The 57,671-nt window shown below is 68.3% G+C and carries 47 protein-coding genes and 4 pseudogenes (1 of these 51 running past the window's edge); 33 read left to right on the top strand and 18 right to left on the bottom strand.

Annotation, left to right across the window (positions count from 1 at the left end):
* A protein-coding gene (locus ACFYP5_RS10270; protein ID WP_389034412.1) for a GH92 family glycosyl hydrolase crosses the window boundary here: on the bottom strand, nt 1–1,712 show its 5' portion. Its footprint begins 1,570 nt before the window's first position; 1,712 of the gene's 3,282 nt are visible here — the first part of the coding sequence; its start codon is at nt 1,710–1,712; its stop codon lies beyond the left edge, outside the window.
* Nucleotides 1,713–2,340: 628 nt separating this feature from the next.
* Here ACFYP5_RS10270 and ACFYP5_RS10265 point away from each other — a divergent pair.
* The 8 genes from ACFYP5_RS10265 (at nt 2,341) to ACFYP5_RS10230 (ending at nt 10,703) form a co-directional block, all read left to right on the top strand.
* Nucleotides 2,341–3,561: a carbohydrate-binding protein gene (locus tag ACFYP5_RS10265; RefSeq protein ID WP_389033123.1), complete on the top strand. Its 1,221-nt coding sequence runs from the start codon at nt 2,341–2,343 to the stop codon at nt 3,559–3,561.
* Between the two features lie 218 nt (nt 3,562–3,779).
* Nucleotides 3,780–4,004, top strand: coding sequence for a hypothetical protein (locus ACFYP5_RS10260; RefSeq protein WP_389033121.1), 225 nt, complete (start codon nt 3,780–3,782; stop codon nt 4,002–4,004).
* Nucleotides 4,005–4,500: 496 nt separating this feature from the next.
* The gene (locus tag ACFYP5_RS10255) at nt 4,501–5,070 is read left to right on the top strand and encodes a dihydrofolate reductase family protein (RefSeq protein WP_389033118.1); all 570 of its coding nucleotides are present in this window, start codon (nt 4,501–4,503) and stop codon (nt 5,068–5,070) included.
* 8 nt (nt 5,071–5,078) lie between these two features.
* Nucleotides 5,079–6,020, top strand: coding sequence for a GNAT family N-acetyltransferase (locus ACFYP5_RS10250; RefSeq protein ID WP_389033115.1), 942 nt, complete (start codon nt 5,079–5,081; stop codon nt 6,018–6,020).
* 114 nt (nt 6,021–6,134) lie between these two features.
* A complete protein-coding gene (locus ACFYP5_RS10245) occupies nt 6,135–6,788 on the top strand; it encodes a CatB-related O-acetyltransferase (RefSeq protein ID WP_389034409.1) in 654 nt (217 codons plus the stop codon).
* 453 nt (nt 6,789–7,241) lie between these two features.
* Complete coding sequence (locus ACFYP5_RS10240; protein ID WP_389033112.1) at nt 7,242–7,364, top strand: hypothetical protein; 123 nt, start codon at nt 7,242–7,244, stop codon at nt 7,362–7,364.
* Nucleotides 7,365–7,452: 88 nt separating this feature from the next.
* Nucleotides 7,453–7,800, top strand: coding sequence for a YciI family protein (locus tag ACFYP5_RS10235; RefSeq protein WP_389033109.1), 348 nt, complete (start codon nt 7,453–7,455; stop codon nt 7,798–7,800).
* A 218-nt stretch (nt 7,801–8,018) separates the two neighbouring features.
* The gene (locus ACFYP5_RS10230) at nt 8,019–10,703 is read left to right on the top strand and encodes an ATP-binding protein (protein ID WP_389033106.1); all 2,685 of its coding nucleotides are present in this window, start codon (nt 8,019–8,021) and stop codon (nt 10,701–10,703) included.
* Nucleotides 10,704–11,234: 531 nt separating this feature from the next.
* On the opposite strand, the gene ACFYP5_RS10225 is transcribed toward ACFYP5_RS10230, so the two are convergent.
* Nucleotides 11,235–12,068 carry a PIG-L family deacetylase gene (locus ACFYP5_RS10225; protein WP_389033103.1) on the bottom strand — a complete coding sequence of 278 codons (834 nt, stop codon included), beginning with the start codon at nt 12,066–12,068 and terminating at the stop codon, nt 11,235–11,237.
* A 378-nt stretch (nt 12,069–12,446) separates the two neighbouring features.
* On the opposite strand from ACFYP5_RS10225, the pseudogene ACFYP5_RS10220 reads away from it, so the two are divergent.
* The 4 genes and pseudogenes from ACFYP5_RS10220 to ACFYP5_RS10205 all read left to right on the top strand — a co-directional run.
* A pseudogene (locus tag ACFYP5_RS10220) lies at nt 12,447–12,605 on the top strand (transaldolase family protein); the annotation flags it as partial.
* Between the two features lie 34 nt (nt 12,606–12,639).
* Nucleotides 12,640–12,993 (top strand): annotated as a pseudogene (locus tag ACFYP5_RS10215) (glucose-6-phosphate dehydrogenase); the annotation flags it as partial.
* The gene (gene opcA / locus ACFYP5_RS10210; RefSeq protein ID WP_389034407.1) at nt 12,990–13,925 is read left to right on the top strand and encodes a glucose-6-phosphate dehydrogenase assembly protein OpcA; all 936 of its coding nucleotides are present in this window, start codon (nt 12,990–12,992) and stop codon (nt 13,923–13,925) included. The pseudogene ACFYP5_RS10215 and the gene opcA, both read left to right, overlap by 4 nt.
* Nucleotides 13,926–13,936: 11 nt before the next feature.
* Nucleotides 13,937–14,143: pseudogene (locus tag ACFYP5_RS10205) on the top strand (glucose-6-phosphate isomerase); the annotation flags it as partial.
* 306 nt (nt 14,144–14,449) lie between these two features.
* On the opposite strand, the gene wrbA reads toward ACFYP5_RS10205, so the two are convergent.
* Together wrbA and ACFYP5_RS10195 are read right to left on the bottom strand one after the other, a co-directional pair.
* A complete protein-coding gene (gene wrbA, locus ACFYP5_RS10200; protein ID WP_267008905.1) occupies nt 14,450–15,067 on the bottom strand; it encodes an NAD(P)H:quinone oxidoreductase in 618 nt (205 codons plus the stop codon).
* A gap of 190 nt (nt 15,068–15,257) precedes the next feature.
* Nucleotides 15,258–15,746: a carboxymuconolactone decarboxylase family protein gene (locus ACFYP5_RS10195; RefSeq protein WP_389033101.1), complete on the bottom strand. Its 489-nt coding sequence runs from the start codon at nt 15,744–15,746 to the stop codon at nt 15,258–15,260.
* 124 nt (nt 15,747–15,870) lie between these two features.
* On the opposite strand from ACFYP5_RS10195, the gene ACFYP5_RS10190 reads away from it, so the two are divergent.
* Nucleotides 15,871–16,851, top strand: coding sequence for a pirin family protein (locus tag ACFYP5_RS10190; RefSeq protein WP_389033099.1), 981 nt, complete (start codon nt 15,871–15,873; stop codon nt 16,849–16,851).
* Between the two features lie 10 nt (nt 16,852–16,861).
* Nucleotides 16,862–17,203, top strand: a complete 342-nt coding sequence (locus tag ACFYP5_RS10185; protein WP_389033097.1) for a GNAT family N-acetyltransferase — start codon at nt 16,862–16,864, stop codon at nt 17,201–17,203.
* A gap of 351 nt (nt 17,204–17,554) precedes the next feature.
* Here ACFYP5_RS10185 and ACFYP5_RS10180 read toward each other — a convergent pair whose 3' ends face one another.
* Complete coding sequence (locus ACFYP5_RS10180; RefSeq protein WP_389033094.1) at nt 17,555–18,538, bottom strand: LuxR family transcriptional regulator; 984 nt, start codon at nt 18,536–18,538, stop codon at nt 17,555–17,557.
* 214 nt (nt 18,539–18,752) lie between these two features.
* Here ACFYP5_RS10180 and ACFYP5_RS10175 point away from each other — a divergent pair, with 214 nt between their 5' ends.
* Both ACFYP5_RS10175 and ACFYP5_RS10170 read left to right on the top strand, forming a co-directional pair.
* Nucleotides 18,753–20,165: an aminopeptidase P family protein gene (locus ACFYP5_RS10175; RefSeq protein ID WP_389033092.1), complete on the top strand. Its 1,413-nt coding sequence runs from the start codon at nt 18,753–18,755 to the stop codon at nt 20,163–20,165.
* 512 nt (nt 20,166–20,677) lie between these two features.
* Nucleotides 20,678–22,738, top strand: a complete 2,061-nt coding sequence (locus ACFYP5_RS10170; RefSeq protein WP_389033089.1) for a phosphocholine-specific phospholipase C — start codon at nt 20,678–20,680, stop codon at nt 22,736–22,738.
* 297 nt (nt 22,739–23,035) lie between these two features.
* On the opposite strand, the gene ACFYP5_RS10165 is transcribed toward ACFYP5_RS10170, so the two are convergent.
* The 4 genes from ACFYP5_RS10165 to ACFYP5_RS10150 form a co-directional block, all read right to left on the bottom strand.
* Nucleotides 23,036–24,997, bottom strand: a complete 1,962-nt coding sequence (locus ACFYP5_RS10165) for a glycogen debranching N-terminal domain-containing protein (protein ID WP_389033086.1) — start codon at nt 24,995–24,997, stop codon at nt 23,036–23,038.
* Nucleotides 24,994–26,385: a trehalase family glycosidase gene (locus ACFYP5_RS10160; RefSeq protein ID WP_389033084.1), complete on the bottom strand. Its 1,392-nt coding sequence runs from the start codon at nt 26,383–26,385 to the stop codon at nt 24,994–24,996. Before ACFYP5_RS10160 ends, ACFYP5_RS10165 begins: the two co-directional genes overlap by 4 nt.
* Nucleotides 26,382–27,182, bottom strand: a complete 801-nt coding sequence (locus tag ACFYP5_RS10155) for a TIM barrel protein (RefSeq protein WP_389033081.1) — start codon at nt 27,180–27,182, stop codon at nt 26,382–26,384. The genes ACFYP5_RS10160 and ACFYP5_RS10155 overlap by 4 nt, the downstream gene beginning before the upstream one ends.
* Nucleotides 27,183–27,255: 73 nt before the next feature.
* Complete coding sequence (locus ACFYP5_RS10150; RefSeq protein ID WP_389033078.1) at nt 27,256–28,302, bottom strand: zinc-binding alcohol dehydrogenase; 1,047 nt, start codon at nt 28,300–28,302, stop codon at nt 27,256–27,258.
* Between the two features lie 136 nt (nt 28,303–28,438).
* Here ACFYP5_RS10150 and ACFYP5_RS10145 point away from each other — a divergent pair, with 136 nt between their 5' ends.
* The 10 genes from ACFYP5_RS10145 (at nt 28,439) to ACFYP5_RS10100 (ending at nt 39,534) form a co-directional block, all read left to right on the top strand.
* Nucleotides 28,439–29,845, top strand: a complete 1,407-nt coding sequence (locus ACFYP5_RS10145; protein WP_389033075.1) for an ABC transporter substrate-binding protein — start codon at nt 28,439–28,441, stop codon at nt 29,843–29,845.
* Between the two features lie 35 nt (nt 29,846–29,880).
* A complete protein-coding gene (locus ACFYP5_RS10140) occupies nt 29,881–30,861 on the top strand; it encodes a carbohydrate ABC transporter permease (RefSeq protein WP_389033071.1) in 981 nt (326 codons plus the stop codon).
* An 86-nt stretch (nt 30,862–30,947) separates the two neighbouring features.
* Nucleotides 30,948–31,814 carry a carbohydrate ABC transporter permease gene (locus ACFYP5_RS10135; RefSeq protein WP_389034404.1) on the top strand — a complete coding sequence of 289 codons (867 nt, stop codon included), beginning with the start codon at nt 30,948–30,950 and terminating at the stop codon, nt 31,812–31,814.
* A 79-nt stretch (nt 31,815–31,893) separates the two neighbouring features.
* Entirely contained in the window at nt 31,894–33,108 is a 1,215-nt protein-coding gene (locus tag ACFYP5_RS10130; protein WP_389033068.1) for an ROK family transcriptional regulator, read from the top strand.
* 28 nt (nt 33,109–33,136) lie between these two features.
* The gene (locus tag ACFYP5_RS10125; RefSeq protein ID WP_389033065.1) at nt 33,137–34,045 is read left to right on the top strand and encodes a Gfo/Idh/MocA family protein; all 909 of its coding nucleotides are present in this window, start codon (nt 33,137–33,139) and stop codon (nt 34,043–34,045) included.
* Nucleotides 34,046–34,671: 626 nt separating this feature from the next.
* Nucleotides 34,672–35,409, top strand: a complete 738-nt coding sequence (locus ACFYP5_RS10120) for a response regulator transcription factor (RefSeq protein ID WP_389033062.1) — start codon at nt 34,672–34,674, stop codon at nt 35,407–35,409.
* Nucleotides 35,396–37,411: a sensor histidine kinase gene (locus tag ACFYP5_RS10115; RefSeq protein WP_389033060.1), complete on the top strand. Its 2,016-nt coding sequence runs from the start codon at nt 35,396–35,398 to the stop codon at nt 37,409–37,411. The genes ACFYP5_RS10120 and ACFYP5_RS10115 overlap by 14 nt, the downstream gene beginning before the upstream one ends.
* Before the next feature lie 133 nt (nt 37,412–37,544).
* Nucleotides 37,545–37,964 (top strand): hypothetical protein, encoded by a 420-nt coding sequence (locus ACFYP5_RS10110; protein ID WP_389033057.1) that lies wholly within the window; start codon nt 37,545–37,547, stop codon nt 37,962–37,964.
* Between the two features lie 78 nt (nt 37,965–38,042).
* Nucleotides 38,043–38,672: a class F sortase gene (locus ACFYP5_RS10105; RefSeq protein ID WP_389033055.1), complete on the top strand. Its 630-nt coding sequence runs from the start codon at nt 38,043–38,045 to the stop codon at nt 38,670–38,672.
* 322 nt (nt 38,673–38,994) lie between these two features.
* Nucleotides 38,995–39,534 carry a hypothetical protein gene (locus tag ACFYP5_RS10100; protein WP_389033053.1) on the top strand — a complete coding sequence of 180 codons (540 nt, stop codon included), beginning with the start codon at nt 38,995–38,997 and terminating at the stop codon, nt 39,532–39,534.
* A gap of 125 nt (nt 39,535–39,659) precedes the next feature.
* Here the strand turns inward: ACFYP5_RS10100 and ACFYP5_RS10095 are convergent, their stop codons facing one another.
* Complete coding sequence (locus ACFYP5_RS10095; RefSeq protein WP_389034401.1) at nt 39,660–41,819, bottom strand: SpoIIE family protein phosphatase; 2,160 nt, start codon at nt 41,817–41,819, stop codon at nt 39,660–39,662.
* Between the two features lie 946 nt (nt 41,820–42,765).
* Between ACFYP5_RS10095 and ctaD the strand changes: the two genes are divergently transcribed.
* Nucleotides 42,766–44,493 carry a cytochrome c oxidase subunit I gene (gene ctaD, locus ACFYP5_RS10090; RefSeq protein ID WP_389034399.1) on the top strand — a complete coding sequence of 576 codons (1,728 nt, stop codon included), beginning with the start codon at nt 42,766–42,768 and terminating at the stop codon, nt 44,491–44,493.
* A gap of 40 nt (nt 44,494–44,533) precedes the next feature.
* A complete protein-coding gene (locus tag ACFYP5_RS10085) occupies nt 44,534–44,863 on the top strand; it encodes a hypothetical protein (protein WP_389033051.1) in 330 nt (109 codons plus the stop codon).
* Nucleotides 44,864–45,236: 373 nt separating this feature from the next.
* On the opposite strand, the gene ACFYP5_RS10080 is transcribed toward ACFYP5_RS10085, so the two are convergent.
* Entirely contained in the window at nt 45,237–46,463 is a 1,227-nt protein-coding gene (locus ACFYP5_RS10080; RefSeq protein WP_389033050.1) for a metallophosphoesterase, read from the bottom strand.
* A gap of 230 nt (nt 46,464–46,693) precedes the next feature.
* Between ACFYP5_RS10080 and ACFYP5_RS10075 the strand changes: the two genes are divergently transcribed.
* Nucleotides 46,694–47,200, top strand: a complete 507-nt coding sequence (locus ACFYP5_RS10075) for a DinB family protein (protein ID WP_389033049.1) — start codon at nt 46,694–46,696, stop codon at nt 47,198–47,200.
* A gap of 12 nt (nt 47,201–47,212) precedes the next feature.
* Here the strand turns inward: ACFYP5_RS10075 and ACFYP5_RS10070 are convergent.
* A pseudogene (locus ACFYP5_RS10070) lies at nt 47,213–47,347 on the bottom strand (IS5/IS1182 family transposase); the annotation flags it as partial.
* 31 nt (nt 47,348–47,378) lie between these two features.
* On the opposite strand from ACFYP5_RS10070, the gene ACFYP5_RS10065 reads away from it, so the two are divergent.
* Nucleotides 47,379–49,664, top strand: coding sequence for a pentapeptide repeat-containing protein (locus ACFYP5_RS10065; RefSeq protein ID WP_389033047.1), 2,286 nt, complete (start codon nt 47,379–47,381; stop codon nt 49,662–49,664).
* A 1,304-nt stretch (nt 49,665–50,968) separates the two neighbouring features.
* On the opposite strand, the gene ACFYP5_RS10060 is transcribed toward ACFYP5_RS10065, so the two are convergent.
* The 3 genes from ACFYP5_RS10060 to ACFYP5_RS10050 all read right to left on the bottom strand — a co-directional run bounded on the left by ACFYP5_RS10060 (nt 50,969) and on the right by ACFYP5_RS10050 (nt 52,413).
* Nucleotides 50,969–51,757, bottom strand: coding sequence for an SAM-dependent methyltransferase (locus tag ACFYP5_RS10060; protein WP_389033045.1), 789 nt, complete (start codon nt 51,755–51,757; stop codon nt 50,969–50,971).
* A gap of 180 nt (nt 51,758–51,937) precedes the next feature.
* Nucleotides 51,938–52,288 carry a hypothetical protein gene (locus tag ACFYP5_RS10055; RefSeq protein WP_389034498.1) on the bottom strand — a complete coding sequence of 117 codons (351 nt, stop codon included), beginning with the start codon at nt 52,286–52,288 and terminating at the stop codon, nt 51,938–51,940.
* Nucleotides 52,204–52,413 (bottom strand): hypothetical protein, encoded by a 210-nt coding sequence (locus ACFYP5_RS10050; protein WP_389033042.1) that lies wholly within the window; start codon nt 52,411–52,413, stop codon nt 52,204–52,206. The genes ACFYP5_RS10055 and ACFYP5_RS10050 overlap by 85 nt, the downstream gene beginning before the upstream one ends.
* A gap of 553 nt (nt 52,414–52,966) precedes the next feature.
* Here ACFYP5_RS10050 and ACFYP5_RS10045 point away from each other — a divergent pair.
* Nucleotides 52,967–53,167, top strand: coding sequence for a hypothetical protein (locus ACFYP5_RS10045; protein WP_389033039.1), 201 nt, complete (start codon nt 52,967–52,969; stop codon nt 53,165–53,167).
* Between the two features lie 541 nt (nt 53,168–53,708).
* Here the strand turns inward: ACFYP5_RS10045 and ACFYP5_RS10040 are convergent.
* Complete coding sequence (locus ACFYP5_RS10040; protein WP_389033036.1) at nt 53,709–54,998, bottom strand: DUF4241 domain-containing protein; 1,290 nt, start codon at nt 54,996–54,998, stop codon at nt 53,709–53,711.
* A gap of 420 nt (nt 54,999–55,418) precedes the next feature.
* On the opposite strand from ACFYP5_RS10040, the gene ACFYP5_RS10035 reads away from it, so the two are divergent.
* On the top strand, nt 55,419–56,249 hold the full coding sequence (locus ACFYP5_RS10035) for a hypothetical protein (protein ID WP_389034396.1): 831 nt from the start codon (nt 55,419–55,421) through the stop codon (nt 56,247–56,249).
* Between the two features lie 93 nt (nt 56,250–56,342).
* Here ACFYP5_RS10035 and ACFYP5_RS10030 read toward each other — a convergent pair whose 3' ends face one another.
* Together ACFYP5_RS10030 and tnpA are read right to left on the bottom strand one after the other, a co-directional pair.
* On the bottom strand, nt 56,343–56,537 hold the full coding sequence (locus ACFYP5_RS10030; RefSeq protein WP_389033034.1) for a hypothetical protein: 195 nt from the start codon (nt 56,535–56,537) through the stop codon (nt 56,343–56,345).
* Nucleotides 56,538–56,824: 287 nt separating this feature from the next.
* Nucleotides 56,825–57,253 (bottom strand): IS200/IS605 family transposase, encoded by a 429-nt coding sequence (tnpA, locus tag ACFYP5_RS10025; protein ID WP_389033031.1) that lies wholly within the window; start codon nt 57,251–57,253, stop codon nt 56,825–56,827.
* Nucleotides 57,254–57,315: 62 nt separating this feature from the next.
* On the opposite strand from tnpA, the gene ACFYP5_RS10020 reads away from it, so the two are divergent.
* Nucleotides 57,316–57,671 (top strand): helix-turn-helix domain-containing protein (locus ACFYP5_RS10020; protein ID WP_389033028.1); only part of this gene is annotated, 356 nt, incomplete at its 3' end.

The following is a 57,671-nucleotide window of genomic DNA, read 5'->3' as shown; positions in this document are numbered from 1 at the left end:
GTGCCCACCCAGGTGCCGTCGGCCTTGCGGTCGCGGATGTAACCACCCTGCGGAGTGGCGTTGGCGTCGAAGACGTTCGTCCAGTTGCCCGAGCGGTCCAGGAACTTCTTCGCGTCGGCGGTCTTCCCGGTCTGCCGGGACAGCTCGGACAGGCCGTAGTCGGCCGCCGCGTCCTCCAGCGTCTCGGCCGCGCCTCCCCAGCAGTGGCAGTTGTCCGCCGGTACGTACCCGAGCTCCAGATACTTGTCGAGTGCGGGCCGCTGACCCACGCACTCGACGTTGCAGCCCGAGCTGTCCGAGTCGTTCGCCGTCGGCACGGTTGCTGCCTTGACCAGCGACTTCAGCGCGCCCTGGACGTCGAAGTCATGGCCGCCGAAGGCGTAGATGCCGGCGAGGGCAGCGTCCGATGGGTCTCCCGACATCACGCTCGTCTTGCCGTTCTCCAGCAGCCAGCGGTCCCACTCGCCGCCACGCTGACTCGCGTAGTTGTAGAGGGACTGCGCGTAGTCGCTGCCCGCCCTCGGGTTGAGCAGGGTCATCAGCTGCACCTGCGCGCGGTACTGGTCCCATCCGGAGAAGGTGCCGTACTGCGCCTTCTGCCCCTTGGCGAGCCGGTGCGGCTTGCGGTCGGCGCCCAGATAGCGGCCGTCCACGTCGCTGGTCAGGGTGGGCTCCAGCATGGAGTGGTAGAGCGCGGTGTAGAAGGTCGAGCGCTGGGCGTCGGTGCCGCCACCCACCTCGACCGACTTCAGCGTGCTGTTCCAGACCTTGGCGGCCTGAGCCCTGACGGAGTCGAAGTTCTCGTGGGGCCCGTTCTCCGCGCGGAGGTTGGCCTCGGCGTTCTGCGGGCTGACATAGGAGATGGCAACCTTGGCCTGGACCTTGGTGGTTCCGTCGGCGAAGGTGATGTAGCCGCCGGAGCCCTTGCCCTCCACGGCGTTGCCGGACGAGCTGTACCCCGTGCCACCGGAGGCCGAGGTGGAGCCGGGCTCGACGGTGCTGTCCGTCCAGGTGCCGACCTTCGCGAACGCCTTGTCGAAGTGGGCCGTGAAGTACAGCGTGTAGAGGTCCTTGCGGTTGTTCGCGCTCTGCGGACCGCAGAAGTTGCCCGCGCTGACGGAGCCCGTCACGGTCCGGTCGGCCGTGTTGATCTTCACGCTGGCGCCGGTGCTGCCACTCTCCGAGTTGGAGGTGCGGAAGAGCATGCTGGCGGGCTTGTCCGCCGGGAAGCCGAACTGCCCCGAGCCGGTCCGGGCGGTCGTGGTGAGCGCCGCGGACGCTCCACTGGCCAGGCCGACTTTGTAGTAGCCGGCCGAGGCGGCCTCGTCGGCGTGCGAGAAGGTGCTGGCGTACTTCGCATCGGTGACGTCCGTGCTCGGCGAGGAGTCGACGTCACCCACGTACGGCATGATCGGGATGTCACCGTTCGCGCCGGAGCATCCGACGCCGTTGAGGTGGGTGAGGCTGAAGCCGCGTATCTTCGTTGCGTCGTACTGGTAGCCACCGGGAGCGGGCGTCGAGACCTGCTTGCCCCTCGAGTTCTGTGGGCTCCAGGCCAGCATGCCGAACGGCTGGACGGCGCCCGGATATGTGTTGCCCGCATTGGACGTGCCGATCAGCGGGTTGACGTACGACACCGGATCCTTGACGGTGCCGTGCGGGGAAGCCGCCGAAGCGGGGCCGACTGTGGCAACCATGCCCAGCGTGGCCATGGCGGTCACCGCGACGGAGCTGATGGCTCTGAGCCCGGTGTGCGTCCGACGGTTGTGCGTGTCTGACACCGTTCCTGCCCTTCATGTGTGACGGACGGTCAACGCGGTGGGAGCGGGGCGCCGTGACCACTCCGGAACGGCGCCGCTCCGACAACGTTGTCAGCGACGTGAGGATGTTCCTCCTGCCGATCCGGGGTGTCAAGGATTCCCGGACTCCGGTGTCCGGACCGGGTCGGGCATGAGTTGTGGTCGCCGGAGCGAGTCCGTCCCCACACGTCATCGGTCAGGACTGCGGGCGACGGGGCGACGGGGCTTCCGATGTCTCGGACCAGGCGGCTTGATCCTTGCGGTATTTGACGAGGTGTCTGCGTTCGAGGGGGCTGCGCCGCGCTCGGGGTGGCGGGACGGGGTGCACTCACCGCTCACCGCTCACCGGTCATCGGCAAGCCTGCGCGGATTCGACGGGCTTGAACACCATGGCCAGGCCGGCCGCTCCGCCTTCCGCACCCTCGGCGTTCGCCTCCCCGGTGCGTCAATCTTCAAGAATCCGCAATGGTCTAGTCCAACGCATTGACGTGCCTGCGTCAACGCTTGATTCTGGCGGCACCTTCTCCCGACAGGAGTCCCCATGAAGCGTCTTCGCGCTCTGCTCGGTGGTGCCGCCACCGCCGCGCTGGCCACCGCAGGACTCGGTGCCTTCGCAGCGCAGCAGGCTTCGGGTGCGTCCGCCGACGCCACCGCGCTCAGCAACCGGTGGTACGCCGCCGCGCCCTACCTGATGCCGCACGACAACAACCCGCCGGACGCGGGCGCCATCATGGATGCCTCCGGCCTCAAGGCGTTCCAGCTCGCGTTCGTCCTCGCCCCCAACGGGGGTGGCTGCAGCCCGACGTGGGACGGTACGTCGCCGGTCTCGTCGGACACCGCCGTGGCATCCGTCATCAGCGCGATCCGCGCCAAGGGCGGTGACGTGTCCGTCTCCATCGGCGGGTACGGGGGTACCAAGCTCGGCCAGACCTGCTCCGACGCGGCGTCCACCGCGGCCGCCTACCAACAGGTCATCACCAAGTACCAGTTGAAGGCCATCGACTTCGACCTGGAGGAGCCGGAGTACGAGAACGCGGCCGCCATCGCCCACGAGATCGGCGCGGCCAAGATCCTTCAGCAGAACAACCCGGGCCTCTACGTCTCGGTCACCACCGCGGGAACCGCCGACGGCACCGGCTGGTTCGGCAAGCAAATGCTCAACGAGGCCAAGTCCCAGGGCTTCACGCCGAACAACTTCTCCATCATGCCCTTCGACGGCGGATTCAACGGGGCGGCCGCACAGACGAGTGCCTTGACGAACTTCAACTCCATCCTGCAGTCCACCTTCGGCTGGGACGCGGCTACTGCGTACGCACACGAGGGCTTCTCCGGCATGAACGGCCGCAGCGACACGGGGGAGTACTTCAGTCAGGCCGACTTCCAGACCGTGCTGGACTACGCCACCAGCCACGACATGGACCGCTTCACCTTCTGGTCCCTCAACCGCGACCGTCAGTGCACCCCGCCCGACAACAACGGTCAGACCTCCGGCACGTGCAGCAGCGTGCCCCAGTCGGACTGGGACTTCGCGAAGTACTCGGTGAAGTTCGCCGGTGTCACCCCGCCTACGACCACTCCTCCCACCACGCCGCCTCCGAGCGGCAGCTGCACCGCGGCCGCGTGGAGCAGCAGCGCCGTCTACACGGCCGGTGACACCGTCTCGTACGGGGGTCGCACGTGGAAGGCCAAGTGGTGGACGCAGAACGAGACGCCCGGCACCACGGGTGAATGGGGAGTCTGGCAGGACCTCGGCGCCTGCTGACCTGACATCCGTCCGGCCCGGACCGGCGCACGTGCGCGGGCCCGGGCCGACTCCTGGGCCGTGAGTACGACGGCGCCGGCCCGGGACCGTCGCCGACGACATGGTGCCCATCGTCCTGCACTGCAAGGCTCGGCGAGTGTCCTCGACGCCTACGACCTGAGTTCCCTCGCCTACGGGCTGCCCGACATCACGGAGCATAGTTCGGCCTCAGCTCCACTATGGCCGGCACGGTCACCGCCTCGATCTGCGTCGGTTCGCTCCTCGGCGCGCTCGTCGGCGGCTGGCTGGGGGACCGGATCGGACAGCGGCGGGGCGGCAAATGGACGGCCGTCCTCGACCACACCGGCGCCGCCGGCAAGCAGGTCACGACGAAGGCCACCTTCACCGACGCCAACGGCAACGCGGTCACCCAGACCGTCATCCGCGCCTACGACGTTCGATAAACACAGTCCCACCGGGCGGTCTCCGGCAACGGACGGCCCGCCCGGCCGCCAGTGTTCCCACCCGTGATCACCGCAGCACGGTCGGTTCAGGTTCAGACCGCCGCAGACCCGGCAAGCAGACCGCTTGCCGGGTCTGCGGCGATCTGCATGGGACTCGAAGCAGGTAAGGCGTACGACACCGGACGGGGCCGGGCACCAGGGTGGCGGGCGTCGGTGCTGGGCCCCTCGGCGTAGCGTTCCATCCCGTGGTGAGGGGCGCATCCGTTCTCGCCGGCCATCCGGAAGCCGCTCTTCGCGGCCGGGCACCCGCACCCGGCAGTGCCTGGTGCTGCTCACTTCCCGCCTGACAGCCGCCGTCGATACGCCTACTGATGCCGGCCCGGGCAAGTCCCGGTCGTGACGGGTCACATTACGTCGGGTCGACCGATGCCGTCCTGAAGCCGGCTCCCTAGTGTCGTGTTGTCCCTGGCAGCAACGGATCGAAAGCGGGCCCCGCATGCGTCGGCTCACGTACTTCATCGGCTGCAGTGTCGACGGCTTCATCGCCGGTCCGGACGGGCAACACGACTCCTCCGGATTCGACGGCGACCTCAAGGCCGCGATTCTCGCCGAGTGTCCCGAGACCGTCCCGGACCGCGTCCGCAGGTCCCTGGGCATCGGCGGCACGGCCAACAAGAAGTTCGACACTGTCGTCATGGGGCGCGGCGCCTACGAATCGGCTCGGGCAGCCGGTCCGACCAGTCCGTACCCACATTTGCGGCAGTACGTGTTCTCGTCGACCCTGATCCGGCCCGGCCCTGAGGTCAATGTCGTCACCGGCGACCCGGTGGAGTTCGTGCGCGGGCTGAAACGGGAGCCGGGCATGGGCCTCTGGCTGTGCGGCGGCGCTGTGCTGGCCGGTCAGTTGCTCGGGGAGATCGACGAGTTGATCGTCCATCGCCACCCCGTGGTGTTCGGCGACGGTATCCCCCTGTTCCACACCTCGTTCGCCCCTTCCCATTTCACCCTGACCGGGTCCCGGGTCTTCACCACCGGGACGACCGTCACCACGTACGCCAAGCAGTAGGAGAACACGTGTTGTTTCGACCCACGACCGAGGCCGATCTGGAGCGCGTCGTGAAAGTGATCGTGGATGAGCCGGTGGGCTGGATAGACGCCGACCGCTACCGCGCCGAGTTGCGGCAGGGGATGTACCGGCCCGAGTGGACCTGGATCGCCGAGGACGACGGGCGGGTGGCGGCGCGAGCCCTGTGGTGGGGGCAGGCAGACAGCGATCACCCCGTCGCCCTGGACTGCCTGCACGTCGACCCCGGACTCGCCGACCGGGCGGACCTCGCGACAGGGCTACTGACCGCTGGGCTGCGGGCGTTCGCCTCTCAGGGGGCGCCCAGACCTCCGCTGTACAACCTGACGCTGCCCGTGGGCTGGCGTGACGACCCTGCTGCGGCGGCAGCCGTCGAATGGCGGGGCCGAGCCGCGGCACGGGCTGGGCTCACGCGGGACGTGGAACGGCTGCGTCTGGAGTGGACACCGGATTCCGGTCTCCCCCCGGCCAGGGGAAAGCTGACCTTTGCCCCGGCGTCGGACGAGGAGTTCCTCCGGCTGTTCCGGCGGATAGCTGTCGGCAGCTTGGACGACGAGACCCTAAGAAACCTGGAGGCCAAAGGCGCCGAAGCCACCGCTCGGGGCGAAATGGACTTCTACCTCGGCTGCCCCGGCCGACGTGATTGGTGGAGGCTGGCATACGCCCCCGACGGGCAGGTCGTCGGGCTTGCTCTCCCGTCCGCGACGCCGTACGCCCGGAACGTCGGCTACCTGGGTGTCGTACCCGAATTCCGTGGCCACGGGTACGTGGACGATCTGCTCGCCGAGATCACCCGCATACACGCGGACACGGGCGCCGAGCTGATCACCGCCACGACAGACACCGGCAACGCGCCGATGGCCGCAGCCTTCGACCGCGCCGGCTACCGGATCACAGAGATCCGCATGATCTATTCCGCGCCGGCGGCATGAGGACCGAGGCGACACCCCCTGCATCCGACAGACCGGACGGCCCTCGCCGCTGTACGAAGCCCCTTGGTGCACGCCTCTTTCAGACCACCGGCCCGATTGACGAAGGACGTTACGTTGTCTCCCGATCCGAACACCGTTCACCTGCTGCCTGCCCATGACCGCGTGGTGTTCCTCCGACCGGTGATCTCCTCACCGAAGATCGTCGTGGGCGAGTACACGTATTATGACGACCCCGACAAGGCCACGGACTTTGAACACCGCAACGTGCTCTACGCATACGGACCGGAGCGTCTGGTCATCGGCAAGTACTGCGCCATCGCCGCGGGCACCAAGTTCCTGATGGCCGGCGCCGAGCATCCGACGATGGGGGTGTCCGCGTTCCCCTTCACCATGTTCGGTGGTCGGTGGGCCGAGCAGACTCTGGACATCATCACCGCGATGCCGAGTCGTGGTGACACGGTCGTCGGCAACGACGTCTGGTTCGGCCACCAGGTGACGGTGATGCCGGGCGTGCAGATCGGAGATGGTGCCATCATCGCGGCCGGCGCCGTGGTCACCAGCGACGTGGCGCCTTACACGATCGTGGGCGGCAATCCGGCCCGGCTCATACGTCAGCGCTTCGCCGACGACGACGTCAAACGTCTCCTGCACGCCGCGTGGTGGGACTGGCCCGTCGAGCTGGTCACCGAACACACCCGCACCATCATGGCCGGGACCCCGGCAGAGATCGAGAGCATCGGCAACCGGCTTGACACAGAAGGCAGTTGAGCAACAGCCGGGCGGAAGAGAGCTGCCGGACGCAAACCGCGCATGAAGGCGTCAAGTCGGCCACCATGCGTGGTGCTGCAAGACCCATTTGTTGTCCGCGTGAGTAGGGAACGGCGTGAGCAGGAACGGCCGGTGGGTGGGCGAAGCGTGCGCGCCATGAGAAGGGGAGGGATGCCTGAATGGCTGTGCTCATGGAGGAGTTCGCCGTCGCCGAGGCCGGCAGCGGACCGTACTCGCTCACCAGCGGCGCGGACGGGGCGCTGTGGTTCACCATGGTTCACGGCGGAAGCATCGGACGGTTCGTGCCCGGAGGCGAGCCTTCGACCCACCAACTCGATCCGGAGTGCGGGCCGACGAGCGCATGCCATCACCCCCAACAGCACCGGGGCGCTGTGGTTCACCGAGTGGGCCGCCAACCGCGTCGGTTCCATCACGCTCGACGGGGAGATCACCGTGCACGAGCTGCCGACCGCCGGCTCGGAACCTCACGGCATATCCCTGGACCGGGACGGCTCTGTATGGGCAGCGCTGGAGACCGGCGCGCTCGTCCGCGTCAGCACGCGGCCGGGCACCTGACCCAAATCCGTGCGACCGGGCGCCACGCTGCTCGGGAAGCCTGAGCAACAGCACTTCCAGACGACACACGAAACGAAAAGAGAACCTCATGAAATACGCACTCGTGATCTTCGAGACGGACGAGTCGCGCAACGGGATCCGCACTGACCGGGACACCCACCGAGGAGCCTACGAAAGCTGGATCGGGCAGATCGCGGCGGCGGGCAAACTGATCAGTGGCGATGCCCTTGACACCGAGCACATCGCGGCGATGACCGTGCGCAAGTCCTCCGACGGGGCATCCACCGTGACCGATGGGCCGGCGCACCCTGGTGAGGAGACTCTCGGTGGTTGGTTCGTGATCGACGTTGCCGATCGTGAGGAAGCCGTAGAACTGGCCAAGGGCCTCCATACCCCTGAGACGGTCGAAATCTGGCCGCTGCTCGAGTCGGCCTGAGTCGCACCACCGGCCACGGGGACAGAGAGGTGCCGGAAGACACGTAGCCAAGACCGATTCCCGCGATCGCAGCCGAAGTCCCGGCTGGCACTGTCGAAGGTGATTGTGGGCGGCGCCGCAGCCGGAACCTGGACCACCAGGGCCACAAACCCCCAGACGTATAGTGGTGATCACGACGCCCGGTTGCGGCCGGGGACGCGGACCGGGGGGAGCGCGTGGTGCAGGGACGTGCAAAAGAGCAGTGCCACATCCGTCGGATACTCGCCGACGCCCATCGCGGGGAGAGCAACTGCCTGCTCCTGCACGGAGAGGCCGGCATCGGCAAGACCACGCTCCTCGAGTGCGCGGTCGCCCATGCCGAAGGCATGAGTGTGCTGCGGGTCGAGGGCATCGAGTCGGAGATGGAGCTGGGCTTCGGCGGGCTCCATCAGCTATTCCTGCCGGTGTTGGATCGGCTCGACCTGCTGCCGCCACCGCAGGCCGGAGCCCTGCGGGCGGTCTTCGGCTTGAGCGAGGAGACCGTGCGGGACCGTCTCACCATCGGGCTGGCTGCGCTGTCGCTGCTCTCCGAGGCGGCCGCCGAAAAGCCCTTGTTGTGTGTGGTCGATGACGTGCAGTGGCTCGACCGACCGTCCGTGGATGCGCTGGTCTTCGCCGCCCGGCGACTGCGGGCCGAGGGCGTCGTCATGCTCTTCGCCACTCGCGAAACCTCTTCGGTGAGCGGAGCGAAGGCTCTGCCCCACGTGCCCCTCACCGGCGTCGACCGGCAGTCAGCCGCGTCGCTGCTGCCCCGCCTTGCGCCTCCGGTCACCGAGTGGATCATCGATCAGGCCCAAGGCAACCCACTGGCGCTGCAGGAACTGGCAGCGGCCCTGACTCCGGCTCAGCGGGCCGGGCAGCTGGGGCCGTTGCCGCTGCCTGATGCGCAGTCGGCGCCGCCGAGTCGACTGCAGGACGCCTTCGCCGAGCAGATCCGCCACCTCCCCGACGCCACTCAGCGCATGCTCACGGTGGCCGCCGCGGACGACACGGGGGACCTGCCCACGGTGCTGGCCGCCGGAGCCAGGCTTGGCGGGGAGGTCAAGGATCTGGAGCCGGCCGAGCGTGCGGAGCTGGTCTACGTCTCCGCGCAGAGGCTTCGTTTTCGGCATCCCCTCATTCGGTTCGCTGCCTATCAACGCGCCCCGATGGCCTGGCGGCTGGCGGTGCACCAGGCGCTGGTCGCGGTCCTGGACGGTCACATGCACGCGCACCGACGCGCCTGGCACCTGGCTGCGGCGGCGACCGGCCCGGACGAGCAGGTCGCCGGCGAGTTGGAGCGGGTCGCCGAGTGGGCAGGCAGCCGGCAGGCCATGGCCTCCGCGTCCGCCGCGTACGAGCGGGCCGCTCACCTCACTGCGGATACGTCGAGGCGCGCCCGCCGCCTGATCAACGCCGCGCAGAAGGCGAGCGATGCGGGCCAGGACGAACGATGCCGTGCGCTCACCGACCAGGTGCCGCTGCCTCTCCTGGACCCGGGCATGGCGGCTGACTTCGCCCGCGTACGCTCCGTGGTCGAGTTGGGCTACGGCAGCCCGGGGCAAGCCGCCCGCCTGCTGGCCGAGTGCACCGACACGGTCTCCGTCAGCCGTCCCGACAAACTCGCCCCTCTGTTGACCGACGCCATCCACGCGGCCTTCTCGGCCGGCGACGCAGCCCTCATGGCGGAGATCGCTGTGCGCGCGCCCTGCCTACCCGTGGTGGCTACGCCCGCGAAGCTGCTCGCCGACGACATTCCCGGCGCGCTGCGGACGCTGGACGATCACGTAGAGGCCGCTCGTCTCGCCGAAAGCGGCCTCATGGACCGGTTGATGGCCGGAATTTACTGCCACCTGGTCGCCGACCACGAGCGCGCGCACGAGCTGGCCGCCGCGGCGGTCACCCACTGCCGAGAGCAGGGCACCGGCGGATGGCTGCCCACCACGCTGCATCTGCTTGCCCAAGCGGAGCTGGCGCTGGGCCGGCACGACGACGCACAGGCACACGCCAGCGAGGCACTCCGGCTTGCGGAGGCCTACGACCTGGACCACCGAGCCGCCCACCTGCGTGCCCTGCTCGCGGTGCTCGCGGCCACTCGGGGGGAGGAAGAACCTGCCCGGGAACTGGCCGGCCTGACACTGGAATACTCCCGCCCCCGCGACGTCGGACGGGGCACGGCGGACGCGCTGTGGGCGCTGGGTCTGCTCGACCTCGGCCTCGGGCGTGCTCAGGCCGCGCTGGAACACCTGGAAGCGGCCCGGCAGGCAGTGGGCCACCCCCTCCTGGCCCGGCACCTGATGCCCGATCTGATCGAGGCCGCCGTTCGCGCGGGCCATCCGGAGCGGGCCAGGGCACCCGCGGAACAGCTCACGAGCTGGGCGGACGGCCTCCAACAGCCCCACTTCACGGCACAGGCCCACCGCTGCGCCGCCCTGACCGGTCCGGATGCGTCGGCTGAGAAGCACTACACATGGGCCCTTGACCTGCACCCCGCGGGCTGTGACTTCGAGCGGGCCCGCACCGAACTGCTCTACGGCGAGTGGCTGCGCCGGGGCCGCCGCAAGCTCGACGCCCGCGCCCATCTGCGTACCGCGAGGGAGCTCTTCGACAAGCTGGGTGCACAGACATGGGCCCGCCGGGCAGCCACAGAGCTACAGGCTGCCGGCGAGACCCATCATCCGGCCGACGACTTCGACTCACCCATCAGCCGCCTGAGCTCGCAGGAACGTGAAGTCGTCCGACTCGCAGCCACTGGGGCCACCAACCGTGAAATCGCCACCCAACTGTTCCTGAGCCCGCGCACCGTGGGACACCACCTCTATCGCGCGTTTCCCAAGCTGGGCGTCAGCTCACGCACGGAGCTGGCCGACCTGCTCGCCTCCTGAGAGCAGCGAGGTTCTGGACTCGCGAGCCCCGCACCGCGCAGGACGCGCGCGGTCCGCCGGCACATGACCCCGGTCCGGCCCGACGACCCGGGCGAATCCCACCCGGCCGTTCACCAGGCGGGAGCCCTTCAGCCAGGGCAGGCATCTGGGGCGACTGGCTTCATTGTTGTGGTCTCCCGGTTGGTGTCGGAGACCGCTCCGGTGGCCTGCTTCTTCCGTTGCCTCACGGAGCGTCGGGTATCGGGGCCTCGGCTTCGTGTCGCTTCCTCGGCGGTCTGTCCTGATCGGAGCAGACCGCCGGGCTTGTGACCTGGGTTGTCGCGCAACTTCCGAGTCAGCAGCGCGTAGGCCTCCCACCTGTGCGGTTGTCTGGTGGTTCGGGGACGAGCGCGGTGGCGGGTCGGAAGTGCGGGCACGCGTCGAGCCGTCGGCGAGGGCCCGGACGCGGACTGCCGGAGCCGAACTCGCGTGGACAAGCCTCCGGGTGGGTGACCCGCTCGATGCGCTCTCCCGGCCGGTCGGGCGGGTGGATCAGCGTAGTCCGGCGAAGAGATCGTTCTCGGGTATGGGCGCGCCGGTGGCGTCCTGGACACGTACGAAGGTCTCCATGCCCATCAACTCGCCGAACCTCTCGTTGCCCATCTTGAGGAAGAAGATGTTCTCGCCCTGACTGGCGTGCGCGGCCAGCGCGTCGAACTTCTGACCGCTGAACGCGGTGGTGTCCACCCACGTGGTGATCTCATCGTCGGGGAGGCCGATCTCGGCCATGGCGGCGGCCTCGGCAGGATCCGGCTCCGGCATGTCCTCGTGAAACTCGCGCATGATCTCGCCGAACCGCTGCATCATCGAGCGGGGCATCGTGGTCCAGTACACCTTCGGTGTCAGCGCGGTCATCTCCAGCGCCGCCATCGTGATGCGGTGGGCCTGGATGTGGTCGGGGTGGCCGTAGAAGCCGTTCTCGTCGTAGGTGACGACCACATCGGGTCGGTAGTGCCGCATGATTTCCGCGAGTCGGGCCGCGCCTTCCCGCACGGGGGTCTGCCAGAAGGAACCGGGGGCGTCGTTGCTCGGCCAGCCCGTCATCCCGGAGTCGGCATAGTCCAGCATCTCCAGATCGCTGACCTTCAGGACGTCACAGCTCGCCTCGAGTTCTTGACGGCGCATCAAGGCGACCGCCGCCGGATCGTGCCCGGGATCGCCCGGCTTGACACCCCCCGGTCCGTCACCGCAACCGCCGTCGGTACACGTCACGAGAACCGTGCGGATGCCTTCCGCCGCGTACCGCGCGAGGACCCCTCCGGTTCCGGTGGCCTCGTCGTCGGGGTGGGCGTGTACTGCCATGAGCGTCAAGGGCCGGTCAGTCATGAAACAGTCCTCCTGCAGAAATGCGTCTTGGTCCGAGTGCGCGGCGGGCGTACCGCGACCCAGGTGGCCCGGATCCTGGTGGGGCGGACGACCTCGTGGTCTCCGTGTTCCCCGCCCGTGCGGTGCCGGTCCCTCGGTCGATGCAACCGCGCCGACCGGCGCGGCTGTTCCCGCCGCGGCCGCTTGGCCTTCCATGCGTCGGCGTTTCCACGCGAACGAGGTGCAGGCGCGACCTGTTGTCCCGTCCGATTCGAGTGGGCAGCTGGTGGGGCGCTGACGTGAGGTTGCCGGGCGGTTTGAGAGTGACGCCGGGCGCTGTTCTCGGACGAGTTGGCTCTCGTGGAAGGGGGCGCGCTGCGGGCCGCCTCTCAGAAGGTGATGCGAGACGACCCGGCCGACCCGGAGTGGACCGGCCGAGACCGCTTCGTTCGCCTCGCGCACGACACCGCGGCGACCGTCGCCGAGGCCAAGCAGCTCGGATGGCTGGTCGACCGTCCGAACGTGATGATCAAGATCCCGGCGACGAAGGCCGGCCTGCAGATGTACGAGCCCATCTGGAACCGCAGTTCCGAACGCGATCGTCATCCGTGTCCAGCCGGACGAGGGCATGACGGTGCGCTTCGGATCGAATGTACCGGGTACGTCGATGGAGATTCGGGACGTCACGATGGACTTCGCCTACGGCGAGTCCTTCACGGAGTCCAGCCCGGAGGCGTACGAACGCCTCATCCTGGACGTGCTGCTGGGCGACGCCAACCTCTTCCCCCGTCACCAGGAGGTGGAGGAGTCCTGGAAGATTCTCGACCCGATCGAGGGGTACTGGGACGCGCACGGCAAGCCCGCGCCGTACGCGTCGGGCAGTTGGGGTCCCGAAGAAGCCCACGAGATGCTCGCACGAGACGGACGGAGCTGGCGCAGGCCATGAAGATCGATCTGACCGACACCACGGCAAGCAAGATCAACAAGGCGCTCGTGCAGGGGCGCCGAGCCATCGGTACTCCCGCCATGGGGATGGTCCTGACGATGGTCATCGTGACCGACGAGGAAAACGCGTACGACTCGATCAAGGCGGCTGAGGAGGCGTCGCGCGAGCATCCCTCGCGCACCCTGGTGGTCATCAAACGCGTCGCACGCACTCCGCGCGACCGCACGAACTCGCGCCTGGACGCGGAGGTGCGGGTCGGCTCGGACGCGGGCTCCGGCGAGACGGTCGTCCTGCGGACGTACGGCGAAGTCTCGGACCACGCCGACTCGGTGGTCCTGCCGTTGCTGCTGCCGGACGCGCCGGTCGTCGTCTGGTGGCCGGTGGACGCGCCCGACGTCCCGGCCAAGGATCCGTTGGGTGCTCTGGCACAGCGGCGGATCACCGATATGTACGCCGTCGAGGCCCCGCTCGTCGCCCTGGAGGCCCGCGTCTCCTCTTACGCGCCCGGCGACACCGACCTGGCGTGGACCCGGCTGACGCCGTGGCGCTCGATGCTGGCCGCGGCGCTGGACCAGGCCCGTAAGAAGGTTGTGTCGGCCGTCGTGGAGAGTGAGGCCGAGAACCCGAGTGCCGAGCTGCTGGCCCGCTGGCTGGAGGCCCGGCTCGAGGTCCCGGTCGAGCGCGTCGTCACCGCCGGGCCGGTCGTGACGGCCGTCCGGCTCGGAACGGACAGCGGCGAGATCGTGATCGACCGCCCCGACGGCCCGCTGGCCACGCTTTCCCTCCCGGGCCAGCCCTCGCGCACCCTCGCCCTGAAGGTGCGCAGCACCTCCGAATTGATTGCCGAAGAACTGCGCCTTCTCGACGCGGACGAGATGTATGCCGTCGCCCTGCGCGGGGACGGTTCCGAGGAGAACCCCCGCCATGTCTGACAGACCCAAGCGGCCAGCTGATCGCGCTGTACGAGCACAAGGTGTTCGTGCAAGGTGCGATCTGGAACATCGACTCCTTCGATCAGTGGGGCGTCGAGCTCGGCAAGGTCCTCGCCAAGCGCGTGGAGCCGGCGCACACCGACGGGTCGGACACCTCCGGACTCGATCCCTCAACCGCCGCCCTCGCCGGCTCTCCACCGAACACGGACGACCTGTGATCGCTGAGTGGAACGTCACGGGAGCTACTGCGGCCGGCCACTGATTTCTACCGCGCTGCACAGGCCGAAGAGGTTCCGGTCCGCCCTCGGGGCGGACCGGAACCTCTTCGGCCTGTGCAGGGAGACGGACCTCGCTCTTCCGTCCGGAGCAGCGCGCACCTCGTGGGGCCGGTGTGTCGGGCGCGACCGCGCCCGACACACCGGCGAGGCTCATCACCACCATCACCCACGGCGATGCCGACCGGGTGCGGTCCTACGAACTGCTGGCCGCGGAGCGTGGTAACGCCGGGGCCGGACCGGGCGGGGTCAGGCGGCGAAGCCGGCCTTGAGCGCGCCCGCGACCTGGACGACGCGCTCGGCCTGGTGACGGGCGGCGTTGCGGGTCTGGTCGCCGATGGGGTTGTTGCCCTGGGCGTCGACGTGCGAGGTGCCGTAGGGGTTGCCGTCCACGAACTTGACCGGGTCGGTGTAACCGGGGGAGACGACGAGGCCACCGAAGTGGTGGATCGAGTTGTACAGCGCGAGCAGGGTGGACTCCTGGCCGCCGTGGGCGGTGGCGGTGGTGACGAAGCCGCTGTAGACCTTGTTGGCCAGCTTGCCCTGGGCCCACAGGCCGCCGAGGGTGTCGATGAACTGCTTGAGCTGCGAGGAGATGTTGCCGAAGCGGGTCGGGGAGCCGAATATCACGGCGTCGGCCCACTCGACGTCCGCAGGGGTGGCAACCGGGATCCCCGCGCTGGCGGCGGCGTGTGCGGCCCATGCCTCGTTGGAGCTGATGGCGGCCTCGGGGGCGAGTTCCGCGGCCTTCAGGAGACGGACCTCGGCTCCGGCCTTCTCCGCGGCCTGGGAGATCTCCTTGGCGATCTCGGCGCTGAAACCGGTGGACGAGTAGTAGATGACAGCAAGCTTGACGGCTGTGGTCATGTCTTTGTTCTCCGTTGAAAAGTGCGTAGGGGGCAGGGGCGGACACTGGCCGCCGGCGTTGCCGTGCCGGTGGAGTACGCCCGGCATGGTTGAACCATAAATGAGTATGGTTTAAGAATCAACTAACTCTTCTTGAATCGGTGGTACGCGCGACGGGCGTCTCGGCGCATGGCAGGGGGTGAAGCCGGAATCACTGCTGCGGGATCGCGCGCACGGGATGCTTGCTCATGATGGAGACGCGGTTGAACGCGTTGATGGTGATCGCTACCCAGATCGCTGCGGAGATCTCATCGTCGGTGAGGGCCTGGCGGGCTGCGTCGTAGGCGCTCTCCTGGACGGCGGTGTCCGCGGGTTCGGTGGCCGCCTCCGCGAGGGCGAGCGCTGCGCGCTCCCGTGCCGTGAACAGTTCGGTGTCACGCCAGGCGGCCAGTACGCCCAGACGCTGGGTGGTCTCGCCTGCGCGAAGGGCGGCCCGGGTGTGCACGTTGAGGCAGTACGCGCAGCCGTTGACCTGTGACACGCGGAGGTTGATCAGTTCCACGAGCGTGCGGTCCAGCCCCGCGTCGGCGGCGACCGCACGGACTGCTTCGGCTGTCTCGGTCAGCGCGTGGTACGCCTTCGGGCTCTGCTTGTCGATGAAGACCCGCTTGCTCACGGGGGCTGCTGCCGTGTCACTCAACCTGGACTCCTTCACGGGCCGCTCCGGGCCCTCGCCGGCCCTGCCGTGCGTACGGCAGGGCATCCTCGTATCATCGGAAACAATTGTTGAATATAAAATCATCCTTGCGTGAGAGGGGTGTGCGATGAGTAACGTCGAGAGGCAACCCGCCGAGCTCCGCTGCGGAGCCTCGGAACATGGTGAGCATGTGCCGCAGGTCGAGGTCCTCTCCGCGCGGGACGTTCCGTTGGGCGGTCCGAGGGCGATGACCGTGCGGCGCACGCTTCCGCAGCGGGCCCGGACGCTGATCGGGGCCTGGTGTTTCATCGACCACTACGGCCCCGACAACATCGCCCACACGGGCGGCATGGACGTCGCGCCCCATCCGCACACCGGTCTGCAGACGGTGAGCTGGCTGTTCAGCGGGGAGATCGAGCACCGGGACAGCATGGGCAGCCACGCCTTCGTGCGACCCGGTGAGCTCAACCTCATGACGGGCGGGTACGGCATCAGCCACTCGGAAGTCTCCACCGCCCGCACCACGGTCCTGCACGGCGTGCAACTGTGGGTGGCGCTTCCCGAAGAACACCGGCACACCGGCCGTGACTTCCAGCACTACGTCCCGAGCCCGTTCCGGGTGGACGGAGCCGAAGTCAGAGTGTTTCTCGGGGCGCTGGCAGGTGACACCGCTCCGGTGCGGACGTTCACGCCCCTGCTCGGCGCCGAACTCGTCCTTGAACCGCACTCGACGACCACGCTCGCCGTCGACGCCGGCTTCGAGCACGGCCTTCTCGTCGACCACGGGGAGGTCCGTATCGCTGGAACACTCCTGCACCCGGCGGAGTTGGGATACGTCGGCACGGGAAGCGACACACTGACGCTGACGAACGAGACGGACGCCGTTGCACGAGCAGTACTGCTCGGCGGGACGCCGTTCGAGGAACAGATCGTCATGTGGTGGAATTTCATAGGCCGGAGCCACGAAGACATCGTCGAAGCGAGGGAAGCGTGGCAGAGCGCATCCGACCGCTTCGGCAAGGTCGACGGTTACGACGGCGACCGTCTTCCCGCGCCGGCCCTTCCTCACGCCACCATCGCACCTCGCAAGAACCCGACGCGTCACTGAAAGGCATGAGATGACCCAACCCGCCGCCGCTCCTACTGTCCAGCGAGTGGACCCGAAGCACCGTTACGAAATCCTGGTCGACGGCAGAACCGCAGGCCACACCGCGTATCGCGACCGCGACGACCAGCGCGTTTTCTACCACACCAAAATTTACGACGACTTCGCCGGGCAGGGCCTGGCCGCGATACTCGTACAGCAGGCGTTGAACGACGTACGCACGTCAGGGAAGCGCATCGTGCCGGTCTGCCCCTACGTTGCGAAGTTCCTCAAGAAGCATGACGAGTTCGCCGACATCACCGACCCGGTGACCCCCGAGATCCTGCAATGGCTGGACACCGCGCTGCCTCACTGACCACCGGTGCCGCGTCTTCTCCGACGCCATCGGTACGTCAGGACCGGCGGAGCGGGATGTGCGACGATGCCCCTCCGGCGGCCTCACGGTCCTGGCCCACCGGGCACACCATGCAGGACACGCTTCGGCACCGGAGTATCGGGTGTCGGGCCAGTGGGCGATGCGGTCGCTTCACGTGGGAAAGCGGTCCGTGCAGCAAGACACGGAGGTGCCCGGGCCTGGGCGCTCGCTACCACCCGGGACGACGCCCCCCGCATCGGCAGACAGCTGGGTGGGGAGGCTGCTCGGCAGCAGTCTGCGGGGCACGTCCGACGCTCGGCGGCCGAGCAACCCACAGGCGCGGCGTGCCGGTCACAACCAGCCACTGCGCTGTGCCTGCAAGGCCATCTGGAAGCGGTTCGCGGCGCCCAGTTGGGCCATCAGGATCTGCAGACGGCGGAACAGCGTGCGGCGGCTGATTCCCAGCTCGCGGGCGATGATGTCGTCGCTCGCGCCGCCCGCGAGGAGCCACAGCAGGCGGCGGTCGGCGGCCGGCAGGCCTCCTGGGTGAGTGGTGCGGCCGTGGAACGGCAGCGCGTTCTGCCAGGACTGCTCGAACAGTGCCATGAGTGCGGAGAGCAGGCCGCATGGCTGCACGACCAGCATGGTGTTGTGTACGTCCGCCTCTTTGATCGACAACGACACGAGTGCGTACGCCTCGTCGATGATCACGAGTTTGACCGGCACCGACGGCAGCACCCTGGCCTGTTCGCCGGCCTTGATGCACGGCTCGATGACCTCCTTCAGATGGCCCGGGTGCTCCAGCGACTCCCGCGAATACACGACACGCTGCGTCACACCGCGGGCGAGCGTGGCCAGCGCGTCGTCCGTGGCGTCGGGCAAGGGGAAGTACGGCGGTGACTCGAACTGCCGGATCTGGTCGCGGGCGCTTGCCCATGCGTGACGAATCCTGGGGCCGATGGCATCGCCGGTGACGACCTCGACGAGGTTGTCGTTGTACGCGGCGAGCCGCTGTCGCCGGAACGACTCGAAAGCGCCCCCGACGGTGATGCGCGACTCCTCGACCTCGGCCGCACGGTGCCGGGCGAGGATCTCCAGGCCTGCGGTCGGCGGTACCGGGGCCACCACATCCCCACCCTCCTCGGCGGCACTGGCCAGACCGGCGTCGACCAGCGCGCCGTATGCCGTGGCCAGTTCCGCACCGTCCAGGCCGGCCGCGGCCGCGATCGCACTCAGCGGAGCGGGGGCCAGCTCAAGCAGTGCCAGATAGACCTGGGCCGCCGGGTGACCGATGCCCAGAGCCCGAAGGGCCTCGCCGAGTTTCGCGTTCGTCATACGTCGCATTATCGGCGGCTCCGGCCGGGGGTCGTGGCCGATCTGTGCCAGTGGCACTCTTCGGCACCGAGCACGCGCGGTGCGGGATACCGTCCGGGAGCCGCCGACGACCGGCGGCGGCGAGGGAGCACGAGCCGCACCGGGTGCAAGCCTGTCCGTACGGCTCACTCTGCCCAGCGCCGCTTGGGAACCCATTCAGAAGAAGGTGTATGCCGTGGCGAAAGGCCGAAAGAACGGTCTCTACTCAGGGATCTCCGAGGAACTGTCCGCTCTGATGCGGACGGGGTGGGCGGACACCGAGCGGCACGACCTGCGGCTCGGCGAGCAGGCTCCGTACGCGGCCCGTCGCCGCTCCTCGCTCTCCGCGCGCTTTCCGGGCGAACGCCTCGTGATTCCCTCGGGGAACCTCAAGGTTCGTTCGAACGACGACATCTACCCGTTCCGGCCCTACTCGGGCTACGTGCACATGGCCGGAGACAAAGCCCGGGACTGCGCTCTCGTGCTCGAACCCCGAGCGGACGGCGGCCATGACGCGTACTGCTACCAGCTGCCGCGGGACAGCAGGGACAACGACGAGTTCTGGACCGGCGCCACGGCGGAGCTGTGGATGGGCCGGCGCCGCTCCCTCGCCGAGTCGGAGGTCGTGCTCGGTCTGCCCTGCCGGGATGTCCGCACGGCGGCCGGCGACCTCGCCGCCGCCTCCGGTGCGCCGACCCGGATCGTCCGGGGCCTCGACCCGGCCCTGGAGGCCGCCGTCACCACAGATGAGGAGCGCGACGCCGAACTGGAAGAGGCGCTCAGCGATCTCCGCCTCGTCAAGGACGCCTGGGAGATCGCCGAGCTCCGCAAGGCCGTGGACTCCACGGTGCGCGGATTCACCGATGTGATCGGCGAGCTCTCCGGGGCGATCGCGTCGTCCGAGAGGTGGATAGAGGGCACGTTCTTCCGGCGTGCACGACTTGAGGGCAATGCCGTCGGCTACGGCTCGATCTGCGCCGCGGGCGAGCACGCCACGATCATGCACTGGACGGACAACGACGGTCCGGTGCGCCCGGGGGAGCTGCTCCTGCTCGACGCCGGCGTGGAGACGCACTCGCTCTACACCGCCGACGTCACGCGCACGCTGCCGATCAGCGGTACGTTCACTCCTCTGCAGCGCAAGGTCTATGACGCGGTGTACGCGGCCCAGGAAGCCGGCATGGCAGCCGTCAAGCCGGGCGCCGCGTACCGCGACTTCCACGAGGCGTCCCAGCGATGTCTGGCGGCACGGCTGGTCGAGTGGGGCTTCATCGAAGGCCCTGCCGACCTCGCGTACGAACTCGGCCTCCAGCGCCGTTTCACCATGGCGGGCACCGGTCACATGCTCGGTCTGGACGTGCATGACTGCGCGCAGGCCCGGAACGAGGAGTACGTCGACGGCGTGCTGGAGCCGGGCATGGTGCTCACCGTCGAGCCCGGCCTGTACTTCCAGCCGGACGATCTCACCGTGCCCGAGGAGTGGCGCGGTATCGGCGTCCGCATCGAGGACGACCTGGTCGTCACCGACGACGGTCACGAGAACCTGTCGGCGGGCCTGCCCCGGTCGTCGGACGATGTCGAGGCGTGGATGGCCCAGTTCGCGGGTTGAGCGCGTCGAAGGCGGGGCCCGGTGCTGGACCCCCGGATCGCATGGGTACCGAGTCTGCGTGCCCCCGGGCGTTGTCGGATGACCCGAACGGGACGACCCGGCCCGGACCGCTGCTCCGGGTCCGGGCTCCTCTCGGAGTCCAGGAACGGGCCGGGGCCACCTTCGTCGTCCTCGGCGTGTCGTAGGCGTGGGAGGCATTGCGCGGGGGTGCGGGCAGCGTCCACGTGGCCAGTTTCTCCGGGCCGAGGACGCGGGTGAGGACGTCCACGGGGGCCTCGTCCAGAGCCTGGGGCGGGACTGGCCGTCGTGTATTCAGGGTTTCATCTCCGGGGGCTGTTGCGCGGCTGGTTGATCCCCTTACTGTCTTGGCCAGTTGGACGGGCCATCGGGGAGCGACCTTCCGTTCTCCGGCTGTACGGCCGGGTGTCAGACAAGAATCTCCGTCCCGTACCCGGGGGGCGCTGTCCTTGGGGCGCCCCTCGACTCCCTTCACCCGCAGAGGTCGTCACGCCATGGCAGAACTCGATCGCCGTAGATTCCTGCAGATCGCCGGTGGCACCGCCGCTGCCACGATGCTGAACGAGAGCATTGCGCGAGCCGCCGCCATCCAGGCACAGGTCTCCACCGGCACGATCCAGGACATCGAGCACATCGTCGTCCTCATGCAGGAGAACCGGTCCTTCGACCAGTACTTCGGGGCGATGAAGGGCGTACGGGGCTTCGGTGACCCGCGGCCGGTTCTTCAGGACAACGGCAAGTCGGTCTTTTATCAGTCCAACGGGACGAAGGATATTCTCCCCTTCAACCCGAAGGTCAACGACCTGGGCATGCAGTTCGTCGAGGGCCTCAACCACGACTGGGCCGGCGGCCATCAGGCGTACAACAACGGCAAGTACGACAAGTGGGTGCCGGCCAAGACCGCCACGACCATGTCGTACATGACCCGGAACGACATACCGTTCCACTACGCCCTCGCCGACGCCTTCACCGTGTGCGATGCCTACCACTGTTCCTTGATCGGCGCCACGGACCCGAACCGCTACTACATGTGGTCCGGCTACACCGGCAACGACGGCGCCGGCGGCGGCCCGGTCCTGGGCAACCAGGAGGCCGGGTACGGCTGGAAGACGTACCCCGAGCGCCTGGAGGCCGCCGGAGTCTCGTGGAAGGTCTATCAGGACATCGGCGATGGCCTGAACGCTGCCGGCTCCTGGGGCTGGATCAGCGATGCCTTCCGCGGCAACTACGGTGACAACTCGCTGCTCTACTTCAACAACTACCGCAACGCCCAGCCCGGCAGCGCCCTGTACGAGAAGGCCCGCACCGGCACCAACGCCAAGGCCGGCGAAGGTTACTTCGACCGGCTGCGCGCCGACGTGGCGAACGGCCGGCTGCCCCAGGTCTCGTGGATCGCCGCCCCGGAGGCCTTCAGCGAGCACCCGAACTGGCCCGTGAACTTCGGCGCCTGGTACATCTCGCAGGTCCTGGACGCGCTGACCGCGAACCCGGCGGTATGGGCGAAGACGGCGCTCTTCATCACCTACGACGAGAACGACGGGTTCTTCGACCACGTGGTTCCGCCGTACCCGCCGGCCTCCGCCGCGTGGGGCCTGTCCACGGCGGACGTCTCGAAGGACCTGTACACCGGTGGTGGTGGCTACGCGGCGGGACCGTACGGCCTCGGCCCGCGCGTCCCGATGATCGTGGTCTCCCCGTGGAGCAAGGGCGGCTACGTCTGCTCCGAGACCTTCGACCACACCTCGGTGATCCGCTTCATGGAGAAGCGTTTCGGAGTGCAGGAGCCCAACATCTCCCCCTGGCGCCGCGCGGTCTGCGGCGACCTGACCTCGGCCTTCGACTTCAGCCGGACGGACGCCTCCCCGGCCGCCCTCCCCTCGACGGCCGGCTACATCCCGCCGGACCACAACACCCACCCGTCCTACCACCCGGTGCCGCCGACCACGGGCACCCTGCCGAAGCAGGAGACCGGCACCAAGCCGACCCGCGCCCTCGGCTACAGCCCGTACGTGGACGGCAAGGCCATCTTCTCCACGGGCCAGTTCACCCTGTCCTTCTCCAGCGGATCAGTGCTCGGTGCCCACTTCCACACCACCTCGGGCAACCGCACGGACGGCCCCTGGCCCTACACGGTCGAGGCAGGCAAGACGCTCTCGGACACCTGGAGCACCAGCAGCTCCACCGGCAATCAGATCAACCTCACGGCGTGGGGCCCGAACGGCTTCCTGCGCACCTGGAAGGGTCCGGCGAAGACGGCCGGCCCCGAGGTCACGGCCCGCCACGTCGCCGCCACCGGCAACCTGACCCTCACCCTGACCAACCCCGGCGCGGCCGCGGTCAACCTCACGGTGACCAACGCCTACGGCGGCACGGCCCAGACCTTCAAGGTCAACCCCGGCGCCACCGTCTCCCACACGGTGGACCTGACCACCACGGGCCGCTGGTACGACGTCAAGGTCGTCTCCGACGCGGACAGCACCTTCCTGCGCCGCTTGGCCGGCCACGTGGAGACGGGCGCCCCGGGCGTCTCCGACCCTGCGATCAAGACCGTCTGACCCGGTCCTCCGGGGTACGCAGTCGCCGTCGTGCCCCGTCGTGCGCCGCCTGCCCGCGTCACGCCGACCGCCGACGGGGGATGCGTCGGGATTCGCCTCCAGGCCGTCGGCACGCTCACCAAGGACAGGCGGTGCGCAAGAACGTCATACAAGTGCGAGGCCATCAGAGACCCCCCTTGAACACCACGAGCTGCCGAACCATGGGTGCCTGGGTGGGATCCCCGGTGTGCGCTCGCCCCGCACGGCGACCGTTGGCCGCGACGGCGCGGCCGGCACCGGCGACGTAACTTCAGCTGCTCACGTGCTCCCGTCCGCGTGCAGGAGGGCTGTGAGGATCGCCAGAGGCGTTGCCGCTGCCCAGGCCTGCGGTGTGCAGGAGTGGGGATAGGGCAATGGCTTCGGGTGTTCCGCGCGCCCGTAGCCGGCCATTACTTCTGGCAGGCGGTTGTCGTGGTGCGCGGCCGCCTCCAGGAGGCTCAAGGCCAGCGTGCGTGCCTCGTGTGCCAGACCGCAGCGTGCGAGTCCGAGCAGAATGATGGCGTTGTCGTGCGGCCAGCAGCTGCCGCGATGGTAGGAGAGCGGGTGGTAGCCGGGCTGGCCTGCGGCCAGAGTGCGGATGGCCCACCCTGAGAAGAAGTCGGGTTGCAGCAGTCGACGTCCTACACGTTGTGCGTGGGGCTGGTCGAGGATGCCTGACCACAGCAGGTGTCCGGCGTCGGACGCGAGCGAGTCGACCTGTCGTCCCAGCCCGTCCAGTGCGAGGGCGGGAAAGTCGGCTTCCGGCATCCAGAAGTCTTGGAGGAAGCGCGTTCGCAGAGCGGTGGCGGCCGCGTCCAGTTCGTCGGCCCAGCCGTGGTCGTTCCAGACCTCGCGGGACAGCCTTGCGGTGCGGACCAGCGCGTCGTATGCGTATCCCTGAGCCTCGGCGACCGCGATCGGCCCCTCGGCTTGGGTGCCGTTGTGGAAGCAGATCGCCCCGGCGGAGTCTTTCCAGTTCTGGTTGACGAGTCCGTTGGGGTCGGGGGTGTAGCGGAGGTAGCCGTCGTGCTCCAGGCCTCCGTCCCGGAACATCCACGCTATGGCCGCCCGTGCGTGTGGTTCGAGACGAGCGGCGAGGGCGCTGTCGCTGGTGGTCTGCGTGTAGCTGTCGAGAAGCACGAGGAAGAGTGGGGTCGCGTCCACGGATCCGTAGTACCGGCCGTACGGTACTTGGCGGAAGTGGGCCAATTCGCCGTGGCGGATCTCGTGGACGATACGGCCCGGCTGTTCACCTCGGTCTGCGTCGTACCCCGTGCCCTGGGTTGCCGCGAGCGATGCGAGTGTGCCCGCGGCGAGTTCCGGCCGGTAAGGAAGCGCGAAGTGGGAGGTGAGGAGGGAGTCGCGGCCGAAAAGGGTGAGGAACCAAGGAACCCCGGCGCCGGGAACCCTCAGTTGCTCGCCGTCGAGACCGATGGTGGGTACCCGTAGCGCCGCCAGGTCGGTCAGACCGCGGGCGCACGCATCGGCCAGTCCGGCGGGCGACTCGTCGGGCATCGGGAGCAGTACCTCGCCGACGAAGGCCGCGGTGTCGGCGGCACCGTCCGACGCTGCTTCGGACGGCGTGACGAGGGCCTTCGGGGCGGGTGAGCCGTGCGGGTGTGCTGCAACGGTCAGCAACAATTCCGTCGTTCCGTGGCCGGGCAGGGGCAGGTGCCATTCCAGTCGGTGGGCCGTGCTCTCTGCACCGAGGGGTGCGACGGCGTCCGGTGCGGGGGCTGTGGTGACGGTCGTACGGGAGAGCCAGTCACCGCGTGCGTACTCGAGAATGACTCCGTCGCCGTCGACACGGGCAGTGCGACGGGCGCCCTCCTTGTTGTAATGCCGTCCGTCGGACCGGAGTTCGAACTGGTCGGCGAAGTCGGCGTCGACGCACAGGTTCACGATCGCGGTGGTGTTGTCCGCTAGGTTGCTGACCAGCCTGAGCCGCTCCGTCAGGACTCCGTCACCGAGTGTCTGCTCACGGAAGACGGTGTAGGCGGGGGGCTCGTCACGGGTACCCGGTGGGATGAGCGCGCAGGCGGAGGGATCGTCACCGTCGGAGGGTACGAGCACGGTGGGTACCGCGCCGTCGACTGTCAGGGACCAGAGGCTCAGATGCCGTGCATCGCGCCGGAAAAGGCCGTCGGGGGACCGACCGCGGCGGCCTGTGATGCCTCCGTCGGCGCCGAGGACGGCGAAGGTGCCCGCGCGGACGAGGGTGATGTCCGCTGTACCGTTCACGTTCGCGCTCCGTTCGAGGGTCCGGTGGTGTGGTTGGCTTTTTCCGCGGACGGGGCAGACGCCAGCAGGTCGAGGGTGAGCGCGGCCGTCCATCCGAAGTCGCGGGTGCCGCGGGCCTGCGCGGTGAAGGGGTCCACGTACTCCGCGAAGTCGCAGGCACCCGCAGCGGTGAGCATCGACGTGCGCAGTCGGTCTGCCGCACTGACCTGTCCGTATTGGCGCAGGCCCCGTTCCAGCAGCCAGTTGGTGTTGAACCAGGCCGGTCCGCGCCAGTAGCGGGACGGGTCGAAGGCGGGCCGGGTGATGTCGTACGACGGGACCATCGGGATCTCGCCGAGCCGGAAGCCTGGGCCGGTGGCTGTCCGGACCAGTGCGTCCACGAGGTCCTGCGGGAGTCCGGGCACGATGAGAGGGAGAAGTCCGGCGACGCTGCGTTCGGCGAGGAGGCCGCCGCCCACCAGGTCGCGGCAGAGGAACATTCCGTCACCGGGCGACCAGAGTCGCTCCACCAGTGCCTCGGTCAGACGTGTGGCCCGGTGTTCGTGAGGGGAGGGATCGGCCCCGGTCTCGGCGGCGATCCGCGCGAGTGCGTGTTCCGAGACGATCAGCAGCGCGTTGACGCAGGGGTCCTCGACCGCGAAGGCGTGCCGCCCGCCGGTGTCCGCGTATCCGCCGTCGCGGTAGTCGGTGGCGAGGCGCACGTAGCGGGCGTAGTCCAGATCGGTGGGGCGCTCCGCGGCCCGCCCGTGGTCGAGGTCGGCGCGCCGGTACGAGCCCGCCGCGGCCGGTTCGACACGTTGCAGGGGACCGTCCCAGCACGGACTGTTGTCCATGCCGGGCTCCCACGGATGCACCATGGCGGCGAGACCTCCGCCGCCCAGGTTGCGCGGGCCCGTGAGGTAGTCGTGCCAGGCAGCCAGATGTCCGTACATGCGGGGCAGGAATCCGCGGCGGCGCGATGCTTCAGGGTCGGCCTGGTGGACGAGCCAGGCGGCCAGCGCGTGTACCGGGGGTTGCACGATCCCCGAGGTCTCGATACCTGCCGGAGCTCCCGTTGCCGCGCCGTCCCGAGAGGAGCGCCAGAAATCGGGGCTCGGGAAATAGGCGTCGAGGGGGACCGCGGGGTTGAAGACGATGTGCGGAATCCGTCCATCGGTCCACTGGGCACCGACCAGCGTCTCCAGCTCGCGCTGAGCACGCCGCACGGACAGATGGCGCAGGCCGATGGCGATGAAGGCCGAGTCCCAGCTCCACTGGTGGGGATACAGGCCGCGTGACGGGACAGTGGAACTGCCCGTCCAGTTGGTGAACAGGACCCGTGCCGCGCCGCGTCGAAGAGTCAGGTTGTCGACGGCGGCGGGCACGGGAGTCTCGAGCAGCAACGTCACGCGCCGGACCTCCGAAGGAAGGCGGGGATGGAGCGGACGGCCTCGACGGGGTCGCCGGTCAGCCGGCACTCGGCGGCGAGGTAGCCCTCGAAGCCGATGGTGTGCAGGGCGCCGAGCCAGGCCGGCCAGTCCAGGTGACCGGCCCCCGGCTGGAAGCGGTTGGAATCGCTGACCTGGGCATGGCCGATGTACGGGGCGGCGGCGAGGATCGCAGCCGACGGATCGGCTTCCTCGATGTTCATGTGGTAGCTGTCGATCCCGATACGGACCGAGTCCAGCCCCACCGTACGGATCAGGTCAGCGGCCTGCTGCAAGCGGTTGACCATGTGGTCCTCGTACCGGTTCAGCGGCTCAAGGTAGAGGGTGACGCCCTCCTGGCTGGCGTGTTCACCCAGCTCCGTCAGGCCGGCGAGCAGCACGTCGCGGTCCTGTTCCTCGGTGCGCGGCGGTTCGAAGGGGGGCAGGCGACGCGAGAACATTCCGTAAGAGGCCGGGGTCTGCACGCCCAGCGCACCGATCTCTGCCGCGACGCTCAGCTGGGATTTCATCTGCTCCAGCGCGTCCCGGCGCAGAGCGTCGTCGAACGCTGCGAAGAAGTGCAGCATGTCGACACAGACGGTAGGCATGACGACACCGTCGGTGAGGGCTTGCTTGAGCTCGGGCAGGCGGTCACGGAAATGGAAGTCGCCCTTGGAGCGCAGTTCGATGGCGTCGTAGCCGGCGTCCTGAGCGAACGACCATTTCTCCTGGAGCGAGTTGCCGGGAAGCAGTTGTTCCTGGCAGGCGGTCTTGATCATGGGGTGCCTTTCGGCGCTGACGAGCAGCGCGCCGCAGTCGTGTGGTTCGTGTCGCGGGAGGGGCCGCGCGGGCTCAGAACTCCAGTACGACCTGGAGCGCATCCGCGGGCCGCTCGTCCAGCAGGACGTAGGCACCGGCGACGTCCGTCACCGGGACCGTGTGGCTGACCAGTGACTCCACGTCGACCTGGCCTTCCGCCACCAGGGACAGGAAGGTCTGCTGGAGCCGCTCCACGGTCCAGCGTCCCGCGAGCTGCGGAGGCACGCCGCCGATCTGGGAACAGATCAGCTGTACACGGTTGTGGTGGAACTCGTCGCCGAGTCGCAGCCCGGTCCCGTCGCCCTGGTAGAAGCCGGACGCGACGACCCGGCCGCCGACGGTGACCGAGCGCAGAGCCTCGTGGAGCGCCGGGTACACGCCGCTTATCTCGATGGCGGCATCGGCGCCCGCGCCGCCGGTGGCCTCGCGGATGCGTTCGGCGACGCTGTCGGTGCGGGCGTTCAAGGTGTGCCGTGCTCCGTAGGCTCGGGCCGTCTCGAGCCGGTCGTCGAGGGCGTCGACTGCGGTGACCCGGGCGCCGTTGAGCTGAGCAAGGCGCGTGGTGAGGAGACCGATCACACCCTGACCGAATACGGCGATGTCCTCGCCGAGGTGGATGTCGGCGGCCAGTACGGCGTTGTACGCGATGGCGCCGACCCGGGCGAAGGCCCCTGCCAGGGGTTCGAGCCCGGCGGGCAGCGTGTGTCCCACCATGCGCTCGGCCGGCACGATGCCCTCGCTGCGGTGACCCCAGATGCCCCAGACCACATCGCCGGTCACCGGCATGCCCGGGGTCCCGACGAGCTCGGGGGAGACCTCTGTGACCTCGCCGACCTCGGAGTAGCCCCAGCCCGTCACCGGATACTCGATGCCCGCTGCACCGTCGCGGAACAGCCGGGCCCCGGCGTCCCAGGTGCGTGTCAGGTACGGGTTCGTACCCCGGTAGGCGGTGAGCTCGGTGCCGGCGGAGATGCCGGAGTACCTGGTGCGTACCCGCAGGTGCCCGGGAGGAAGGGGCGAGCTCTCGTGCTCGGCGACTTCGACCTGACGAGGGCCGGTGAACTGGACGACGCGTTCCACGGAGGGCTCCGATGGTGCTGAGAGGGGTGTTGCTCGCTGACTTAGGTCGAAGATATCTCAGAGTTATGTCTTGTCAACAAGCAAAAGTGATGCTGAGATGCACTTCGAAAGTGCATAAGTGGCGTGAGGAAACAGCATGGTGATGAAGACCCGACGGTCGAAGGCGACCGCGTTCGGGCTCGCCGCGACCCTTGCCGCAGGCCTGCTCGCAGGCTGCTCAGGCGTCTCAGGTGCCGATCAGAAATCCGACAACCGGATCACGGTGTGGTCCCAGGAGAACCTGCCGCCTCGGATGGCCGCGACGCAGAAGGTCGTCAGCCGGTTCGAGAAGGAGACAGGCATAAAGGTCGATCTTGTCGGCGTCGACGAGTCCCAGCTGCCACAACTGATCATGTCGGCAGCCGCCGCCGGAAAGCTTCCGGATGTGATCGGTGCCGTGCCGATGGGCCAGGTCTGGCAGATGTACGGCAACGGACTGCTCAACACCGAGGTGGCAGACAAGATCGTCAAGGACCTGCACCCGGATACGTTCAACAGCAATGCGCTGTCACTCACCGAGGATCACGGCACCCGGCTCGGCGTCCCTTCCGACGCCTGGCTCCAGCTCGTCGTCTACCGCAAGGACCTGTTCGCCGAAGCCGGGCTCAAGGCGCCCGACAGCTACGCGAGCGCGCTGAAAGCCGCAGCCTCTCTCGACGGCAACGGCCGGGACGGCGTCTCCCTCGCCACCGATCCCTCGGACGTCTTCACCCAGCAGAGTTTCGAGGACCTGGCGCTGGCGAACGGCTGCCAGCTAGTGGACGAACAGGGCGCACCGGCCCTCGACTCACCGGCCTGCCGTGCGGCCTTCACCGCGTACGACGACCTGGCACGCAAACACGGAGCACCAGGAACCCAGAGCGTGGACACCACCCGCGCCACCTACTTCTCCGGCAAGTCCGCCATGATGGTCTGGTCCTCCTTCCTCCTGGACGAGCTGGCAGGTCTGCGCTCCGACGCACTCCCGAGCTGCCCGGAATGCAAGAAGGACCCCAAGTTCCTCGCCCGCAACTCCGGCGTCGTCACATCCCTGCAGGGCCCCGAAGCCAAGGAACCCGCCCAGTTCGGCGAGATCACCTCATGGGCCGTCACCAAGTCCGCCGAGACCGCACCCTCCGAGAAGTTCATCGAATACATGATGGGCAAGGGGTACACGGACTGGTTCGGCATGGCCCCCGAGGGCAAGATCCCGGTTCGCACCGGCACCCCCGATGCTCCCGGCTCCTTCCAGCACGCGTGGCGCTCCAGTGTCATGGGCGTCGACCACCACGAATCCATGCAGAGGGCCTACCCGCCTGCGCTCCTCGACCAGCTCGTCGCTGGCGTGAGCGACATGAAGCGATGGGGCCTGACCCAGGGGCAGGGCACCCTTGTCGGCGCCACCAACGGCGAACTGCCCGTTGCCAAGGCCATCGGTGCGATGACCGCCGGACAGCTCTCGCCCGCCGAGGCAGCCAAGGAGGCCAACGACGAAGTGGCCGCCCTTCAGAAGTCCCTCCAGTAGCCGCAAGGCCTCTCCGTCATCGAGGTATCCGACCCATGAGCACAATCCAGAGCGCCGCGAAGAAGCGCCGCTACCGGCCACAGACCTCCAGCAGGCGGGAGAACCGCGCGGGCCTCGCCTTCGTCACCCCCACCTTCCTGGTCGTCATGGTCGTCGTGATCCTGCCGATCCTGTGGACCGTCCTTCTCGCCTTCCAGAACTCCAAGCTCGTCAACATTCAGGAGAACGGTCTCTTCGGACGCTGGACCCTGGACAACTTCGAGCAGGTCTTCGGCTCGCCCGGCTTCTGGAGCAGCCTTGGCACCACACTGCTCTACACGATCGGCGCCACCGCAGGCTCCGTGATCCTCGGCCTCGTTGCAGCCCTCGCGCTGCGGCGGCCGTTCCGCGGCCGCGGCGCCCTGCGAGCCGCGATGCTCCTCCCCTACGTCGCTCCGGTGGTGGCCGTCTCCTTCGTCTGGGAGGTCGCACTCAGCCCGCAGTACGGAATCGTCAACGAATGGGGACACCGGCTCTTCGGCTGGGACGACCCGATCGCATTCCTCTCCACCCGGTCGTACGAAGTCGGCCTGTTCGGCGTCCACTTCGACATCCCGCTGGCGCTGCTCACCGTCATCGCCTTCGAGACCTGGCGGTACTTCCCCTTCGCCTTCCTCTTCATGCTCGCCCGCCTCCAAGCCGTCCCCGGCAGTCTGGAGGAGGCCGCCGAGGTCGACGGAGCCACCATCTCCCAGCGCTTCCGGCACATACTGCTGCCGCAGCTGATGCCTGTCATCGCCCTGCTGTCCGTCCTGCGCTTCATCATGACGTTCAACAAATTCGACGACATCTATCTCCTCACCGGTGGCGGATCGGGTACGGACGTCGTCGCTGTCCGCGTCTACGACTTCCTCACGTCCCGCTTCGACGTCGGAGCCGCGTCCGCCCAGGCCCTCGTCCTCGCCGTTGTGCTCATGGCCCTGCTCGGCATCTACTTCACGTTCTTCGGCAAGAAGGTTCAGGAGGAGTCGGCATGAGCAGCGCCCCGCCCACGACCCCCGTGGCACCCACCCGGCCCACCCTGGCCGCTCGCCCCGCCGCGCAGCCGCAGCGCCGCCGGACCCTGAGCCGCGCCCAGTTCGAGGAGCGGTTCTTCGGGATCCTGCGCTGGGGCGTGATCGCGTTCCTGGCTGCGATCACGATCGTGCCCTTCTACTACATGCTGATGCTGTCGGTGAAGCCCATCGACGCGCTGCTGCTGAATCCTGGCAACCTCTGGGTCACCGCCAAGGACTTCACCCTCGCCACATACGAGAGTGTTCTCAAGCCCACCTCCGAGGGCGGCCAGGGCTTCCTCGGCATGCTCCTCAACTCGGCACTCGTCGCCGTAGCCACGGTGCTACTCACCCTGGCCGCTGCGGTGCCCGGCGCCTACGCTGTCAGCCGCCTCAAATTCTTCGGCAGCCGGCACGTCAGCGCGCTCTTCCTGGCCGTCTACCTCTTCCCGGCCACCCTGCTCGCCGTCCCGCTCTTCGTGATGTTCGCGAAGATGGGCCTCTCGGGCAGTCTCGTCGGACTGGCCATCGTCTACATCGCGCAGACCGTGCCGGTGTCGATCTACATGCTGAAAAACTACTTCGTGACCATCCCCTTCAGTATCGAAGAGGCTGCTGCGATCGACGGCGCCTCGCGCCTGCAGACCGTGCGCAGGATCATCCTGCCCCTCGCGCTGCCGACGCTGATGGCCACCGGACTCTACGTCTTCATGATCGCCTGGAACGAATTCCTCTTCGCCCTCCTCTTCCTGGCAGCCGATCCGGGCAAGTGGACCGTCTCGCTCGGACTTCAGCAGCTGGCCAATGGCATCGAGGTGTCGAAGACCGTTCTGATGGCCGGGTCCGTGATCCTTACCATCCCCGTGGTACTGCTGTTCTTCGCAGCTGAACGCCTGCTCACCGAGGGACTGACCAGCGGCGCGGACAAGGGCTGACAATCAGGAGTGACGAGGTCGAGGGCGCGGCGCAACAAGCGGCTTCGAGACACAGACGGACAGGACGAGGACGGCGGGAATGGCAGGAAACCAGGCGAGCGCGGGGCACTTGCTGCGGCTTATCCGCAGCGGCGAGGCCACCACGCGCGGGGAGTTGCAGCAAGCGACGGGACTGTCCCGGTCGACCGTCGGGCACCGCCTGGAGCAGCTCTTCGGAGCCGGCTGGCTGCGCGGTGCCGCCGGCGCCTCTACCGGTGGACGCCCCTCCGCGCGGCTGGAGTTCGACCCGACCCATGCCGTGGTGCTCGTGGCCGACCTGGAGACGCGGCACGGTCGCGCCGCCGTGCTCGACCTCGCCGGCACGATACTTGCCGAACGTACCGGTGACCTGGTGATCGCGGACGGCCCCGATGTGGTCCTGGACCGGCTCGCGCGCTGGTTCCGCCCGCTCCTCGACGAGGCGGGCGTCGGGCCTGACCTGGTCTGTGGAGTCGGCCTCTCGGTACCCGGCCCGGTCGACTGGGAGTCGGCGCAGATTGTGCAGCCGCCGATCATGCCCGGCTGGGACCGGTTCCCGGTACGGGAACGGGTGCGCGACGCCTTCGCGGAGCACGTCGGCCCGCCGTCCACCCCAGGACCCCTGCCAGTCTTCGTCGACAACGACGCCAACCTGATGGCACTGGCCGAGCAGCGCGAGAACCACCCCGACTGCGGAGCTTTCGTCCTGGTCAAGGCATCGACCGGAATCGGCGCCGGAGTGGTCGTCGGTGGTGAGGTCTACCGCGGAATCGACGGCGGAGCGGGCGACATCGGCCATATCCGGCTCCACGACCATCCCGACGCGCTCTGCATGTGCGGCTCCTACGGCTGCCTGGCAGCTGTGGCCAGCGGCCGCTCCATCGCGGAACAACTGACAGCGGCAGGTATCCCCACCACCTCGGGATCCGATGTGCGCGACCATCTCGCCGCGGGACAGCCCGACGCCGTGCGACTTGCCCGCGAGGCCGGGCAGCGCATCGGTGAGGTACTTGTCACGGTGGTGACACTGCTCAACCCCGGCGTCCTGGTGCTCAGCGGAGACCTCGCGGGTACCCCCTTTCTCACCGGCGTACGCGAACTCCTCTACCAGCGCGCGCTGCCTCGAACCACCGCCCATCTCTCTGTGACCATCTCCACCCTCGGCGACCGGTCGGCCCTGATCGGGGCTGCCGCCATGGTCATAGACCACCTCTACGCCCCTGACAGGGCAGACACCCGGCTCGCGGCACTCGCCCGCAGCGACGGTGTCGGCTGACCCCTGTCCGCACACCTACGGAGAGTCCATGTCCCCAGTAACGGGCCTGCCCCAAGGCCCCTGGACCTACCCTCCGGTCCGCGTCGGCCTCGTCGGCGCGGGACCGTGGGCCCGCGCGATGCACGCCCGGATGCTGGCCGCCGGCCCGGAAACCACGCTGACCGCCGTGTGGGCCCGGCGCCCGGAAGCGGCAGCCGAGGTGGCGAATGCCTACGGGGCCCACGCCGCCGGTTCCTTCGAGGAGCTGCTCGATCGATGCGAGGCGATCGCCTTCGCCGTGCCGCCCACTGTTCAGGCCGGCCTCGCCGTTCGGGCGGCAGCCGCTGGACGGGCACTACTTCTGGAAAAGCCACTGGGAGCGGACCTCGCCGCCGCACGCGCCGTTGCCGAGGCGGTGGCCGAGCACAGCGTCATCTCGCAACTCGTCCTCACCAAGCGGTACCACCCGGCCACCCGGGAGTTCCTTGCCAAGGCGGCGACCCGTGAGGTCATCGGCGCTCGGTCCTGCTATCTGCACGGTGCCTTTCTCGGCGGGGAGTTCGCGACATCCTGGCGACTGGAGCACGGCGCGCTGCTCGACCTCGGGCCGCACCTACTGGACCTGCTGGACAGCGCTGTCGCGCCGATCGTCTCCGTACGCGGCACGGGCGACCCGCGGCGTTGGATCGAGCTGACCTGCGAACACACCAACGGCGCCGTCAGTCAGGCCTCACTGTCCGGCAGCGTCAGCCTGCCTCGTGCCAGGACGCGCGTCGAGCTCTTCGGCCCGTCCGATGAACTCGTCTACGACACGGCGGACATCGACCACGAGGAGTGTTGGCCGATCCTCAGAAACGAGTTCGCCACTGCCGTACGCACCGGAACCGGCACCGGGATCGACGCGGCCCGCGGCCTTCACCTGCAGGAGCTGATGCAGCAGGCCGTCGCCGATCGGTGAGCCTGTCACCGAAGTGGGTGCAGAGCAGTGTGTGGAAAGCATCACCAAGAACAGGCCCCTCGTAACGGCCTCGGCTGCCGTCTCCGCCTCCCGCTCGGCAGGGCTGCCTTCCGGTCAGCACCCAGTCGTAGCACCCGCCACAACGCACCCCTGGTGCCCGTGTCCTGCTGGTTGGCCGCGTTGGCGAAGAGGCCGGTGCAGAAGGCGCGGGCGAGCGGGTTGGAGGCGAGGACGTTCATCCGGCCGTTGCACACGGCTGCTGGGGCCGGCCAGCTCGTCGCCCGTTCCCGGACTGTGGCGAAAACGGCGACAACACCTGCTCGGACACCTGCCCCGGCGACAGGCCGGGCACCGGGATACCGGGTGGCCCATCGCTGTCCGCCGTGCCGCTGGTGGACCCGGTGCCCTCGCTGTCGACATTTCTGCGCGCGGTGCGCCGGGACCTGGCCACGGGGGAGCGGGGCGGCCTGGTCGCGGGCCCGGTGCCGCCCGAGTTCATGATGTGTTCGGCACACGACCTGCGACGTGGCCCTGTCCCGCCCGGCCTGCGCCGTCACCACAGCCCGGGACGGCGGCCGACAGCTTGCCCACCGGAGCGCACCCCGTACTCACCTACGATCGACCCCGTGTGCGCAAACGTCATCGTCGCCGAAGACGACAAGAAGCAGGCTGAACTCGTACGCCGTTACCTCGAACGCGAGGGCCACGCGGTCACGGTTGTCGGGGACGGTCTCGCCGCCCTCGACGAGGTGCGGCACGGTCAGCCCGACCTGCTCGTCCTCGATGTGATGATGCCGCGGGCGGACGGGCTCGATGTGGTGCGTGTCCTGCGCGCCGAGCACCGGGAGGTGGCGGTGCTGATGCTGACGGCCCGGACCACCGAGGACGATCTGCTGCTGGGCCTCGACCTGGGCGCGGACGACTACATGAGCAAGCCGTACAGCCCGCGCGAACTGATGGCCCGAGTCCGTACGCTTCTGCGCCGCACGAATCGGCCGGAACAGGTGAACCCCGCCGCGGACGCCGTGGATGAGGTGCTCGTCGTGGGCGCGGTCAGGGTCGACACCGCCCGGCACGAGATATCGGTCGAGGGCACGGCGGTGGAATGCACGCCGGGTGAATTCCGTATCCTCTCCGCGATGGCCGCCGAGCCCGAGCGCGTTTTCAGCAGACAGCGGCTCCTGGCGGAGCTGCATGGCTTCGACCGGTACATCAGCACCCGCACGGTCGACGTGCACATCATGAACCTCCGCAAGAAGATCGAGCCCGCGCCGCGCAAACCGACCCGGCTGCTCACCGTCTTCGGCGTGGGTTACAAGCTCACCGACCCTGCCGCCACGAAGGCGTCTCGTGCCTCGTCGTAGCCGACAGGGTCGGCGCGGTCGGCAGTGGGACCCGCAGCGTCTGCCGCTGCGCAAGAGCCTGCTCGGCCGACTGCTCGCCGTATCGGCGCTGGTGGCGGCCTGTTCGGTGGCTGCCACCGCATGGCTCGCCGTACAGACCACCTCTGGTGCGATCAAGCAGGAACAGGGCCAGAACCTCACCGCGGACGCCCGCATCTACAACAAGCTGCTCGGCTACGCGGCGGGCCATTCCCGGTGGGACGGCGTCGCGGAGACCGTGCGTGATCTGGCTCGCCAGTCGGATCGCCGGATCGCACTGACCACCCAGAACCGGGAGGTCATTGCCGACTCCGCGACCGGCTCGTCCCCGCCGGTGTTGCCCACGCAGGCCTCGGCGATCGTCGACCCGCTGTCCGTGGACACGGCGCTGGCAGCGCAGACCGCCGGTACGAATGAAACAGCGGCCGACCGCATCGACCCGCGGGCCGTCGGGCCGTTCCGGTTGCCGGTGGCGGAACGTACGCAGTTGCGCCGCGCCGCCGACGAAGGCGTGTCGTGTCTCAATGCCGTAGGGATCGCCTCGGACGTCGTCGAGGGGCCCACCGGGCGCCCTCACATCCAGATCGTGGGCAACGATCCCGACCGCATCCTGGGCACCAGATGCACCACCGACGCACTGGACAAGCCCACCAGGACCGAGAAGAAGGCGCTCGGCACGCTCAACAAGCTGGCCGATGCATGTCTGGACCGACAGGGCCGGCCGGGCGTCCACCTGCGGCTGGACCTCTCCTGGGACCAGGGAAGCAAGCCTGAGCCGAGCGCGGCACCGGTCCGCCGCTCCTCAGCCCCCACACCCGTACCGGCCGTCCGGAGCAGTGACGCCGACCGGGCGATCGCGTCGTGCGTGGGCACCGCCCGCCATGAGCAGCTGAGCTCGTATGTCGCCTCGCCCGCGCTGCTGTTCATAGGGGACGCGAACGGCGCCACCGTGCCCGGTTTCGACCTCTCACCGGCGAACACTGCTCGGATCGCAGGCGTCGCCGCCCTCGTCCTCGCCCTCACCGTCGGCGCTTCGGTGCTGGCCGGAGCCCGGCTCGTACGTCCGCTGCGGGCGCTCACAGGGGCCGCCCAGCGGATGCGGGACGGTGAGGAATCGGCGGCCGTACTGGTCGCCGATGACAACGAGATCGGGCGCCTGGCCGCAGCCTTCAACGACATGACGGCGCACCGCGCGCGCCTCGAGGAACAGCGGAAGATGATGGTCAGCGATGTCGCCCACGAACTGCGTACCCCGCTGAGCAACATCCGCGGCTGGCTGGAGGCCGCACAGGACGGCCTGGCCGACCCCGAGCCGGCGTTCATCTCCTCGCTCCTGGAGGAAGCGGTCCAGCTGCAGCACATCATCGACGACCTCCAGGACCTGGCCGCGGCCGACGCGGGCGCGCTCCGTCTGCACCCGGAGCCGGTACGGATCCTCGACCTCCTCGGACAGATCACCGCGGCGCATCGGGCCCGGGCCGAAACGGCCGGTGTCACCCTGGTGGTACGCAAGCCGCCGCCCGGATCCCCATCCCCCGAACTGACCGCCGACCCGGTGCGACTGCGGCAGGCCATCGACAACCTGGTGTCCAACGCGGTGCGTCACACGCCGTCGGGGGGACACGTGACCCTGCGCGCGTACGGCACCGAGTCGGGGGACGAGGTGGTCGTGGACGTCTCCGACACGGGAACCGGTATCTCGGTCGAGGACCTTCCGTACGTCTTCGACCGCTTCTGGCGAGCCGAGAAATCCCGGAATCGCCGCACCGGCGGCAGCGGTCTCGGCCTGGCGATCGTCAGAAAGCTCGCCGAGGCGCACGGCGGCGGTGCGAGCGCGGTGAGCACGGAAGGGGAGGGCTCGGTCTTCACGCTTCGGCTGCCGGCGGGCCCGGCAGCGAACGAGCCGGTGCAGGTCCCGGGCCGGCGAACAGAGGACGCGGAACCGTCGGAGCTCGTCCACCGGTCATCCGGGCTGATGCGATGACCACAGCGCTCTGACAATTTCCTCACAAGGTCACGCCAGGCTGACGGCATGTCCGGCGCCTGGTGCGAATCGGCGTCCAGGCACCACCAAAGCCGGGCTGGAACTGGAGCCACGTATGTCCCACCGTCCCCAAATGTCCCTGCGTACCGCCGTCTTGACCGCTGTCGTGGCGGGCGCGGTACTCGTCCCGTCGGCCACGGCCGTCGCATCGGTCGCCTCCGACGCCAAGCCCAAGCCCTCGGTGGCTGCCACCGAGCGGACCCCGGCGCCCGCCAGGGGAACCGATGCGAGCAAGCCCACCCGGGGCGGGGCGCCGTCGGCGGTGCCCCGTGGCGGCGTGGCCGCGGGTGACCGGCCCGGTGCGGCCCCGGCCCGCCCCTCGAAGCGCGACTCCGCCGAGCCCCGTGGCGGGGTGGCCGCGGGCGAGCGCCCGATGGGAACGACGGGCGACAACACCACTGCCCTCGCGGGCTCGGCCGCTGCCGCGTTCGTCCTGGCGGGCGCGGGCACCCTCGTGCTGCGCCGCCGCGTGGCCGCGCGCCGCAACGGCTGACCACCACCAGCAGTGGCGCCGCCTTCAGGGGCGGCGCCACTGCCTGTTCCCGCACCTCCTCTCCGTACTGGAAACCACATGCCCTGTATGCAGCGCCGGCTGCGGCGATCCGCCGCACACCCGATGCACGTCTGCCTTGCCCTCGTCCTCGCTCCACTCACCGGATGCATGTCCCACGCCGCGGTGGACCCGGCCCCCGCTCCCTCGCACCGCTCCGCCACCACTCCGCCGTACGGCTCCTCCGCCATCCCCGAGGCCGAACGCCCCGCGGCTCCCACCCAAGTGGCCATCCCTTCGATCGGCGTGACGAGTTCCCTGATGCGACTCGGCCTCAACGCGGACGGCACCGTAGAAGTCCCACCGGCGGAGAAGGGCATGACAGCAGGTTGGTACACGGGAGGCGCGATCCCCGGCGAACACGGAGCAGCGGTGGTCATCGGGCACAACGACACCCGATTCGGCAGGGCCGTCTTCCACGATCTGAAGAAGATCGGCAAGGGCGCGGACATCGTCATCCGCAACGAACGAGGACAGGTGTCCCACTTCACCGTCACCGGCACGGAATCCGTGAGCAAGAAGACGTTCCCGACGAAGAAGGTGTACGGCGCGACCAACGGCCGAGTCCTCCGCCTCGTCACCTGCGACGGCGCATTCGACGCCCAGGGCCACCCGGTGGACAACCTCATCGTCTACGCGACGCTGCGCTGACGGACCTCCACTGACGCAGGCCCCCAAGCGTTCCATCGGCACCAGCGTTGCGGTGTACAGGCTTGATATCTCATCACCGGAGTCGAAGGTCCTTGAGTACTCGGCAGCCGGCCCCGGCTGTTCTGGCAGCCCACCGGCTACCTTCCTCACATGGAACGGGCCATCATCCTGAGCAGCCTCGTCGCGAGCAGAACTGACACCGCCCCGCAGCGACTTACCGAGCTTGCCGCCGAGCTCGACATACCGGCCGGCGACCTTCTCGTTGTCGCAGGCCACCCCCATGCCGGCGGAACTCCTTCCCATGGAGCGCGACGCCAGGGTCATGAGGCAGTTCGCATACCGCGTCAGTCACTGCGGCCACTCACAGCTCGCCGCGTTGGAGGCTTTCGTCCGCTCGCTGCCCCGCGTCGCCTCTCCAGAACCATTCGTGCAGCCGGCGTGGCCGGGCCGCCGTCCCGCAGAGACCAGGTTTGCCGCCGTGCTCGACGAGCTGATCCGCAATCGCGGCTTCGGCATCCGCGAACTGCCGTTCATGGGACTGTCCCTGAGCACCCTGCACGGGATGGTGTGGCGGTGGGACCCGAGTCCGCACCGGCGGCGGCAGCTGACTGCCGTAGCAGGTCCGTTGGGCTGGACCCTGCCCGATCTCTTCGCGGTGGCCGATGAGCCGTACTCGGAGCGACTCCGCCCGATGATGCACTGCCACCACCTCGGGCGGGTCTTCGCGGCGGCCGTCCCCTTGACCACGGCTCAGCTGATCGAGGCTTCGGAGGAAGCGGATCGACTGAGCGTGCGTGAGGACCACGGCGTATGGCAGCCCGTCTCGCAGGGATTTGCCGAGGAGTGCCCGGACTTCCCCTGACAGCACGGGCTGTTTTGGTGGCCTTTGGCATGGTCGGGCGCGATCGCACGTTGTCGGCCAGGCAGTGGTAGCTCCTGGCGATCGACCTCCGCCGAGCTTGCGCTGATCACTCAGCGCGAGCCTGTTCAGCAACTGCGTTGTCGAGGGCGGATGAGGAGCAGGGCGATGTCGTCGTTGCGGGGGGCGGACCGTTGGGCGTGGTGGATGAGGGTGTCGGCGAGGGCGTCCAGCGTTCGGCCCCGGGTCTGTGCGAGCTGGGCGGCGAGGTCGGCGGTGGCGTCATCGAGGTCGATGCCGGGGGTTTCGACGAGTCCATCGGTGTACAGGGCGAGCACGGCCCCGGGCGGTAGGGGGATGTTGGTCTCCGGATATTCGGCGGTGGGGTCGATGCCGAGCAGCAGCCCGGGTGTCAGCGGGAGGATCTCGGTGTGCAGGTCGGGGTGGCGCAGGAGTGGGGGCGGGTGGCCGGCGGTGGCCAGGCAGGCGCGGTGGCGCGCCAGGTCTAGCTGGACGTAGAGGCAGCTGGTGAACAGTCCGGGGTCGAGGTCGGTGAGCAGGCGGTTGGTGCGGGCGAGGACTTGGCCGGGCGACGCGCCGGCGGTGGCGTGGACGGCGGTGCGGACCTGCCCCATGAGGGCGGCGGCGTTCACGTTGTGGCCTTGGACGTCGCCGATTGCTGCGGCGGCGAGGTCGGTGTCCAGATGAATGAGGTCGTAGAAGTCGCCGCCGACATCGATGCCCTGAGCGGTGGAGAGGTAGCGGGTGGCCACGTCCAGGCCGGGTACGCGGGGCAGTGCGTGGGGCAGCAAGCTGGCTTGCAAGCTGTGGGCGAGAGCCTGATTGGCGTCGTAGAGGCGGGCGCGGTCCAGAGCCTGGGCGATCAGCCCGGCGGTCGAGGTGAGGACAGCTCGTTCCTCGGACGTGAAGGAATGCGGCCGGTCGTACGCGAGGACCAGCGAGCCGACGGCGCGGCCGGAGGTGATCAGGGGCAGGAAGGCCCAGGCGGCCTTGCCGTCCTGCAGGACGGCGGGGGGATAGGCGCGCTTGAGGTCCGCGAACGTGGCATAGAAGCTGGGGACGCCGCTGGCCAGGGCAGACACGGCAGGGGTGTCCGAAGCCAGGGGCGCGCCGTCGAAACGGTCCATCAGTGCGGCGGAGTAGCCGCGGTAACCGATGATCCGCAGCCGACCCTCCTCAGCGATCATCAAGGCGAGGGCTTGCGCCTCGAAGGCGGTCGGGATCAGGTCGGCGATCCGGTCGATCACGTCCATGACCCCGACGGCGTCGGTCAGCGTGGCGGCGAGGTGCATGAGGTGGTGGTGGATGGTCGACCGGCCCGGTGCAGCCAGTGCTACGGGATGCAGAACCTCTGACGTCTCCGAGGCAGGGGCAGGGGCAGGGGCATGGACAGGTGGAGGGGAGGCCGGGGTGATACGGACGCTGACGCCGGAGACGTCCGGGTAAAGGTGGAAGGACAGCCATCGGTCCGGTGGGCGCAGGACGGTGAAGGAGGTGGCCTCGTGGCTGAGCACCGCGGCCCGGTAGCGGTCTTCGACGACCGGGTCGTCCAGCCATGGCAAGACCTGCCTGGGCAGGACGCCCAGCAGGTCGACGGCGCTGGCACCGAGGAGCTCGGCGGCGGTGGCCGTGATGAAGGTGATCCGGCCGTCCAGGTCCAAGGTGCAACATCCTCCGGGCAGGCGCTCGGCGAAGTCCGCCGCTGCCACTTCCCGGGTCGGCCCGCGAGCGCGGGCACGCAAGGGGGCCAGGATTTGCGGTTCGGGCCCGGGAAGCAGCGGGTGGCCGCTGTCGGCGGCCTGCCGCAGGAGAAGACCCAGGCGGCGACAGCAGGTACGGACCGCGTTGCGCTCGTACCGGGGCAGCGGCGTTGGATGCGAGCTGGGCCACCGCCCCACCACGGCGCCCCAGACGGTGGTGCCGGTGGTGATCGGGGCAGCGGCCGCCGAGAAGGGGTAGGGCAGCGCGAGCGCCATCAGCGGGTAGCGTCGCGCCATCTCTTCCTGGCCGCCTATCCACACCAGACGCCGCTCGCGCACGGCGTCGGTCGCCGGGGTGCGGGCCGCCAGCGGCACCTGCGTCCAGTGCGCGGCGATCTGCCGGGGAACCCCCGCCAGCACCGCCAGCCGCAGCGCCCGCTCGCCCGGCGGCAGCAGGTATACCAGGCACCCGCAGGCGCCTGTCTCCCGCATGAACCGGTCCAAAGCGGCGTCGAGTAGATGTGTGCCGGGGCCTGTGCCCGTGCTGTAACCGGCAAGGTGCCTCATGTTCTCGCCCACCCGAGCGGCACCAGGCAAGGATCCCTCGAGGCGCCTGAAGCGACGCCTGGCCGCCTCCGCGCTGATGCCCAGGCCGGCACCGATCTGCGCCCAGCTCGCCCCGGCTCGTCGGTCCGCCCACACCGCACAGCGCACCAGCTGCCCGGCCAGCCCGGGGACCTCCGCCACGGCGGCAATATGGCATCCCTCCGCTCCTTGCCCTGGACGCGAGTTGCTCGCCTGCTGGGCTGCGGCCTGCACCTGTGTCAGGAGATCCGCTTCCGCGAACAACAGCGCCTGCCGTGCCTCAGCGGCGGCCTGCCGGCGACGCCTCGCTCGCCAGGACGCCTGCCGATGCGCCTGATTGCAGTACCGCCGACCTGGGCCCGCCGACTCCGGCAGTGGAGCTTCGCACCAGCCACACCGATCGTCACCCATATACCGATCGTCGCCCATATAGGAAAAATACGCTCTACCGCCGTGACGACGTACGGCGTGCACACCGTAGGGGACGTCGCCGACCTGCCGCTCAAGCCGCAACGCCTGCTCGGCGCCCGCCTGCGGACTTCCGGCCAGACCGCGTCGGGCTCGATCTGCACCGTCCGCCACGCCGACCACACCCGGTACCCGCCGCGGCCACACTCTGCCCGAAGCCGCCCCGCCCACCGTGTGCTCGCTGTGGCAGCCTGTTCACGCCGAGCAGGAGGGATGGACATGGACTGTCGGTCATGCCTCTCGTTCGACGCTCCGGACTCCCGGTGAAAGCCCGCGGTTGAACAGGAGAGCGAATTCACTGCTGTGCGCTCCGGTCTTGGCATATGAAACCGAAATCACTACGGGCCCCTGGTCTCTGCTCCGATCGGCCGAATTGCCCAGTGGACAACTTCGCCACCCGGCAGCCTCTCGTCTACAGTGCCCGCGTGGCCGATATGCCGTCGGCCGAAGGAGCGTTGAAGTGGCGAACAAGGTCACGGTCGGGCCGCTTGATTCCGACGAATACGAGGACGAACTACCGGCAAAGCGGAAGCGGCCCGGCAGCATCGTCGTGAAATGGGCGAGTACCACCGATCATAAGACCATCGGCACCATGTACTTGTGTACGTCGTTTGCGTTCTTCTGCATCGGCGGTGTGCTGGCGCTCTTCATGCGCGCCGAGCTGGCTCGCCCCGGTACGCAGATCATGTCGAACGAGCAGTTCAACCAGGCGTTCACGATGCACGGCACGATCATGCTGCTGATGTTCGCGACGCCGCTGTTCGTCGGTTTCACGAACTGGATCATGCCGCTGCAGATCGGCGCACCGGACGTGGCGTTCCCGCGGCTGAACATGTTCGCGTACTGGCTGTACCTCTTCGGCTCGATCATCGCGGTGTCAGGCTTCCTGACTCCCGCGGGGGCGGCGGATTTCGGCTGGTTCGCCTACTCCCCGCTGACCGACGCGGTCCGTTCGCCGGGGATCGGCGGCGATTTGTGGATCATGGGTCTGGCCTTTCAAGGCTTCGGCACGATTCTCGGTTCGGTCAATTTCATCACTACGATCATCTGTATGCGCGCACCCGGAATGACTATGTTCCGGATGCCGATTTTCACATGGAATGCATTGCTTACATCGCTTCTGGTGCTGCTTGCATTTCCGGTCCTCGCCGCGGCGCTTCTGACGCTGGAAGTGGACCGCAAGTTCGGGGCACATGTATTCGACGCGGCCAATGGCGGCGCGTTGCTCTGGCAACACCTCTTCTGGTTCTTCGGACATCCGGAGGTGTACATCATCGCGTTGCCATTCTTCGGGATCGTTTCGGAAATCCTCCCCGTCTTCAGTCGGAAGCCGATCTTCGGTTACGTCGGTCTGATTTCCGCGACGATCGCCATCGCCGGTTTGTCGGTGACGGTGTGGGCGCACCACATGTACGTCACCGGCGGTGTGCTGCTGCCGTTCTTCTCGTTCATGACGTTCCTCATCGCGGTACCGACCGGTGTGAAGTTCTTCAACTGGATCGGCACGATGTGGGGAGCTTCGCTGTCCTTCGAGACGCCGATGCTCTGGTCCGTCGGCTTTCTGGTGACGTTCCTCTTCGGTGGTCTGACCGGCGTCATCCTGGCCTCGCCGCCGCTGGACTTCCATGTCTCGGACTCGTACTTCGTCGTCGCGCACTTCCACTACGTCGTCTTCGGCACCGTGGTCTTCGCGATGTTCGCGGGATTTCATTTCTGGTGGCCGAAGTTCACCGGCAAGATGCTGGACGAGCGGCTCGGCAAGATGACGTTCTGGACGCTGTTCGTGGGCTTCCACGGCACGTTCCTGGTGCAGCACTGGCTCGGTGCCGAGGGCATGCCGCGTCGCTACGCGGACTACCTCGCCGCCGACGGCTTCACCGCGCTGAACACGATCTCGACGATCTCCTCGTTCCTGCTCGGCCTGTCGATGCTGCCGTTCCTCTACAACGTGTGGAAGACCGCCAAGTACGGCAAGGAGGTCGGGGTCGACGACCCGTGGGGGTACGGCCGTTCGCTGGAGTGGGCGACGTCCTGCCCGCCACCGCGGCACAACTTCCTCACCCTGCCGCGGATCCGTTCCGAATCCCCGGCGTTCGACCTCCATCACCCGGAGATCAGCACCATCGAGGAGATCGACAAACGTCCGGTCGCCTCGACGGCAGCGGCGTCGCGAGACAAGCAGGAGTGAGGAAACGTGCTGGAGGACAGTGTGTTCGTAGGGGGCTGAGATGGACGAAGACGGCCTGTTGGCCGGGCTCGACGACCTCCTCCTGTCGAGTGCGGAGGACGAGGAGGCACGCCGCCGAGCCGTCCGCTTCGCCGAACAGTTGCCCTGGCTGACGGTCGCTCAGCGGACCGACGCCGAGCGTACCTTTGCAGACGACTGGGTAGCTGCTGCACGGACAATCGACGCCCGGGTCTCCGCACGGTCGGCCGAAATCGCCACCGACTACGCCACTCGCTATCGACTTCTCAGAAGGCGCTGTCTGACGGCCGTCATAGTCGTCACGGGCGTGGTCATCGGCGCCCTGGGCCTTGCCCTGCTCGTCGCCCGCTGACATCCGTCCTTCTTGCCGGCAGAGGCGATGCAGGCTGGTGGCTTCTGCTGTCGGCAGGTGAGGGTGTCACACCGCAATCTACGCATGCTGCTAGAAGGTCCGAGGGCAGGGGACACTGCCGTCGGCCGGATCTGCGCATCCGCTTGAGCAGCCTCGTAACGTGCGGCCGAGCTCAGCGGACCGATTCTGTCCGGAGGGTGTGGGAGGACAGCACGCTGAACAGCCGCGGCAATGTCATGTACGGACTCCAGCCGCATCTTCCGGTGGTACAGGACGCGATTGAGGAAGCCCGCGAAATCGTCCGTTGCCTCAAACGCTGCGCGGCCCGGGAGACCTTCCACCTGGTCACGGACAGATGCAGCCAAGACCCCGCTCATGGGAGCTGTGTGGTAGGCCGCTGCGGGGAGCGGAGTACGAGCAGGGTGATCTCGCTGGGGGCGAAGACGCGGAACGGCGGGCCCCAGAAACCGGTGCCGCGGCTGGTGTAGAGGAGGGTGCGGGTGCCGTGGCGGCTGAGGCCGGCGAGGGCGGGCTGGTCGATGCGGACGAGGTGGTGGAAGGGCCAGATCTGGCCGCCGTGGGTGTGGCCCGAGAGTTGGAGGTCGATGCCGCCTGCTGCGGCCCGGTCGACGAACTTGGGCTGGTGGGCCAGGAGCAGGACGGGCAGGTCGGGGTCGGCGTCGTTCAGGGCGCCGGCGAGGTGGGCGCGGTGGCCGGCCAGGCCGGAGGACTCGGCGGTGACGTCATCCACGCCGGCGACCACAAGGGTGTCGCCGCCGCGTTCGAGCAGCAGATGACGGTTGCGCAGCGGCTCCCAACCCAGCTCGTCCATCAGATCGACCCAGCCTTGGGCCTCGCTGTAGTACTCGTGGTTTCCGGTGACGTAGACCCGGGCCCGGGTGGCTCGCACGGTGCCGAGCGGAGCGGCCTGGGCGCGGCGGCGTCCGGCGGTGCCGTCCGCGATGTCGCCGGTGTGGCAGACCAGGTCGGCCTCCAGGGTGTTGACCTTCGCGCAGACCCGCTCCGACCAGCGGGCGCGGTCGAGCGGGCCGTAGTGGGTGTCGGTGATGAGGACGACGCGGGTGCCGTCCAATCCGGCGCCCAGCCGCGGGATTTGCACGTCGAGCTGGCGCACCCGTGGCACCCGGCGGGCCTCGGCGTACCCCCAGGCGAGCAGTCCGGCGGCTACGCCGAGGACCACCCAACTGACGATCCGGGCCCGGTTCTGCCCGTTGCCTACGCCGGCCACGGTCAGGGCGAGGCGCAGCAGGACGCCGAGCAGGACGGACCAGGTGAACAGTACCCAGCTGACCCCAAGGAGGGTGTCTCCGACGATCGCCGCCCAGTCCTGCTGCCGCCGGCCGTGGCCGCGCACCATCGCCAGCGGCATAGCGACCAGACCGAGGACGAACAAGGCGGTGCCGCCCAGCGCCACGGGGAGCGGCCAGTGCTGGCCGGCGTGCAGCAGCACCCAGCAGGGCACACTCCACAGCAGGACGGGGGCGATCGAAGGGATGTAGCGCATCAGGCGGCGCAGTCGACCCTGCTGGGTCGCATGAGCTGCACCGTCCGCGGATCGGGCCTCGCTGGTGTCGGTCACGCTTCCCCTCCTCAAGTAACCACACTGCCGGCGCGCACTGTACCCGGTCGTCCTGGTGACCTGAGTCGGAGATTCGTCGAACAGGTGGCGACCTTGTCGAGGATCTCGTCGGCGGTCCAGGGCCTGTCCGGCAAATCATGCGGGACAGGCCTTAGGAGCCGGGTGGAGCAGGTTGGGTCCGTCGATAATTGCCTCGACATCGGGCACGGTGATCGGGGACGCTTCGCGCGATGACCAGAATCGATGACACGCCGCCTGAGTGGGACGAGCGCACCCAGCTCACCACGTTTCTCGACTACGCACGTGACACCGCCCGCGCCAAGTGCGATGGCGTCTCTGCGGAGAACGCACGCAAGGCGCTCCTGCCGGGCTCACCGCTGATGACGATGAGCGGAGTGGTCAACCACCTCCGCTGGGTCGAGTACTACTGGTTCCAAGTGGTCTTCCTCGGCGAGGAAGACCGGGGCCCCTGGACCGAGGAGGACCCCGACCGCGAGATGCGTATCGCCGTCGACTTCCCACTCACGCAGTTGCTCGACGAATACGCCGAACAGAGCGCCCACTACGGCGAACTGGTCGCCGGGAACGGCCTGGACAAACAGGCCCAGCGAGCCGTCCGCAACGGCCTCCACGTCGATCTGCGCTGGATCCTCCTCCACCTCACCGAGGAGACAGCCCGCCACAACGGGCACCTGGACATCCTGCGCGAGATGCTCGACGGCACGACCGGCGACTAGATCCGGCGGAGATCACGGGCGGAGCCGGAGTCGGATCGAGGCGACGGTGCCGTGGAAGATGTAGCCGCGCTTGTCGAACCTCGCGTCCACTGCCCGGGAGTTCTACAACGCGTCGATCGTCCGCACGACTTCGCTCCTTCGCTTGTGGTCTGCGAGGCGTGCTGCGAGGGTTGCTTCTGTGAGGCGTTCGGGCAGGACGGCCGGCGGCATCGCCTGCACCATCGCCCAGGGCATCAACAACCTGCTCACCAGTGACGCGTGGGTGCTCGCGATGGGCTACCCCGCGATGGACGACCCGCGGAGTTGGTTCGAGACGCCGTGGGAGAAGGGGAGAACCCGGAAGAGCCGACCGCCGTCACCATTCCCATCGCCACGTGATTCAGGGCCCGCGGGTGTTTTACGGAGGCCCCCTCGCAATCGGGAGCGGGCAGGCGGTGTACTCACCCGTATGGCATCTACCCCAGCCCCTGTCGTCCCGGACTGGCCGTACTGCGGTGACGGCGTCACCAGCGGGGACCGCGCCGGCTGCATCGGACGCTCGGTCGACCCGCACCCGTCCTGCCTCGTACACCTCTCCGGCCCTGACCGCGACGCCCACCTCGCGAGCCTGAACGCGGGCGACGGCATCGACCACCGGGGCACGAGCTTCACCGGCCAACTGCTCGACCAACTACTCAACGCCCTCAGCGACCCCACCACAAGCCACCCACGCCTCGGCGACGCCCGCTTCGAGTCGGCCACCTTCACCGGCAATGCCAATTTCGAGTCGGCAGATTTCACGGGCGACGCCCGGTTCCACTTGGCCATATTCACCGGCAACGCCTGGTTCGAGTCGGCCGCCTTCACCCGCGAAGCTCAGTTCGATTCGGTCACCTTCACCGGCACTGCCGGGTTCGAGTCAGTCGCCTTCAACGGCGCCGCCCGGTTCCACTCGGCCACCTTCGCCGGTGCAGCCTGGTTCCTTTTGGCTACCTTCGCCGACGTGGCCGTGTTCATCTCGGCCACGATCGCCGACGCCGGGTTCCGGGCGGCCACCTTCGCCGGTACCGCCGATTTCGGGTCGGCCGCCTTTACCCGCGACGCCCGGTTCGCGTCAGCCACCTTCACCGGCACCGCTCAGTTTCGGTCGGCCACCTTCGCCGGTGCCGCCAATTTCGGGGCGGCCACCTTCGACGGCGCAGCCCGGTTCCGCTTGGCGGCCTTCGCCGGCGCCGCCGATTTCGAGTCGGCCACCTTTGCCGGCACTGCCGATTTCGGATCAGCGACCTTCACTGGCATCGCCGATTTCGAGTCGGCCAGCTTCACCGAAGACGTTGATTTCGGTGAAGTGGTGTTCGAGCGAGCGGGGGAGTTGGGGCCGCTGGTCTGTGGGAATACGGTGTTCCTGTCGGGAGCGAGGTTCGGCGGGCCGGTGACGCTGTCGATCGCGGCCCGGCACCTGGAGTGTTACCGGACGCGCTGGGAATCGACCGCCACGCTGCGACTGCGCCATGCCGAAGTCGATTTCGCGCACGCCGTCTTCGAATACCCCCTGAGCATCGCCGCCGAGCAAGCCCACTTTCGCCACTCCCGCGGAACTCGCGGCTCCGTCGTTGCGGAGGATCCCCTCGCCGGCACGACCGACTCCGGGGTGCGGATCGTTTCCCTGCGCGGGGTAGACGCCGCCCACCTGGTACTCGCCGACATCGACCTGACGCAATGCCAGTTCACCGGAACCGTCCACCTCGACCAGATCCGCCTGGAAGGCAACTGCACCTTCGCCATCGTTCCGGCCCGCAGGCAATGGCGGCGGCTCCGCCCTCAGCGGTTCACCCAGCGCCGAACCCTCGCCGAGGAACACCACTGGCGCTCCCGTCAGCCCACCGCCATTCCAGGCTGGCAGCGGGCTGCTGCCGGCACCGCGCATGCCGAACATGTCGGGCCCGCGCAGCTCGCCCCGGTCTACCGGTCGCTGCGCAAGGCATTCGAGGACAGCAAGAACGAGCCGGACGCGGCAGACTTCTACTACGGCGAGATGGAGATGCGCCGCCACGATCACGACCGGCCGCGCGCCGAACGGGCTCTCCTTGCCGCGTACTGGGCGCTTTCGGGATACGGACTACGCGCCACCCGCGCCATGGTGTGGCTGCTGCTCGCGATGACCGGCACACTGCTTGTGATGATGCTCTGGGGTCTGCCCGCCGACAACTGGAAGCCGGAGACCGTCGGCAGCCTGTCCGGCCGGCAAGTTCGGCTGGCCACCGGGAAGCCCGACCCGGTCAACCCCACGAACGCTCTCCACGAGCGCCTCTCCACCAAGCGCTTCGAGGGAAGCCTGCGAGTGGTGGTCAACTCAGTGATCTTCCGGTCTTCAGGCCAGGACCTCACGACCGCCGGCACCTACACAGAAATGGCCTCCCGCCTGACCGAGCCCGTCCTGCTCGGCCTCGCTGTCCTCGCCATCCGCGGACGTATCAAGCGCTAAGAGCACTGACTAGCCGCAACGACCCAGACCCAAGTCAGCCATCCCGTCAAGCGGCCACAGGAGAACAGGGATGAGCGTGGCGTGCGGCACCTGGGTCGGCCGGGCTCGGGACGGCGGACACCCCCGGGCCGGATGGGAACGAAGCGGCCCACCTTGAGACGGGCCGCTTTGTCAGCCGGGCCGGCGCACGAGCGGGGCTGCCTGGCAGGATCGCTGCCAAGAGCTCTGGAAAGTGGAGTACTTACGGGGTCGAGTTGGGTTCCCGTAGCGCGATCAAGCGGTTTCGGGGCGGGGATCGCGAGCCAGCTGAGCGTGAGTGGCGGGCACTGAAGCTGCTTGCCAGGTATGCGCCCGGTTTGGCTCCCGAGCCCTGGGAAGCGGACCTTGAGGCACCGGAACCCGCGGTGGTGATGTCCCGGCTGTCTGGTGAGCCTTTGCGTGGCCGCTCGCTCGACGACGGGCAAATCAAGGCGCTGGCCGCGACGCTGTCGAGACTCTATGTCGCGGTGCCGCCTGATGCGCTGGTCGCAGTCCCTGGCCGACCAGGGCATCAGAAGGACCTCATCGCTCAACTTCGCTCTTGGACGCCGCAGACTCAGGCCATGGCCAGCGACGAGGTGAGCCGCGCCATGATCCTCGGCCTGCCTGGTTGTCCGACTCGGGTATGGAGACCGCCGGTCAGCCAGACGTGCGCCATGGTCGCTGTGTCGATGGCGGCGGTGCCTGGCGAGGACCTCGATGAGACTGCATGCTCAGCAACCAGACGCCGGCCATCGTCGACGGGGTCCGCGACGGGCCTGGATGGGCGGGATGCCACGGGCGTACGTCTGGATCGTCGCCGCAGAAAACTCGGCCGAGGAGTTGAACCTGCTGGACTGACGAGCGTGTTTTCGGTTGCCGACCCTGTACGTAGCGCTGCCGGATGCAGACGCGATCGGGTCCGCTGGCCGCGGCGCAGGTGGATGACGTCGCCGCGTCGGCAGTTCCGCAGCTGACTGGGTGACAGCCGACGGGCGCCGAATCAGCACCCACAAATCATCCGGGCACGAGCCGCTCAACCGGATCCGCCATGCACCGTTCAACGAACGATCAGGCCATAAGAGACGGCGTCCAACCACTCTTCCCAGGCGAGCAGTTCGTCCCGCGACCGCCGCCGCATCCGCGGTGCCGGCTGCGATGAGGGCAGCGCGGCGTCAGTGGCTAGGTGGTTGCCAGCCTCGGTGAGTACCCGTTCCTGGCGACCCGGTCGAGACCTCGCCGCCTGGCAGCCGGCAGAACTTCCAGGCCCACTGGGCCAAGCTCGTTCAGCGGACGCGAGCCACTCCTGCGTAGATGCCGCTGTCCTCCGGCTCCGGGGCGCGGTTGGAGGCGAACCAGTCCGTCGCCGTCACCAGGCCGGGTGGCACGAGATCCAGGCCGTCGAAGAAGCGCTCCACTTCTGCGCGTTTGCGGAAGGCGAGCTGGATGCCGCCCTTCGCGTACTCGGCGACGACCAGTTCGGCGAGTTCCGGGAACAGGTCGGATGCCGCGTGTGACAGGATCAGATAGCTGCCCGACGGCAGTGTGTCGACCAGGGTGCGGACGAGGCCGTGGGCGTCCTGTTCATCGGTGATGAAGTGGATCAGCGCGATGAGCGACAGCGCGATGGGGCGGTCGAACTCCAGGCGGCGTCGGGCCTGCTGGACGATCGCTTCCGGGTCGCGCACATCGGCCTGGATATAGTCGGTCGCTCCGCTGGGACTGCTGATCAGCAAGGCCTCGGCGTGGCGCAGCACGATTGGGTCGTTGTCGGTGTAGACGATCTTGGCCGACGGCACGACGTTCTGCACGATCTGGTGGAGATTCGGCTCGGTCGGAATGCCGGTACCTATGTCCAGGAACTGATCGATGCCCTGTATGGCGAGCCACGCGGCCGCCCTGTGCATGAACTGTCGGTTCTGCCGAGCGGCGTCCCTAGCCTCTGGCGGCAGCTTCTCACCGACCGCTTCGTCGACCGGGTAGTTGCCCTTACCGCCGAGCAGCCAGTCATAGACCCGCGCAGGGTGTGCCTTGCTGGTGTCGATCGGCAGAGACGGCTGTGGGTTGGTCGTCATGGCAGCTCCATCGGGCCGGTGGAAGATACAGACCGAGTTCGCGATGATCTTACGCAGAATTCTCATCTGCCCTGTGTGCGCGGTGACTTGAATAGTGCAACTTTCTGCGACGACAGCCGGTGATCGTTACGGGTTGCCGATGCGTCTGTCTTCGTGGCGCGGACAAGGCGACGGATGTGATCAAGGAACTCGTCTTCGTGCATTGATGTGGGCGACCGGCGGGAGTCCGTCGTAGGCAGCCTGGGGGCCGTGCACGGCGTCGGCAGCGATGCAGAACTGCCCTGCAGCTTGGCTGCCATAGGTCGTGATGGCAGGTGCTGAAGGAGCCACCCCGCGACGGTGGACTTCGACCTTCGAAGTCGGTGAGAGGATCGCGTGGTCCAGTGCACAGCCGCTGATCTTCGTCTGGCCGAGTATCTGAGCCGACTTGATCACTTCGTCGACGGTCATACCGAACCGGAGCGGTCCGACGCCGACACCAGGCGCATAGGACCACTCGTCCCGTTCGGCGACTCCGGTCTTGAATGCCATAGTTGCTTCTCCGTCATCGTCGGCGGGCGGCTGAGTCGGGTGCCGCGGGGGCGAGTGGCGTCCAGGCCCTCGTTGGTGCCCTGCACGATGAGTTCGCGGATGAACTCCGCCAGCGCTGCGCACACGTGGATCACCAGGTGTCCGCCGGGCGTGGTTCGTTTTTGCGGTCACTCGTGCGGTCTTCGGGTTGTTGGTCCCGGCGACACTGATCGGCATGGTGCTGATGGGGGCCGGAGCCGATGGCGTTCGGGGAGAAGGACACGTGTGTGGCTGAGGCGTTGCCGCCGGGACCTGGGGGACCTCGCCGGAACCCGCCCTGCGCTGCCAGCACGCTGCAACCGCACCAGCCCGCCCTGCGTCCGGGCAAGTGACAGCTGAACCCGAGATCAACTCGCCATTGACGGGAGGTAGATTCAAGATCCGCAGGTCAGAACGGGCTCTGTGCCACGGTTCGCGAGTTCCTGCAACCGGCTACGGGCCACCCGCGCTTTCAGGCAAGCGCGCGGCGGTCTCGAACCTGGCGGACCTCAGGCACGTGCCCGGCACGGCCGGCGGTCTTCACCGCCCCAGCATCCCACCCGTACTTTTCTCGAAGGAACACCCCACCAGACCGACACACTCGACGCCGCCCGCTTCCACCTGCAGAGCAAGAAGTCCGTATCCGGCGCCGACCCCGTCGTGAAATCGGCGAACTACACCGGCCTCGAGTACAAGCTCGAACATGGCAACACGGCAGGCAACGGCAGCTACACCACCGGGACGATCAAGTACAAGGCCGGCTCAGGCCGCTACCTCGCCGACGGCGTCATCCAGCTGGACTGGGACGGTGGCGGCAAGGGCTACCGGAACACGAATTTCAGCGCCTCCCCGACCGTCTAGGGGTTCTGTCTGCATCTTCGCTGACGCTCATGCCCACTCCTCTCGGCCGCCGCTGACCTGGACGCCCTGCTGATGTGGCTGGTCCGCCACGTGAAGCGCCCCGTCTGACATCACGAGGCCCCCGCGCGGCACGGGAGGAACCAAACCCGTGCCGTCGTCTCCCGCGCTCAGAAGGTGACGCGCACCTTCAGCGCCGACCGGTGGTCCATCGCCCGATGGCCGTCTGGCACCTCGGCCAGGGGGACGGCGCTGTCACGTTGGGCACGGGTGTGTCTGATGATGCGTCGGTGGGCGCTGCCCGAGCATGTCGTGAGTCCGGCGGGCGGCTTCCCCGCTCCTCAGCCCGCCCCGCTCACCGCGGGTTCAGGGCCCAGTGGATCGCCTGGTGCAACGCGGAGAGCGATGGCACCGCGGACGCGTCCGGATCGTCGGCCGCCCGCTGCACCAGCTCGGCGTGGACTCGGGAGGCGTTCCCGCCTCACAGTCCCAGCAGCCGTCGGACTTCCGAGGTGACCGTGAAATGGGACGACTCCACCCGTCGTCAGGCAACGGCGGTAGCTCCGCTCTCCGGGAGCAGCTCGGGCATCCCCTCCACCAGCACCACGACCCCGACCACCTCGCCGGCCTCGGAACGGCCGACCCAGACGGGATAGGTGCCGTCCCCTGTCGTCGCGAAGGCCGCCAGCTCGCCGCCGGAGGCCTGGTCCCGGGTGCGCAGCAGGTACATGGAGTCGTTGATGTCCTCGTACCCGTCCGGGTCCAGGTTCGGGTCTCCGTGGATCAGCCCCTTGTCGAAGAGCGCGAGGAGCGGCTCCCAGGCCCCGGCGTCAGCGAAGCAGCCCGTGGCGCCGTCGGTATCGAAGCCGAAGATCTCGTTCTCCCGGAGCAGGCGGGGGTCGTCGTCGGGCCGAAAGGCCATCTCCCAGGTCGCGGCGGGGATGTCGCTGACGAGCACGCGGACGGCCATGGTGTCCGTACGCGTGACCTGGCTCCCCTCCCACTCGCAGTGGTAGGTGTGGCGGGCCCGCGCTTCCTCCAGTACATACGCCCCTGGTGGGACAGGGACCGTGATGTGCGGCCCGTTGCCGTCGTCGCTGTCCGGGCCGGAGACGGCCAGCAGCCCGCTAGGCACGCGCAGAGGTCCGATCCGACGCGGCTCCACGACCGTCATCTCGGGGTGGTACCCGTCGGTCACACGCACCCCGGGCCGGAACAGCTCAGCGATCGGCCCGGGCTGCGCGGGGCGGGGCGGACGCCAGCAGGTGTCCGGCGCGAGCCCGTTACTGTCGTCGGCCGCCTCGGTGATCTCGAAGACCGGCGGTTCCGTGAGCCCGTGGACCTGGGCCGAGAGCAGCGGCCACTCCCCGAAGGCAGGCCGGTCCGTCCAGCGCTCGTCGTCGCGGACCCTGGGCGCGGTGACGTACGAGCCCCCGCCCTTGCCTTGGGGCTCCTCCGTCCGCCGGCCCCTCCCGTCCGGGAAGAGCTCCACGGTGATGCGCGGACACGCCTCGTCGGATTCCGCCATCTCCGGGCCGGTGTAGCTCCAGCCGACGGTGTACCGGCGCAGCAGTCGCGCCGGGTCGTCCAGCAGCCGCATGTCCAAGTCGTAGGTGCGGCGACCCTGAGCGTCGTAGACCCACAGCCCGACGTAGTGGTCCCGCCAGGAGACGAGCCGGACCTCCAGTGGAGCTTCCCGGCCCGCCGCCCGGTACACCACCACGTACGGAAGCCCGGCGGCATCCCGCTCACGAGCCTCCCCCACTGATATCGGTCGCCAGGGCACGCGGGCCTCCAGGTCCCACGCCTGCGCGTACCCCACTTCGACCACCATTGCCGCTCCCCGCTCCCGCTCGCTTACGTGCTGAGCTGCAAACTAGCCGCCGCCTGTGACAACGGCCCTACCGGGCCGGGCAGCAGCAGCGCCCAGGGCGAAGGGGTGAAGGGCCTGCGAACAGCTTGGAACACGCGCGCCCCGACGATCTCCCGGCTGGCGACTGGACCCGGGGCCTCGCTGGCCTCATCCCACCGAGCCCCGCGGGTCTGCATTCGCGCAGACCAGAGGGTTGGTGAACCCGACAAGCCCCATCGGGGCCAACTCAAAAGCACTGTGGGCCACCTGTCGCGCTCAAGGGCCAGGTAGCGCGCTCAGTTACAACAGCTGTGACTCAGCGCTCTGGAAGGCCCGTCCGGCCAGGTATGCGCTCAGTACTCGGTGGAGCCGATTCACAGCGTCGCGTACGGTCGGCCCGTGATGATCAAATCGGGCGAACCCCGCAGTCTCGGCGTCCCTCCCTCCGAGGCGCGGTTGCGCTTCGGGACGGAACCGCAGGAGTTCGGCGGCGGGCCTCGGCGTCGCTTGCTCATGGTCGACGACGAGCCGGCCTTCGAGCTCAGCTTCTACTGCGGAACGTGCCCGCTCCTGTTTCGCCGACTGGAAACCGCGAGAGAGAAGTTGTCCCTGGAGAGCATGCAGGAACGGCTCACCGGCGCACTGGGCGATCCGGACGACGGCGGCGTGATCGATGCGTTTGGTGCGTTGCTGCCGGAGGGCGAGTATCTTCCGCTGCTCCTGAGCGTGGAACCCCGGCTGATCATCCCCGGCAAGGAAGGTGACTACTTCAGCGGCGAACAGGTCACGACGTGGGGGGTCGACCAGTTCTGGGGCCTGCCGGAGTACCCGCACACACCGTACTACCGGACCTTCGAGACCGCGGTCGACGCGGACGCCCACCTCTACGAGTTCGTCGTGCCCATGGTTCCCCCGACCTGGAACGAAAGGGAGCGTGTCGAGGAGTACATCGCGCTCATGGAGCGGGCAATGGTCCCCACGGCGGTGGCGATCTCCACATTGGACGTGTGCCAGCCCGCCCTCGGCTTGGGAGATGACCCCTCTGTGCACTGGGGCCTGACCCACTTCCTTCTCGACGGCCACCACAAACTCGAGGCTGCCGCCACTACCGGCCGGCCGGTGAGACTCCTCTGCCTCTTGGCCCTGGGCGAGAGCCTGGCCGGACCGGACGACCTCGCCCGGCTGCCTGCGCTGCGCGCGCAGGCCCGCTCGGCTCGAGCGACCGGCACTTGAATCAGCTTCGAAGGTCACGCCTGTGGGCCGACAACAGCGCACACCCGGGCCAGCCAGGCCGCTAACGGGCCAACTACGACGCTCAGCCATGAGTCAGTGGAACCAGACGACAAGGCGTACGTTCTCGGCTCCGTGGACTTCGCCGAGGATGCGCATGACGCGCCAGACCCGGCCCCAGTCGGTATCGATCCCTGCGGCTGAGGCACGGGTTCGTGTGCCTGAGACATCGATCTCCTGCCAGTCAGTGGTGTCCAGCTCGGCCCAGGTCAGCCAGGTGGTCCCATGCACATCGTGCAGCCCGTCGTAACCGGCGAACTCACTTCGTAGCCCATCCGAGGCGTCATCCGGGAAGCCACGATCTTCCGCCAGGGGACGGAAGCCGAAGGAGTTTCGGATTCCGAAGAGGCAGGCCAGGCCGTCGTAGGCATTGCCCCTGTTCAGGAGGAAAAGATCGATGCCGACCTCCCATCCCCTGATCTTCGCAGGGAATCCCGGCCTTCAGGCCGGGCGGGAATGCGATCTTGGGCCCGAAGCCGCGAAGCGGTGGAGTTCCCTGCGAGGACTGGCGCGAAGCGCTAGACCGGGCGCTTCTGGTTCTCGATGTACTCCTTGACGATGCTCGACGGTGCGCCCCCGTAGGAGCCCGCGAAGTACGAGGGCGACCAGAGGACGGACCCCGTGCCGATCCGGTTGATCCGGCCGGTGTACTCGGCCCGCAGATACCGGGAGCTGACGCCCTTGAGACTGTTCACCAGCTTGGAAAGGGCAACCTTCGGCGGGTAGTGCACGAGCAGGTGGACGTGGTCGCCCTCCCCGTTGAACTCGCGAAGCTCGGCCTCGAAGGATCGGCACACGTCCCGCATGAGCGCTTCGCAGCGCGTCAGCATCTCGTCATCGAAGACGCCACGGCGGTACTTGGTGACAAACACCAAGTGGACGTGCAGGTTGTAGATGACATGGTTTCCTCGACGGATATCGGGATCCGGTTCCCAGCGCGGTGACATCCACCAAATCTGACACATGGTAAGTTGATCTCCGAACCCGGCCGAAAAGGGGGGGTGGGCTGATGATCCGCGCGTACAAGTTCCTCATGAGGCCCACCGTGGGCCAGGCCCAAGACCTCGCCGAGATGCTGCGGGATCACTGCTCGCTCTACAACGGAGCCTTGCAGGAGCGCCGTGACGCCTACCGGCACCTCTCGAAGACCTCGATCAAGTACGGGATGCAGTCCGCTCAGCTCAAGGACATCCGTGCCTTCGATCCGGATCGTCAGGGCCGCTGGTCGTTCTCCAGTCAGCAGGCCACCCTGCGGCGTCTCGACAAGGCATTCCAGGCGTTCTTCCGGCGGATCAAGTCCGGTGACGCCCCCGGCCACCCGAGGTTCCGGGGCGTCAACTGGTTCGACACGGTTGAGTTTCCGAA

The organism is Streptomyces sp. NPDC005262, assembly GCF_042872425.1.
In the GTDB taxonomy this organism is placed as follows: Bacteria; Actinomycetota; Actinomycetes; order Streptomycetales; family Streptomycetaceae; genus Streptomyces.
Note: the sequence above shows the minus strand (reverse complement) of the source record. Positions and strands in the feature narration are given on the sequence as shown.

What these genes read in the sequence shown, in the direction of transcription:
- opcA (WP_389034407.1), top strand. Translation starts at nt 12,990, where the DNA reads ATGAAGATCGATCTGACCGACACCACGGCAAGCAAGATCAACAAGGCG.
- ACFYP5_RS10190 (WP_389033099.1), top strand. Translation starts at nt 15,871, where the DNA reads ATGAGTAACGTCGAGAGGCAACCCGCCGAGCTCCGCTGCGGAGCCTCG.
- ACFYP5_RS10040 (WP_389033036.1), bottom strand. Translation starts at nt 54,998, where the DNA reads ATGGTGGTCGAAGTGGGGTACGCGCAGGCGTGGGACCTGGAGGCCCGC.
- ACFYP5_RS10155 (WP_389033081.1), bottom strand. Translation starts at nt 27,182, where the DNA reads ATGATCAAGACCGCCTGCCAGGAACAACTGCTTCCCGGCAACTCGCTC.
- ACFYP5_RS10225 (WP_389033103.1), bottom strand. Translation starts at nt 12,068, where the DNA reads ATGACTGACCGGCCCTTGACGCTCATGGCAGTACACGCCCACCCCGAC.
- ACFYP5_RS10095 (WP_389034401.1), bottom strand. Translation starts at nt 41,819, where the DNA reads ATGAGGCACCTTGCCGGTTACAGCACGGGCACAGGCCCCGGCACACAT.
- tnpA (WP_389033031.1), bottom strand. Translation starts at nt 57,253, where the DNA reads ATGTCACCGCGCTGGGAACCGGATCCCGATATCCGTCGAGGAAACCAT.
- ACFYP5_RS10055 (WP_389034498.1), bottom strand. Translation starts at nt 52,288, where the DNA reads ATGGCATTCAAGACCGGAGTCGCCGAACGGGACGAGTGGTCCTATGCG.
- ACFYP5_RS10075 (WP_389033049.1), top strand. Translation starts at nt 46,694, where the DNA reads ATGACCAGAATCGATGACACGCCGCCTGAGTGGGACGAGCGCACCCAG.
- ACFYP5_RS10170 (WP_389033089.1), top strand. Translation starts at nt 20,678, where the DNA reads ATGGCAGAACTCGATCGCCGTAGATTCCTGCAGATCGCCGGTGGCACC.
- ACFYP5_RS10180 (WP_389033094.1), bottom strand. Translation starts at nt 18,538, where the DNA reads ATGACGAACGCGAAACTCGGCGAGGCCCTTCGGGCTCTGGGCATCGGT.
- ACFYP5_RS10085 (WP_389033051.1), top strand. Translation starts at nt 44,534, where the DNA reads ATGGACGAAGACGGCCTGTTGGCCGGGCTCGACGACCTCCTCCTGTCG.
- ACFYP5_RS10060 (WP_389033045.1), bottom strand. Translation starts at nt 51,757, where the DNA reads ATGACGACCAACCCACAGCCGTCTCTGCCGATCGACACCAGCAAGGCA.
- ACFYP5_RS10035 (WP_389034396.1), top strand. Translation starts at nt 55,419, where the DNA reads ATGATCAAATCGGGCGAACCCCGCAGTCTCGGCGTCCCTCCCTCCGAG.
- ACFYP5_RS10105 (WP_389033055.1), top strand. Translation starts at nt 38,043, where the DNA reads ATGCCCTGTATGCAGCGCCGGCTGCGGCGATCCGCCGCACACCCGATG.
- ACFYP5_RS10110 (WP_389033057.1), top strand. Translation starts at nt 37,545, where the DNA reads ATGTCCCTGCGTACCGCCGTCTTGACCGCTGTCGTGGCGGGCGCGGTA.
- ACFYP5_RS10265 (WP_389033123.1), top strand. Translation starts at nt 2,341, where the DNA reads ATGAAGCGTCTTCGCGCTCTGCTCGGTGGTGCCGCCACCGCCGCGCTG.
- ACFYP5_RS10185 (WP_389033097.1), top strand. Translation starts at nt 16,862, where the DNA reads ATGACCCAACCCGCCGCCGCTCCTACTGTCCAGCGAGTGGACCCGAAG.
- ACFYP5_RS10125 (WP_389033065.1), top strand. Translation starts at nt 33,137, where the DNA reads ATGTCCCCAGTAACGGGCCTGCCCCAAGGCCCCTGGACCTACCCTCCG.
- ACFYP5_RS10260 (WP_389033121.1), top strand. Translation starts at nt 3,780, where the DNA reads ATGGCCGGCACGGTCACCGCCTCGATCTGCGTCGGTTCGCTCCTCGGC.
- ACFYP5_RS10235 (WP_389033109.1), top strand. Translation starts at nt 7,453, where the DNA reads ATGAAATACGCACTCGTGATCTTCGAGACGGACGAGTCGCGCAACGGG.
- wrbA (WP_267008905.1), bottom strand. Translation starts at nt 15,067, where the DNA reads ATGACCACAGCCGTCAAGCTTGCTGTCATCTACTACTCGTCCACCGGT.
- ACFYP5_RS10140 (WP_389033071.1), top strand. Translation starts at nt 29,881, where the DNA reads ATGAGCACAATCCAGAGCGCCGCGAAGAAGCGCCGCTACCGGCCACAG.
- ACFYP5_RS10145 (WP_389033075.1), top strand. Translation starts at nt 28,439, where the DNA reads ATGGTGATGAAGACCCGACGGTCGAAGGCGACCGCGTTCGGGCTCGCC.
- ACFYP5_RS10130 (WP_389033068.1), top strand. Translation starts at nt 31,894, where the DNA reads ATGGCAGGAAACCAGGCGAGCGCGGGGCACTTGCTGCGGCTTATCCGC.
- ACFYP5_RS10255 (WP_389033118.1), top strand. Translation starts at nt 4,501, where the DNA reads ATGCGTCGGCTCACGTACTTCATCGGCTGCAGTGTCGACGGCTTCATC.
- ACFYP5_RS10100 (WP_389033053.1), top strand. Translation starts at nt 38,995, where the DNA reads ATGAGGCAGTTCGCATACCGCGTCAGTCACTGCGGCCACTCACAGCTC.